This is a genomic window from Streptomyces sp. NRRL S-340, from assembly GCF_000720185.1.
Classification (GTDB): Bacteria; Actinomycetota; Actinomycetes; order Streptomycetales; family Streptomycetaceae; genus Streptomyces.
Genome location: NZ_JOIY01000035.1, coordinates 1 through 56,186, shown reverse-complemented (window position 1 = coordinate 56,186; position 56,186 = coordinate 1). Strand labels below are relative to the sequence as shown.

The window sequence follows — 56,186 nt, the reverse complement described above, 5'->3', positions numbered from 1 at the left end:
TTGCCGAGGGCGCGCCCGGTACCGGTGGTATCGGCGGCGCGGGCGGTGCCGGTGGTGCCGAGGGGGCGGGCGGTGCCGCGAGCGCCGGGACGGCAGCGAGCGACGACGGTGTCTTCAAGGTCCGGCTCGCCAACTTCGAGGGACCCTTCGACCTGCTGCTCCAGCTGATCTCCCGGCACAAGCTCGACGTCACCGAGATCGCCCTGTCGAAGGTGACCGACGAGTTCATGGCGCACCTGCGCGCCATGGGACCCGAGGGCGACCTGGACCGGACGACCGAGTTCCTGGTGGTGGCGGCCACGCTGCTCGACCTGAAGGCGGCCCGGCTGCTGCCCGCCGCCGAGGTGGAGGACGAGGCCGACCTCGCCCTCCTGGAGGCCCGGGACCTGCTCTTCGCGCGCCTGCTCCAGTACCGCGCGTACAAGCAGATCGCCGACATCTTCAACGGGCGGCTCGACGAGGAGGCCCGGCGCCACCCCCGCACCGTCGGGCTCGAACCGCACCACGCGGAGCTGCTGCCCGAGGTCGTCATCAGCATCGGCCCCGAGGGGTTCGCGCGGCTCGCCGTCAAGGCGATGCAGCCCAAGCCGAAACCGCAGGTGTACGTGGACCACATCCACGCACCGCTGGTCAGCGTGCAGGAGCAGGCGGGGATCGTCGTCGCCCGGCTGCGGGAACTGGGGGAGGCCAGCTTCCGCACACTGGTCGAGGACACCGACGACACCCTGACCGTCGTGGCGCGGTTCCTCGCGCTGCTGGAGCTGTACCGCGAGAAGGCCGTGGCGCTCGACCAGGAGACGGCGCTCGGCGACCTGCTCGTGCGCTGGACCGGCGGGGACGGCGACGCGCGGACCATGGTGACCGACGAGTTCGACCGGCCGCGCGAAACCCCCGCGGAACCCGGGGCGGACGACCCCGCAGCGGGCGGCCCCGGATCGGCCGGCCCCGGAGAGGACGAGCCCGGCGCGGATGAGCCCCGGGGAGACGAGGAGGAGAAGGCGTGAGCGAGGAGACCACCGAACTGCCCTTGGGCCTGCGCGGCGTCGCCGGCCTCGGCCTCAAGCCCGCCCTGGAGGCTGTCCTGATGGTCGTGGACGAACCCGCCACGGAGGAACTGCTGGCGAAGACGCTCCAGCGGCCCCGGCGGCAGGTCGCGGACGCGCTGCGGGAGCTGGCCGACGAGTACACCGTGCAGGGGCGCGGCTTCGAACTGCGGCGGGTCGCCGGCGGCTGGCGCTTCTACACCCGCCCCGAGTACGCCGCCGCCGTCGAGGGCTTCGTCCTGGACGGGCAGCAGGCGCGGCTCACCCAGGCCGCGCTGGAGACCCTGGCGGTGGTCGCCTACCGCCAGCCGGTCAGCCGCAGCAGGGTCTCCGCGGTCCGCGGAGTCAACTGCGACGGCGTGATGCGCACCCTCCTCCAGCGCGGACTGGTCGAGGAGGCGGGCGCGGAACCCGAAACAGGTGCGATCCTGTACAGGACGACGAACTACTTCCTGGAGCGGATGGGCCTGCGCGGTCTGGACGAGCTCCCGGAGCTGGCGCCCTTCCTCCCGGAGGCGGAGGCGATCGAGGCCGAGACCCAGGAAGCCGTACCGTCGTTCGACCCGGACGCCCCGGACCCCGACGAGGGTCACGGGACGCACATGACTGACACGACGACGACGGAACTTTGATGCGAAGCAGCGGCAGCGGCAAGAACGGCGGGCGCGGTAACCACCGCGGCGCCGGCAACGACAGGGACCAGAAGCAGGGGCAGGGCCGCCCCCGCAAGCCCCGCCCCGAGGAGCGCCGCTACGACGTGGGCCCCGGCGCCACCAAGGACGGCCCGAAGGCGGGGCGCGGCGGCGCGGCCCGGGGCGGCGCCAAGGGCGGCCCGAAGAAGGCCGAGGCCCAGCGCGGGCGGTCGGCGCCCGCGCGCTCCCGTGAGTACGAGGCGCGCGCCGAGGAGCGCAACCGCGAGCGGTACGCGGACAAGAAGGACATCAAGCTGCCCAAGACCTTCCCGGGCGCCGAGCAGGAGGGCGAGCGGCTGCAGAAGGTGCTCGCCCGCGCCGGGTACGGTTCGCGGCGCGCCTGCGAGGAACTGATCGAGCAGGCCAGGGTCGAGGTCAACGGCGAGATCGTCCTGGAGCAGGGCCGCCGGGTCGACCCGGAGAAGGACGAGGTCAAGGTCGACGGCCTGACCGTGGCCACGCAGTCGTACCAGTTCTTCTCGCTGAACAAGCCCGCCGGTGTCGTCTCCACCATGGAGGACCCCGAGGGCCGGCAGTGCCTCGGCGACTACGTCACCAACCGTGAGACGCGCCTGTTCCACGTCGGCCGGCTCGACACCGAGACCGAGGGCGTCATCCTGCTCACCAACCACGGTGAGCTGGCGCACCGCCTGACCCACCCCAAGTACGGCGTGCGCAAGACCTACCTCGCGCACATCGTCGGCCCGATCCCGCGCGACCTGGGCAAGCGCCTCAAGGACGGCATCCAGCTGGAGGACGGCTACGCGCGCGCGGACCACTTCCGGGTCGTCGAGCAGACCGGCAAGAACTACCTCGTCGAGGTCACCCTGCACGAGGGCCGCAAGCACATCGTGCGGCGCATGCTCGCCGAGGCCGGATTCCCGGTCGACAAGCTGGTCCGCACCGCGTTCGGCCCCATCACCCTGGGCGACCAGAAGTCGGGCTGGCTGCGGCGCCTGTCCAACACCGAGGTCGGCATGCTGATGAAGGAAGTCGACCTGTAGGCGGTACGCCTCCCCCCGGGCCCGGGGGGATTCCGGGCCCGGGCCCGGGTCTCCGGCAGGTCCGGCGGCCGGTGTGCGCAGACGGGCTGACGGCGTCGCGCCTTCGCCCGGTCCGGCGCCGTGGCCGGGCCGGTGTGCGCAGACCGGCGGACCGTGTCGCCGCCGGTCTGTGTCCGTCCCGGCCGCCCGGGACCGTCTACGCGGGGCCGGCCGGGTGGTGGGCGAGGGCCGAGGCGTGGCGGACACGGACCAGGAAGTCCTCCACGCGCCGCTGGTCGGGTTCCGCGGGGAGCGGGGTGCGCCGGCCCGCCCGCTCGGCCTCGTCGGCCAGCCGGCCCGCCCAGGACTCCACCTCGGACCAGGAGACCTCGCCGCGCTTCACGGCCAGCAGACGGGGCCGCGCGTCGCCGACGTCGAGGGCCAGGCGCCCCGTGCGCAGCAGGTCCCGGGCGCTCGCCAGCAGCCGCAGCAGATGCATCGCGTGCTTCCAGCGCGGGGCGCCGTGCGCGCGTACGTCGGCGTCGAGCCTGCGGCGCTGGTCGCGGGCGTAACCGATGAAGGTGGCGTGCACCCTGCGGGACAGGAACGCCTCGCGCAGGGCGAGCAGTTCGCGGCCGGTGCCGTCGGCGTGCTCCACGAGCGGGGAGTGCAGGCACTCCAGGATGTTCGGATTGCCGCGCAGCGCCAGCGCGCAGAAGCGCTCCAGTTCCCAGCTGAACTGTTCGGGCCGGGGCCCCTCGACGTGCGCCGGAGGCTTCTCGAAGCGCCAGAAGAGCGGGGCGGGGGCGACGAAGACACCACGACGGTCCGTGTCACTGCTCTCCGTCGCCAGCCCGAAAGCCCGCGAGCCCATCACACAGGCGTAGATCGTGTGGTCGCGTACCAGGTCCTCGGGCTGCATGCCCGGGAGCGTACGCGGACCGTCAGGCCAGGTGGATGGAATTTCCCTCCACCTTGATCTCCTTGGGGGCCAGCGGCCGGGCCGCCGGGCCGTGGGCCACCGAGCCGTCGGCGGCATGGAACATGCTGCCGTGGCAGGGGCAGGCGATGGTGCCGTTCTCCACCGAGGCGACGGTGCAGCCCTGGTGGGTGCAGATCGCGGAGAAGGCCTTGAACTGGCCCTTCACCGGCTGGGTGACGACGACCCCGTGCTCCTTGATGATCTTTCCGCCGCCGACCGGGACGTCACTGGTCCGCGTCAGTTCCGCGCCGGCGGCCGTGCTGTGCGACGGGGACGCGGCGGCGGCCGTGGTCGGCGGGGTTGTGGACGGGGTCTGCGGTGCCGCCGAGGCGGCGTCCGCGGCGGACGTGCTGCCGCCGCCCGAGTTCGAGTCGCTGCAGCCGGCGGCGAGTGCCGCCGCGGCGCCCGTTGCGAGAACCGTGCGCCGGGTCGATCCCTGAGTCATGCCGTCACTCCGAGGGGTGCCGAGGTGGGGGGAGCCGCTCCGAGCGGAGCGGAAGCATCTTCGCACCGAAGACTCCCAAGCCGAAGTAAATCGGCGTCGAATGGTGCAAATGGTGCAGCGCTGTGCGTCTGCTCGCGGCCGGGCGCGTCCTCGCCCCTCGCCCCGGGGGCTGCCCGCCCCCCCCGCCCCGCGTGTACTCGCCCCCGGCCCGGGCGCGTTACCGCCCCGCCCTGGCCCGTACCTGCCCCGTCCCCGCCCTGGCTCGTCCCGGTCCCGCCCCCGGCGGGGAGCCGCCGTACCGCTCCGGTGGCTTCGCCTCCCGTCTCAGCGGGCGGGCGCCGCGCGGGGACCGCCGGCCGCCTGACTAGGCTGGTCGGCCACGAGCCGGTACACCGGTGCACGACAACCGGTACACACGTCAGCGAGGAGCAGCGCCGTGGCGGTACGAGCGGTCCGGGGGGCCGTCCAGCTGGAACAGGACGACGCCGGTCACATGAGCGAGCAGGTCGGGGCCCTGCTGAGGGCCGTCCTGGAACGCAACGGCCTGACCCCCGACGACCTGATCAGCATCTGGTTCACGGCCACCCCCGACCTGCACAGCGACTTCCCCGCCGTCGCCGCCCGCCGGCTCGGCATCGTGGACGTACCGTTGATCTGCGCGCAGGAGCTGGACATCGAGGGCGCGATGCCCCGCGTGGTCCGCGTCCTCGCGCACATCGAGACCGACCGGCCGCGCGCCGAGATCGCCCACGTCTACCTCGGGGCGGCGGCCGCCCTGCGCAAGGACATCGCCCAGTGAGGAACGCACTCGTCATCGGCACCGGTCTGATCGGCACCTCGGCCGCGCTGGCGCTCGTCCGGCGCGGCGTGAGCGTGCACCTGGCCGACCGGGACCCCGAGCAGGTCCGTACCGCCGTGGCGCTCGGCGCCGGCACGGGCGAGGCGCCCGAAGGAGCCGTCGACCTGGCCATCGTGGCCGCCCCGCCCGCGCACGTCGCCGGGGTGCTCGCCGACGCCATGCGCCGGGGCGTGGCCCGCGGCTACCTGGACGTGGCCAGCGTCAAGGGCGGCCCGCGCCGCGAGCTGGAGTCGCTGGGCCTGGACCTCAGCGGCTACATCGGCACCCATCCCATGTCGGGCCGGGAGAAATCCGGCCCGCTGGCCGCGACCGCCGACCTCTTCGAGGGCCGCCCCTGGGTGCTCACCCCCACCCGCGACACCGACACCGAGGTCCTCAACCTCGCCCTGGAGCTGGTCTCCCACTGCCACGCGGTCCCGGTCGTCATGGACGCCGACGCCCACGACCGCGCGGTGGCCCTCGTCTCCCACATGCCCCAGCTGGTCTCCAGCACGGTCGCCGCGCGTCTGGAGCACGCCGAGGAGGCGGCCGTGCGGCTGTGCGGGCAGGGCATCCGGGACGTCACGCGGATCGCCGCCTCCGAGCCGCAGATGTGGATCGACATCCTCTCGGCGAACCCGGGCCCGGTCGCCGACCTGCTCGCCGACGTCGCCGCCGACCTGGACGAGACGGTGCGGGCCCTGCGGGCACTGCAGTCCTCCGACGAGGCCAAGCGCATGGAGGGCGGTGCCGGTGTCGGGGACGTGCTGCGGCGGGGCAACGCCGGACGGGTCCGGGTGCCCGGCAAGCACGGCTCCGCGCCCAGGGCGTACGAGGTCGTCGCCGTGCTCATCGACGACCAGCCGGGACAGCTGGCCCGCATCTTCGCCGACGCCGGGACGGCCGGGGTCAACATCGAGGACGTGCGTATCGAGCACGCCACCGGGCAGCAGGCCGGCCTGGTGCAGCTGATGGTCGAGCCGAAGGCGGTCCCCGTGCTGACGGCGGCCCTGCGGGAACGGGGCTGGGCGCTGCGGCAGTGAGGACCGCAGCCGCGGAGGCGGGGGGCGGACCCCGCTGCGCGGGAGGCCGCACCCTCCGGCAGTCGGAGGGTGCCCGGGCAGCCAGTAACCTTGTGCGGGGGCCCCTGGGTCCCGTACACCTGCCCGCCACCCTTCACCAGGAAGGTGCCCCGCTGTGGAACACGGCGCCGCCCGGACCGCCCAGCCCGTGATTGTCGCCATCGACGGCCCCTCCGGCACGGGCAAGTCGAGCACCTCGAAGGCCGTGGCCGCGCAGCTCGGCCTGAGCTACCTGGACACCGGCGCCCAGTACCGGGCGATCACCTGGTGGATGGTGACCAACGGGATCGACATAGAAGACCCGACCGCCGTCGCCGCCATGGCCGGCAAGCCCGTGATCGTCTCCGGCACCGACCCGGCGCACCCGACGATCACCGTCGACGGCGTGGACGTGGCCGGTCCGATCCGCACCCAGGAGGTCACCTCCAAGGTCAGCGCCGTCAGCGCGGTGCCGGAGGTGCGGACCGTCATCACCGAACTGCAGCGCTCCCTGGCCGGCGGCGCCGAGCACGGCATCGTCGTCGAGGGCCGCGACATCGGCACGACGGTGCTGCCGGACGCCGACCTGAAGATCTTCCTCACCGCCTCGCCCGAGGCCCGTGCCGCCCGCCGCAGCGGCGAGCTGAAGAACACCGACGTGCACGCCACCCGCGAGGCCCTGATCAAGCGGGACGCGGCCGACTCCAGCCGCAGCACCTCCCCGCTGGCCAAGGCGGACGACGCGGTCGAGGTCGACACCACCGACCTCACGCTGGCCCAGGTCATCGAGTGCGTCGTCACCCTCGTCGAGGAGAAGCGGGGCGCCGGGCAGGCGCGGGCCGCCGAGGAGAAGCGGGCGGCGCTGTGAGTCTTCCGTCGGAGCGTACGGCGGCTGTGCCGTCGGAGCGCGGTGCGGACGTCGGCCGCCGCATCGGCGTCGGGCTGATGTACGGGCTGTGGCGCCCGCGGGTGCTGGGGGCCTGGAAGGTGCCGGCGAGCGGCCCGCTGATCTTCGCCGTCAACCACTCGCACAACGTCGACGGCCCGATGGTCATGGGCGTGGCGCCCCGGCCCGTGCACTTCCTGATCAAAAAGGAAGCGTTCATCGGTCCCCTCGGCTCCTTCCTGACCGGCATCGGCCAGCTCCAGGTGGACCGGCACCGCGCGGACCGCACGGCGATCACGCGGGCGCTGGGCGTGCTGGAGCAGGGCGGCGTCCTCGGCATCTTTCCCGAGGGCACCCGCGGCGAGGGCGACTTCGCCTCGCTGCGCGCGGGCCTGGCCTACTTCGCCGTCCGCAGCGGGGCGCCGATCGTCCCGGTCGCCGTCCTGGGAAGTTCCGAGCGGCGGGGACGGTTGATAAAGGGGCTGCCTCCGCTGCGCTCGCGCGTGGACGTGGTCTTCGGCGAGCCCTTCGAGGCCGGCGACAGCAGTGGCAGGCGCACCCGGCGGGCGCTGGACACGGCCACCGAGCACATCCAGAAGCAGCTCGCCGACCACCTGGAAAACGCCAGGCGCCGCACCGGGCGCTGAGCAACACTTGAGTAGTGGATCACCGCGAACGGCTGTGTTCCACCGACCACCACGATGAACTACGAGGTACGGACTTCATGAACGACGACATCCAGCCCGACGGCTCGGCCGAGCACGAGTACGAGCACGGGGCGCTCGGTGACGCCGAGTACGCGGAGTTCATGGAGCTGGCCGCCGAAGAGGGCTTCGACCTGGAGGACGTGGAGGGCGCCATCGAGGCCGCCGGACACGGCCCGCTGCCCGTGCTCGCCGTCGTCGGCCGCCCCAATGTCGGCAAGTCGACCCTGGTGAACCGCATCATCGGCCGCCGCGAGGCGGTCGTCGAGGACAAGCCCGGCGTCACCCGCGACCGCGTCACCTACGAGGCCGAGTGGGCGGGCCGCCGCTTCAAGGTCGTCGACACCGGCGGCTGGGAGCAGGACGTCCTCGGCATCGACGCCTCCGTCGCCGCCCAGGCCGAGTACGCCATCGAGGCCGCCGACGCGGTCGTCTTCGTCGTCGACGCCAAGGTCGGCGCCACCGACACCGACGAGGCCGTCGTCCGGCTGCTGCGCAAGGCCGGCAAGCCGGTGGTGCTGTGCGCCAACAAGGTCGACGGCCCCAGCGGTGAGGCCGACGCCTCCTACCTGTGGTCCCTCGGCCTCGGTGAACCGCACCCGGTCTCCGCGCTGCACGGCCGGGGCACCGGCGACATGCTGGACCGGGTCCTGGAGGCGCTGCCCGAGGCGCCGCGCGAGAGCTTCGGCGGCACCGGCGTCGGCGGCCCGCGCCGCATCGCCCTGATCGGCCGCCCCAACGTGGGCAAGTCCTCCCTGCTGAACAAGGTGGCCGGCGAGGAGCGCGTCGTCGTCAACGAGCTGGCGGGCACCACCCGCGACCCGGTCGACGAGCTGATCGAACTGGGCGGCGTCACCTGGAAGTTCGTCGACACCGCCGGTATCCGCAAGCGGGTCCACCTCCAGCAGGGCGCCGACTACTACGCCTCCCTGCGCACCGCCGCCGCCGTCGAGAAGGCCGAGGTCGCCGTCATCCTGATCGACGGCTCCCAGTCCATCTCCGTGCAGGACCAGCGGATCGTCACCATGGCCGTCGAGGCGGGCCGCGCGATCGTCCTCGCCTTCAACAAGTGGGACACCCTCGACGAGGAGCGCCGCTACTACCTGGAGCGGGAGATCGAGACGGAGCTGGGCCAGGTCGCCTGGGCCCCGCGCGTGAACGTCTCGGCCCGCACCGGCCGGCACATGGAGAAGCTGGTCCCGGCGATCGAGACCGCGCTGGCCGGCTGGGAGACCCGGGTGCCCACCGGCCGCCTCAACGCCTTCCTCGGCGAGCTGGTCTCCGCCCACCCGCACCCGATCCGGGGCGGCAAGCAGCCGCGCATCCTCTTCGGCACCCAGGCGGGCACCAAGCCGCCGCGGTTCGTCCTGTTCGCCTCCGGCTTCATCGAGGCGGGCTACCGGCGCTTCATCGAGCGCCGGCTGCGTGAGGAGTTCGGTTTCGAGGGCACGCCGATCCACATCTCGGTGCGGGTGCGCGAGAAGCGCGGCGCGAAGAAGAAGTGACGCGGGCGCGCGGGTGACGCGCGCGACGTGAAAGGGCGGTCCCCGGTGCGGGGCCGCCCTTTCCCTGTCCGTACGCCGTGCGGACACCGTTCGTACGCCGGCCCCCACCTTCCGCGCGCCGCCCGCGGCCGTCCACGACCGCTGCCGGGGCGCTGTGCGCGGTCGTCGGCGCGCCGCTGCGCAGGCGTCCACCGGCCGCCGTTACGCGGCCTGTGCGTCTCCGTGGCCGTCCGCGCGCCGTCCCGCGGATGTCCGCCGGCCGCCGTCACGCGGTCGGCAGGGCGCTTGCGCCGGTGTCCGGGCCGTCAGGTGGCGCGGCGCGGGGCGGGCGGCAGCGCCGCCGGTACGTGCTGCATCCCGGTGCCGTTCTGCTGCCGCCCCAGCGTCCCGACGCGCTGCCACTGCGTCTGCTGCTGCCCCGTGCTGTGCCGGGTGCTGTAGGCCCCCGCGCCGTAGGCGATGTACGCGTTCGCCCCCGCGCCGAGGTTCCCGAACGCGACGAAGCCCAGGTCCTCCTCACCGCTGCGGTCGCCCGGCAGCGTCCGGTAGGACTTGACGTACTCGGCGTAGAGCGCGTCGTAGATCGGCGTGGTGGACGGGCCGACCGGATCCTGGGCCGGCCGTGCGGACCGGATCGGCTGGTAGGGCTGGCGGCGGGGAACGTCATATGCGTGCACGTATGTCCAAACGACCCCGGACCGGAAGGGATGCGGCCGCAGGACTCAGGTCCCCGCGAGCGGCAGCGTCGCCGCGACCAGCTTCCCCTGGGCCGCCGCCTTGTCCAGCGCGTTGCGCAGCAGGTCCTCGCGCGGCTGGCGGCCGATGGACCCGACCGGCGCCGCGAACATCAGCACCTGCTGGTGCTTGTTGGCCGCCGCCCGCCAGCCCTCGGTGACCTGGAGGGGCTGGTGCGCCTGCCACCAGGCCGCCGGACGGCCGCCCTCGGCACCCGGCTGGAGAACGGCGTGCAACTGCCCCATGGCCAGCAGCACCGACCACCCGTGCAGGACGGGCGGGACGGAATCGAGGCCGGCCACGGGCGTGTAGCCCTGCTCGGTCAGGAGCGTCAGGAAGTCGTCGCCGGGGCCGGTCGTGCCAGGCCGCACGATGGGCGCGGTCGGTTCGACGACCAGCGCGGGATGCAGTTCCCCGGCGACCAGGACGAGACCGCTGGTCACGCCGAGCACGGCCGGCTCCTGGGCCCCCTGCCGGACGGCGGCCTCCGGAGCGGCCTGCTGCGGGACGCCCTGGGCGGGCACCCCGGCGGCGCTCTGGCCGCCCGTGTCCGCGTTGATGGAGCGGACCGCGCCCCGCAGCTGCTCCTCGGTGACCTGGACCACCTGGGAGGGCAGGCAGGTGGCGTGGGCGAAGGCGAGGACGGCGGTCTCGTCCCCGACGAAGAGGACGGTGCTGGTGCGCTCCTGTTCGGAGTCGCCGGGGGTGCGGCAGGACGTGCAGTCGTAACTGCCCGGGGCGTTCTCTCCGGCGAGCAGCCGGTCGGCTTCTTCGTCGCCGATCTCGGCGCGTACGGCGTCGCTGACGTCGAGCATGCGCGGCACGGGTGGCTCCTCGGGATGCGGTGCGTGGCGGGACCGGGTGGCTCCCGGCCCATGAACCGGGAGGGCCCCCGGCTCATGAAGAAGACAACGGACGATCCGCGGGGGGAGTCACGCCCTGCGGCGCACGGAATCGCACCTCCTCCGCGCCCGGTCACACTGTGTTCGCAGAGCATCACAGATCGTCAACTCGCCGGGCGGCAGTGGATCTTCGCCGGGCGGGTGCGGGGGGATCCGGACGCGCGGCGGGGGAGCGGAAGGGCCGTCCCGAACCAGTGGAATTCCTGGGCGGAGCCGCGCCCGCGGGGGCCGCGCCGACGGGAAGCGGAATGTGGATCCGGGCGTGCCCCGAACCGGGCCCGGCGGCGTTTACCGCTCTCCGCTCACCCTCTCCCTTCTTCCCCCGGGGCTTTCCGCCGGGCATTTCCGGAGCGCTTCCCCGGCATCGGGGAATTGCGTTCGAATGGGCGCGGAAGGGGGACGCAACCGCTCGCGGGGGTGACCGAGTTCGGTGCCTCCCGCCGTGGTGATCTTGTGATGCAAACGTGACAGGAGAGGCGCATATCAGCTGATGCGACTACGGAGGGAGGCGTGCGCTTCCCTCCGCGGGGGCGGCCGGGACCGCCGGCGAGGGAGCGGCAGGGCCTACCGTGGGGAGCATGGCACCGATCCCCACTCCGCCCGCGGAGCCCCAGGACAGTCCCGAACGGTACGTCGGTCTGGAGGCCGGGCAGGCCGAGCGGCTGGCGCGCGAGCAGGGCTGGTCCACGGTCCGTTCGCTGCCGCCGGGCGCGATCATCACCATGGAGTACCGGATCGGCCGGCTCAACTTCGAGGTCAGGGACGGCCGGGTGGCCCGGGCCTGGAAGGGCTGAGGGTCCGGAGGGGCTCGGCGCCGTCCGCCGGCCGGCAGCGGCAGCGCCTGCCAGGTGCGGCGTGAGCGCCGGTCAGGAGCGGGCCGCCGGGGCCGGTGTCGTGCCGTGCGGTGCCCGCTCCGGGTGCGGCGGCCTGCGGCTGCCGGCCGGAGTGGCCGGGGTGTGCTCGGCGCGCGGCGAGTGCGGCCCCGGGGCGAGGTGGGCGGGCGGGCGGGCCGAGCGGGCCGCGCCGACCGTGCCGCGGGTCGCCGGAGCCTCCTCCGGGGCGGGGGTGCGCTGCTTGTGCACCACGGGCGTGCCGACGGGCAGGACCGGCCCGGGCACGGGGACGGACGGGCCGCGGCGGGCGCGCCAGCGGTCGCGCAGGTCGAAGAGGACGTTCTCGGTGCGGGCGATCAGCGGCTCGCACCACGGCAGCGCGAGCAGGATCAGCAGTCCCGCGGCCCAGCCGAGCACCACGTCGCTGAGCCAGTGCGTCCCCAGGTAGACGGTGGTGAGGCCGACGCCGAGCGAGGTGAGGGCCGACAGCGCCGACAGCCAGCGCCGCGCGGTCGGGGTGGAGGCCAGGTAGGCCAGGATGCCCCAGGTCACCACGGCGTTGGCGGTGTGGCCGCTGGGAAATATATCGCCGCCCAGGCCCATCTCGTTGGAGCCGATGACGGTCGCGTAGTGGGGGCCGAGCCGCCCCATGCCGTACTTCGCGGCGCCGACGGTGATGTTCAGCAGCAGCAGCGAGGCGGCGAGGGTGAGCAGCGGGCGCAGCGTGTGCTGCCGCCAGGAACGCCAGCCCAGCCAGGAGGCGACCATCACGGCGGTGGGGCCGCGCTGGCCCAGGACCACGTAGTAGTCGAGGAACGCGTGGATCTGCGGCCACTGCTGGTACGGCCGGAAGAACATGACCTGCCAGTCCAGCCGGACCAGCCAGGAGGTGGTCACCACGGCCCAGACGATCGCCAGGTAGAAGGCCAGGGTCGCCGAGAACAGCACCATCCGGTGCCTGCTCATTCTCGGCATGTCGATGTGCGCCGGCCGCTGTGGCTCACGGTCCAGCCTGGCGAACACCCGGTCCAGGCGGGTGAGGGTTCCTTCGGTACGCACCTAATCGACGTTACAGCGAGTGAGCGCAGTTCCCCGACGAATCACGTGGTTTGTGATGACGATGTGATGTGGGATTGCTCTCAACGGAGCCTGTTTTCCCCGGATTTCGCAAATGAGGACGGCCACCGGCCTGCATTTCCTTTGATCATTCCGGCCGCCCTTATCGGCTGCTTATGAATACGTTGACGGAACGCTCCGGTGGAATTCACCGTTCGTACACGGCGCGCTGTGGACGGGGGGTGCGGGGCCGCATGAGGAATGATCTTGAACGGCCTGGGGGCGCCCCTTCAGGTCAGGGCGGTCCGGAGCCGTTGAGCCAGAACGCCCCGTAGACGGCGGAGGCCAGGGCGACGGCGCCGGTCACCAGCGCCGCCCGGGAGGGGCGGAGCCGGGCGAGCGCGAGGGCGAGCGGCAGCAGCAGCGGGAAGGCGGGCAGCAGCAGGCGCGGCTTGGAGCCGAAGTAGCTCGACGCGCACAGGGCGAGCGCCGTGACGACGCCCGAGTACACCAGCAGCGCGGGCGGCTGGCCCTGCCGCACGCCGGCGACGTAGAGCCAGATCACCAGCGCCACCCCGACGATCAGCCCCACCCCGGCCAGGGCCGAGGGGAAGGAGGTCAGCTTGTCGCCGACGAAGCGCGCGAACGCGTACCCGCCGTCGAAGCCGTTGCGCCAGCCCGCCTGGACGTCGAGGTAGCCGAAGAGGCCGCCGCCGGTGCGGTGGCCGACCCACAGGACGTAGCCCGCGGCGCCGAGCGGGGCCGTCAGCATGCCGAGGAGACGGCGGCCCGGCCCGGCGGCGGGGAGCACGGGGCGGGCCGGCGCGGAGGCCGGTGCGGCCGTCGCGCGCCGGTCGTGGACGAGCCCCGCCGTCGCGCGCCGCTCGCGGATCAGGGAGACGACGGCCGCCGTCCACACGGCGGCAACCACGGCGAGCCCGACCGGCCGGGTCAGCCCGGCCGCCAGCGCCAGCGCGCCGGCGCTCGCCCAGCGGCCGGTCAGCACGCAGTACAGCGCCCACGCGGCGAGCGCCGTGAACAGCGACTCGCTGTACGCCATCGACTGCACGATCCCGACCGGCAGCACCGCCCACAGCAGCACCGCGCACACCCCGGCGCGGCGGCCGTACACGTGGTCGGCCACCGCGAAGATCCCCCAGGCCGCCGCGAGCGAGGCGAGCAGGCTGACCGCGAAGCCCGCGTCGGCGTACGACAGCGGGCTCACCGCGGCCCCCAGCCGCTCCAGCCAGGGCAGCAGCGGGAAGAACGCCAGGTCGGAGTGGACATCCCCGTTCGGCAGGCGCACCTGGTAGCCGTAGCCGCCGCCGGCGACCCTGGCGTACCAGAGGGAGTCCCAGCGCGCGGTCAGAAGCGTGTAGGCGCTCTTGCCGCGCGCCGCGCTCCACCCGGCCAGGAGCACCAGGCCCAGGGCGCGCACGGCCGCGTACCCGCACAGGGCCGGGAGGGCCCGGCGCAGGGCTGTCCGGCGGGCCACCACCACGCGCGTCGCAAGATCGGTCACGGGCTCGATTATCGACCGGGCGGGGGAGCGGCCGGACCGCCGGGCGGCCCGGCCGGACGGGCGAGTGGCGTACGCCACACGGGTTCCGTCCGGAGTGTGAGAGATGGGCCACGCTCCCCGGCGGACGACTCGCGTAGGCTGCCGTGTCACTCGCACCTCGTTGCGCGGGCCGGGGGCCACCGCTCCTTCCCGGCCCAGGCCCTGTCGCGGAACGTCCCCACTCCGCGGGTCCGCCGAGGCGAGGGTTCATCTGGGAGGTACGTACATGTCCGGCATGTCCGGTACGACCGCGGCGGCCCTCGGGCAGCGCCGCCGGGCGGCCGGGGACGGTGCGGGCCGCTGGGTCGTCCTGGTCGTGCTCTGCGTCAGCCTGCTGCTGGTGGCGGTCGACGCCACCGTGCTGCACGTGGCCGTGCCCGCCGTCACCGAGGATCTCCGGCCCGGCGCCATCGAACTGCTCTGGATCGTCGACGTCTATCCCCTCGTCTGCGCCTCGCTGCTGATCCTTTTCGGCACCCTGGGCGACCGGGTGGGCCGCAGACGGATCCTGCTGCTCGGCTACGCGCTCTTCGGAGTCGCCTCGGCCGTCGCGGCCTTCGCCCACCATCCCCAGACGCTGATCCTCGCCCGCGCGCTGCTCGGCGTCGGCGGCGCGATGATCATGCCGGCCACGCTGTCGATCCTGCGCCAGGTCTTCCCCGACCGGCGCGAGCGCGCGCTGGCCATCGGCATCTGGAGCGCGGTCGCGGCGGTGGGCGCCGCGGTCGGACCGCTGCTCGGCGGCTTCCTCCTCGAACACTTCTGGTGGGGGTCGGTCTTCCTCGTCAACATTCCGCTGATGCTCGTCAGCCTGCCGGTGGGGCGGCTGCTGCTGCCCGAGTCCAGGGGCGACCGCGAGGGGCCGTGGGACGTGGCCGGGGCGCTGATGGCGGCGGCCGGTCTGTTCGGCACCGTGTTCGGCGTGAAGCGGCTCGGCGGCGGTGAGCCGGTGCTCAGCGCGGTGACCCTGGGGCCGCTGGTGCTGGGCGTGGTGCTGCTGGTGGCCTTCGTGCGGCGGCAGCGGCGCCGCACGCACCCGCTGGTCGACCTCGGGATGTTCGCGCGCCCCGCCTTCAGCACGGCCGTGGGCTGCATCGTGCTGGCGATGCTGGCGCTGGTCGGCCTGGAGCTGATCGCGGCCCAGTACCTGCAGCTCGTGCTCGGGCTGTCACCGCTGGGCACCGGGCTGCGGCTGCTGCCGCTGACCTTCGCGGCGATGGCGGCGGGGCTGGTGGGCGCCCGCGTCCTGCGCCGGTTCGGGCCGCGGCGCATGGTGTGCGCGGGCTTCTGCGTGACGGCGGCCGCGGTGGTGCTGCTGACCGCGATGGGCGGCGCGGACGACGCCGGGCTGCTGCTGGCCGGCTTCGTGCTGCTCGGCCTCGGCCTGGAGACGACGCTCTTCGGCGCGTACGAGTCGATGCTCAGCGAGGCCCCGGCGGACCGGGCGGGCGGGGCCGCGGCGATCGGCGAGACCTCGTACCAGCTGGGGGCGGGCATGGGCATCGCCCTGCTCGGCACGGTGATGAACGCGGCGTACGCGCCCGGGGTCGCCCGGGTGCCGGGGGTGCCGGCCGGGGCGTCGGGGCGGGCGTCGCACTCGCTGGGCGAGGCCTACGAGGTCGCCGGCCGGCTCGGCGGGCCGGCCGGGGCGGCTCTGCGGAGGGCGGCCAGGGACTCCTTCGTGCACGGGCTGCACGTGACGCTGCTGGTGAGCGCGGGGCTGCTGCTGCTCGGCGCGGCGGCCGCGCTGCGCCTGCCCCGGGTGATGCAGTGCGACGAGGCGGTGGAGCTGCCCGCGCAGCGCGAGGTCGAGCGCTCCCGCGTCTCCGCGTGATGCTGGACGCGGACCGCGGCGCGTCGTAACGTCGGCCCGGAGCCGTGTAACTAGCGCTGCTAGTTTACTGAGTCGGAGGTGCCCATGCAGGCGTCGTCGCCGAAACCGTCGCTGCCCCCGTTCGACCCCGTCGACCCCCTGGGGATCGACGACCTGCTGGAGCCGGAGGACCTCGCCGTCCGCGCCACCGTGCGCGACTGGGCCGCCGACCGCGTACTGCCGTACATCGCCGAGTGGTACGAGAGCGGCGAACTGCCCGTGGTCCGGGAACTGGCCCGGGAGCTGGGCTCCCTCGGCGCGCTCGGCATGTCCCTGACGGGTTACGGATGCGCAGGTGCCAGCGCCGTCCAGTACGGGCTCGCCTGCCTGGAGCTGGAGGCCGCCGACTCGGGCATCCGCTCCCTGGTCAGTGTGCAGGGCTCCCTCGCCATGTACGCGATCCACCGCTTCGGCAGCGAGGAGCAGAAGCGGCAGTGGCTGCCCCGCATGGCGGCGGGCGAGGCGATCGGCTGCTTCGGGCTCACCGAACCCGACCACGGCTCCGACCCCGCCTCGATGCGCACCCACGCCAAGCGCGACGGCGGGGACTGGGTGCTCAGCGGGCGCAAGATGTGGATCACCAACGGCTCCGTCGCCGCCGTCGCCGTCGTGTGGGCGCAGACCGAGGACGGCATCCGCGGTTTCGTCGTCCCCACCGACGCGCCCGGCTTCTCGGCCCCCGAGATCAAGCACAAGTGGTCGCTGCGCGCCTCGGTCACCAGCGAACTCGTCCTGGACGGCGTACGGCTGCCCGCGGACGCCGTGCTCCCCGGGGTCACCGGGCTGCGCGGCCCGCTCAGCTGTCTGTCACACGCCCGCTACGGCATCGTCTGGGGTGCCATGGGCGCGGCCCGCTCCTGTTTCCAGAGCGCCGTGGACTACGCGAAGTCGCGTGAACAGTTCGGCCGGCCCCTCGGGGGCTTCCAGCTCACCCAGGCCAAGCTCGCCGACATGGCGCTCGAACTGCACAAGGGGATCCTGCTCGCCCACCACCTGGGGCGGCGCATGGACGCCGGCCGCCTGCGCCCCGAGCAGGTCAGCTTCGGCAAGCTCAACAACGTACGGGAGGCGATCGGAATCTGCCGCACGGCGCGCACGATCCTCGGCGCCAACGGGATCTCCCTCGAATACCCCGTGATGCGGCACGCGACCAACCTCGAGTCGGTGCTCACCTACGAGGGCACCGTCGAGATGCACCAGCTCGTGCTGGGCAAGGCGCTCACCGGGATCGACGCCTTCCGGTGAGCCGGAGGGCCTTGCGGTGAGGCCCGGGCGGGGGCAGGGCCGGCGTGCGGCCCTGCCTCAGCTCTGGTTGAAGAACCCGTCCGAGCGATGGCCGCCCGGGTCGCCGCTGACGATCTCCGTGTCGGCGGGGGAGAGCAGGAACACCCGCGTGGAGACCCGGTCGATGGAGCCGCGCAGGCCGAAGACGAGCCCGGCCGCGAAGTCGACCACGCGCTTGGCGTCGGCCGCCTCCATCGCGGTGAGGTTGACGATGACGGGCACGCCCTCACGGAACAGCTCGCCGATGGCGCGGGCGTCCCGGAAGCTGTCCGGCGTCACCGTGCCGATCCGGCGCCCCTTGTCCTCGGCCGTGTCCGCGGCGACCTTCACCCGGGGGTCGGTGACCCAGGCGTCGCCGGACTCGGTCCCCTCGGAATAGTCGTCGTCGTAATAGCGCTCGTCTTCGTTGTCGTCGACGAGGCCGAGCCACGCACTCGCCTTGCGTACCGATCCCATGGACGCCTCCTCTCACAGCGGTCTTTCTGCTTCTCGCATCCCTATGGTCATCCATGATGCTGACAGCGCGCCAAGTGGATAGACGCCGCACGGGGGGTTTGTGACGGTACTGGTGCACAGCGGATCCGTCGAGGGCCTTGTGCCCCAAGGGTCATGCCGTACACCGATGCTGACCGGAAGTGAAATATGATGGTCGGCGGCACTCGGGTGAGCGGTGGTGCGTACGGGTGAACAGGCCCGTCGGTACGATGCGGCAGCTCAACGTCGCAGACACCACGGGGGATCGTCGTGTTCGGAATCGTCAGACCCTGCAGCCACCGGCTCGGTGAACATCTCAAGGCCCAGTGGATGGCCCACTTGTGCGGCCTCTGTCTGGCCCTGCGCGGCGATCACGGCCAGTTCGCCCGGGTCGTGACGAACTACGACGGGCTGCTCATATCGGTTCTGACGGAGGCTCAGGCCGAACACGGCGGCAGGGGCGGCAAGGCGGGGACGGGACGGCGCACGGCCGGACCCTGCCCGCTGCGCGGGATGCGCACCGCCTCCGTCGCCCAGGGCGAGGGCGCACGGCTCGCCGCGGCCGTCTCGCTGGTCCTCGCCTCGGCGAAGGTGCGCGACCACGTCGCCGACGGCGACGGGCTGCTGGCCCGCAGGCCGGTGGCGCTCGCCGCGCGCAAGGTCGCCGACAACTGGGGACGCGCGGGCGCCCGCACCGGGGCCGACGTCGGCTTCGACACCGCCGTCCTCGTCGACGCGGTGGACCGGCAGGCCGGCATCGAGTCGCTGGCCGGGCCCGGCACACCGGTCCTGACCGTCACCGAACCCACCGAGACCGCGACCGCCGCGGCCTTCGCGCACACCGCGGTCCTAGCCGGACGGCCGGGCAACGCCGAACCCCTCGCCGAGGCGGGGCGCCTGTTCGGGCGGCTCGCGCACCTCCTGGACGCCGTCGAGGACCGCGACGCCGACGCCGCGTCGGGCGCCTGGAACCCGCTGACCGCGACCGGCACGCCGCTCACCGAGGCCCGCCGGCTCGCGGACGACGCCGTGCACGGCATCCGGCTCGCCCTGAAGGAGGCCGAGTTCACGGACGGACGGCTCGCGCACCTGCTGCTCGTCCACGAACTCCCGCGGTCGGTGGACCGCGCCTTCGGCACCGCGGCCTGCGGACACGAGCCGGATACCGCGCACACCGGACCGAGCGCACGATCCGCTGCGCCGCACGGCGCCTTCGGGCCGCCGCAGGGGCCGTACGCCCCGCAGCACCCGCGGGCCCCGCACGACCCGGACCACCCGCACCACGGCGGCGGCAACCCCTTCGGCGGTGAGCCGCCGCGACCGGGCAAGCGGGGCTTCTTCACCGGGTGCGCGGTCGCCGTCGGCCTGTGCTGCACCTGCAAGGCGTGCTGCGCCGACGAGTTCGAGGGCCCGTGGTCACGGCGGCGGCGCGAAGGCTGGTGCAGCGACTGCGACTGCGACTGCCCCGATTGCAGCGGCTGCGGCGGCTGCTGCGACTGCTGCGGGAACTGCTGCAGTTGCGACGGCTGCGACTGCGGCTGCGACTGCTAGGACCCACGGCGGCGGCCTCCGGTACGGCCGCCGCCGTCGGTCAGGACCTCAGTTCCGGCGGTGAGATCCGCGAGGTGCTGATCGCCGACGCCGTCGTGCCCCACTTGGCGAGGATCCTCGCGTACGTCCCGTCGGAGATCAGCCGGTTCACCGCGGCCCGGAAGGCCGGCGCCAGCTTCGTGCCCTTCTTGAAGGCGAAGCCGACGTCGAGGCGGTGGAACTCGTCGAGGAACTTCAGGCCCGGCTGCTGGGCGACCGCGTACCTCAGACCGTTGATCGTGGACATCACCACATCGCTGCGGCCCTGCTGGAGCGAGGACCACAGCGCGCCGGACTCGCTGTAGGTCTGCACCTTGTACGGCTTCTCGCCCGCGTCCGCGCAGCGGTGCGCGTTCTGCTCCAGCGTCGCCTCGAAGGTGGTCCCGGCGCCGGTCGCGATGTCCAGGCCGCACAGCTGGGTGAGGTCGGTGACCTTGCCCAGCTTGCTGTCCTCGCGGGCGGCGAAGCCCTGGCCGTCGTTGATGTAGGTGACGAAGTCGATGGTCCGGCGGCGCTCGTCGGTCACCCCGAAGTTGCCCGCGCCGAGGTCGTACTTGCCGCTGTCCAGGGCGGGCAGGATCGCCTCGAACGAGGCCTGCCGCGTCTTCAGCCCGATGCCCAGCACCTTCGCGACGGCCTGCGCGAAGTCGACGTCCTGACCGGCGAGGGTCTTGCCGTCACCGAGGTAGGAGGTGCCCGGCGGCGCGCCGCCGACCGCGTAGGCGATCGTCAGGCTCCGCACGCCCGGGGGCAGCAGGCGGGCGGCGGCCGGGTCCTCGCGGACCCCGGAGACGACGTCCGCGGTCGGGATCTCGGCGGCGGCCCTGGCGGCGCCCGCGACGGACCCGCCGGAACCGGTGCCGCCGGCACCGGAGCCGCACGCGGAGAGCAGCAGCGCCGCCGAACTGATCAGGGCGAAGGGGATGAAATGCCGTTTACGGGTGTGCGGGGACGTGCGCATGGGGTGCGGTCTCCTGGAAGGAAAGGGACGTCAGACGGCGCGAGGGGAGGGGCGCGTGTGAAGGCGATGACCAGGACGCGAGGACGCGAGGACGCGAGGACGCGAGGACGCGAGGACGCGAAGGGGTGCGACGGACGTGAAGGGCACGGCGGACGGGAAAGGCGCGACCGCCGCGAAAGGTGTCATGGGTGCGAAAGGTGCGACGGGCGCGAAGTACCTGAAAGGGGGAACGGAAGAACACCGCAAGCGCCCGGAAGTGTGAGGGCGCGCAGGGGGTCGGCTCAGCTCAACAAGAACAGGACCACACTCGACCGAAGTCGATGTGGGAGCGCGTGACCAGCCACTGCTGCGGATGCATGGGCCAAGTGGAACAGGCATCCGGTTTCCCGTCAACCACCTTGAGACGACCGGCTCATATGCTGGACGCCCTTGACAGTGAGGGGAAACCCGCCCGTACTCTCGGGGGAACGGCCCTGCTGAGGGGCTCGGCCGCCAGCGCCCCCGGCGCTCCCGTGTGAAGGCACCACCCGTGTTCGACCTACGTCACGGAGTCTTCGCATGTCTTCCGGCACCCTCGCCACAGCACCCGCCGAACCCGGCAGCCCCGGCACACCCGGACCGGCCGACGCCCTGCGCGTCGTGCCGCGCCGCCGGCCCGGCCAGTGGACGGCCGCCGTCGCCGTCCTCGCCCTGCTCGGACTCGCCCTGACCTCCGTCGTGCGCAACAAGGCGTTCCAATGGGACGTCGTCGCCGACTACTTCACCTCCGACTCGGTCCTGCGCGGACTCTGGCTCACCCTGTGGCTGACCGCCGTCGTCATGGCGCTCGGCTTCGCCCTCGGCACCCTGCTCGCCGTCCTGCGGCTCTCCGGCAACCCGGTGCTGCGCGCCGTCAGCCGGGGCTACGTCTGGCTGTTCCGGTCGATCCCGATCCTCGTGCAGCTGCTGCTGTGGTTCAACATCGGGGCGCTGTACCCGCACATCCTCGGCGTGAGGACGGTCGACCTGCTCGGGCCGGTCACCGTCGCCGTCGTCGGCCTCACCCTGCACGAGGCCGCCTACGCCGCCGAGGTGGTCCGCGGCGGCATCCTCTCCGTCGACCGCGGCCAGACCGAGGCCGCCCAGGCGCTCGGCCTGAGCCAGTGGCGGCGCCTGCGGCGGATCGTCCTCCCGCAGGCGATGCGCTCCATCGTGCCGCCCGCCGGGAACATGCTGATCGGCACCCTCAAGGGCACCTCCATCGTCAGCGTCATCGCCGTCCAGGACCTGCTGTACTCGGCCCAGCTCGTCTACCACCAGACCTACCAGGTCATCCCGCTGCTGATGGTCGCCACCCTCTGGTACACCGTCGTCACCTCGGTGCTGAGCATCGGCCAGCACTACGTGGAGAAGCACTACGCGCGCGGCACGGAGCGCACCCGATGAGGTCCTCGCTCGTCATCGTCGGAGCTGGACCGCGGGCGACCGGTCTGCTCGAACGCCTCGCCGCCAACGCCCCCGGGCTGTACGCCGGCCAAGGCCTCGACATCCACCTCGTCGACCCGTACCCGCCCGGCGCAGGACGCGTGTGGCGCGCCGCGCAGTCACCGCTGCTGTGGATGAACTCGCACGCCGAGGACGTCACCATGTTCACCGACGAGACGGTCGACATGGCGGGGCCGGTGCGCACCGGCCCCACCCTGCACGAGTGGGCGGCCCTGCCCGGCCGCACCTTCACCGACCGCCGCGTCCAGGGCTCCTACCTGCGCTGGGTGCACGACGAGGCGGTGGCCGCGCTGCCGCCGGGCGTCACCGTCCACCACCACCGGCGGCGCGCGCTCCGGCTCGGCGGGCCGCGCGAGGGCCGCCAGCAGGTGTGGCTGGAGGGCCGCCCGCGGCCCCTGCCCGCCGACCTGGTGGTGCTCGCCCTCGGCCACCTGGACGCCGAACCCGACGACGAGCAGACCCGCCTGGCCGCCTACGCCCGCGAACACGGCCTGGTCCACCTGGCACCGGACTTCACCGCAGACAGCGACCTGTCCGCACTGCCGGCGGGCGCCCCGGTCGTCGTCCGCGGCTTCGGACTCGCCTTCGTCGACCTGATGGTGCTGCTCACCGAGGGCCGCGGCGGCCGCCACGAGCAGGACACCTACCTGCCGTCGGGACGGGAACCCGTGCTGTACGTCGGATCGCGGCGCGGGGTGCCGTACCACTCGAAGATCGGCTACGACCTCACCGGCGAACGCCCGCCGCTGCCCCGCTTCCTCGGGCCGGCCGAGATCCGGGAGCTGTCGGCCCGCCCCGGCGGGTTCGACTTCCGGCGCGATCTGTGGCCGCTGGCCGAGAAGGAACTCGGATTCGCCTACTACCACCGGCTGTTCGCCGCCCACCCCGAGCGGACCGCCATGGCCTGGGCGGACTTCGAGCGGGCGTACGCGGCCGCGGACCCCGCCGGGCGCCGGGCCCTGGTCGCCGCCGCCGTGCCCGACCCCGCCGACCGGCTCGACCTCGCCGCCCTCGACCGCCCGCTGCACGGCGTCCGGCACGAGACGCCCGAGGACTTCCAGGAGGCGCTGCGCGGACACATCGAGGCCGACCTGCGCCGGCGGCACGACCCCGCCCACAGCGCCGACCTCGGCCTCTTCCTCGGACTGCTGTCCGTCTACGGCCAGTTGGTGCGGCTCGGCGACACCGGACCCTGGTGGCACGGCTTCTTCAGCTCCCTCGCCTCCGGGCCGCCCGGACCCCGGCTGCGGCAGATGCTCGCCCTGTCCCGGGCGGGCGTCCTGCGGTTCGTGGGCGCCGACATGACCGTCACCGCCGAGGGCGGGGTGTTCCGGGCGTCGAGCCCGACCGTGCCCGGCGCGGCGGTCGAGGCACGGGCGCTGGTGGAGGCGCGGCTGCCCGAACCCACCGTCCGGCGCACCCGCGACCCGCTGCTGCGCGCCCTGCACGCCGAGGGAGCCGCCGAGACCCCCGACGGGCTGCTGCGGGTCGACCGCGCCGACGGCAGGATCCTGGACCGCGACGGCCGCCCGCACCCCCGGCGCTTCGCGCTCGGCCCGTTCACCGACGGCCGTACGCCAGGCGCCTTCACCCGGCCGCGCACCGGCGGCCCGGCGTTCCGGCAGAACGACGCGACCGCTCGCGCGGTGCTGGGCTTCCTGAGCGGGACGGCTCCTGAGCCGGGACCCGCGGCGGCTTCCGCCCCGGTCCCGGCGGAGGCTGCCGCACCGGCTCCGGCGGCGGCTCCCGTTCCGGCACGGGCGGAGGCCTCCGTCCCCGCTCCGGTGCCGGTCCCGCACGCCGCCGGGTGAGCCCGGCCGTCCCGCAGACCACCGGGGAGCACAGCCGCCCCGCACGCCACCGGGTGAGCCACGGCAACGGCCCGCCCCGCGCGTCCTCTTCCCGCCCCACCGCACCGAAGGAACCCCACCATGAGCGTCATGGTCGACATCAGGTCCGTCCACAAGAGCTTCGGTTCACAGGAGGTCCTCAAGGGCATCGACCTCCAGGTGAACACCGGCCAGGTCACCGTGATCCTCGGCCCGTCCGGCTCGGGCAAGTCGACGCTGCTGCGCACCGTCAACCACCTGGAGAAGGTGGACCGGGGCGCGGTCAGCGTGGACGGCAACCTCGTCGGCTACCGCCGTTCCGGCGACACCCTGCGCGAGCTGCCCGAGCGCGAAGTCCGCGCACAGCGCACCCGGATCGGCTTCGTCTTCCAGGACTTCCGCCTCTTCCCGCACCTGACCGTGCTGGAGAACCTCGTCGAGGCGCCCGTCGCCGCGCTGAAGCGGCCCCGCGTGAAGGCCGTGGAGTCCGCGCGGCTGCTGCTGGAACGGGTCGGTCTCGCCGAGAAGGCCGACGAGTACCCGGGCCGGCTCTCCGGCGGCCAGCAGCAGCGGGTCGCCATCGCCCGCGCGCTCGCCCTGGAGCCCCGCCTGCTGCTCTTCGACGAACCCACCTCGGCGCTCGACCCGGAACTGGTCGGCGAAGTCCTCGACGTCATCAAGGACCTGGCCCGGCAGGGCACGACCATGATCGTCGTGACCCACGAGATCGCCTTCGCGCGGGAGGTCGCCGACACGGTGGTGTTCATGGACGCCGGCCGGATCGTCGAGCAGGGGCCGCCGGGCGAGGTGCTCGACCGGCCGCGGCACGAACGGACCCGCGCCTTCCTCTCCAAGGTCCTGTGACCGGCGCCCCGCCGGGACGGCGACCGCCGCCGGCCTTCCCCCGCCCGGCCCGTGACGCAGAGGAGTCCGCGCGATGACCGCACCGCCGCCCGGCCCGAGGCTGTACCTGGCCGCCGCACTCGACCGGCAGCCGGCGCACGACGCCGCGTCCCGCGAGGAGCCGGGCGCGGAGCCCTTCGTGGAGTCCGCGCGACTCGCCGAGAGCGGAGGCCTGGACTTCGTGACGCTCGACGACGGCCTGGCGCGCCCCGGCCCGGACGCGTTCGCCGTGCTGTCCCGGGTGGCGGCCGCCACCCGCCGCGTGGGCCTGGTGCCCGCCGTCCCGAGCACGCACACCGGACCGCGCGCCGTCCCCGCCGCCGTGGCGGCCCTCGACCGGGTCAGCCAGGGCCGGGCCGGGTGGCGGATCACGGCCCCGGCCGGCCCGGCCGCGGACGGGAGCATCGACGGGGCCGCTGACGGGGCCGCGTGCCTGGGGGGCCGTCCGGAGCGCGGTTCCCCGGCCGCGCCACGGTCCCCGCAGGGGCACCCCGTCCGGGTGGCCGCCGCCACCGAGGACGCCGCGCGCGGCACGGCCGCACGCCACGCCGACGTGGTGCTGGTGAGCGCGACGCACCCGGAGCAGGCCGCGGCCGTACGGGACCGGCTGCACGAGGAGGCCGCCCGGTGCGGCCGCGACCCCGGCACCCTGCGGGTCCTGGCGGACCTCGCCGTCGACCTCGGCGACGGCGAGTACGCGGCGGAACGGGCCTGGGAGTTCCCCCGCTCAGGGCACGGCCGGGGACCCGGGCGCGGGGGAGGCGTCCGGCGGACCGCCCGGGGCCCGCTGTACCGTGGCGGCCCCGTCGACCTCGCCGAACTGATCGCCTCCTGGCACCGCGAGGGCGCCGTCGACGGCTTCCACCTCGTGCCGTCCGACCCGCGCCGCGACCTGGAGCGGCTGGTCAACGGCACCGTGACGCTGCTTCAGCACCGCGGGCTGTTCCGCACCTTCTACCCGGGCACCACGCTGCGCGAGCACCTGGGTCTGACCCGGCCCGCCGGCGGTCGCCCCGGCCGGTCCGCCGGGCGCGGCGCCGGACGGCGGGCCGGGGCGGGAGGTGCGGCGTGACCGCCTCGTCGCCGGCTTGCGCACCGCGGGGCCGTCGGCACCCCGCCTCCCCTTGCCCGGCGGCGGCCGGCCGGCCGCGTCCGTCCCGGGGCCATCCGGTCGTCATCCGGGCGGGGGATTCGGCCGGGCGCCGGGGCCGCGGCCCCTTTCCCGCGACGGCCGTCGCGCCCGTCCAAGGTTTGACCACCGCCCCCTGGGGCCCCTGCTGCCCGCACCCCCAGATCCCCCCGGCGCCCCATGCCCCCGCGTCCGTACGCCAGGACGCCGGCGCCGGCTTCGTTCTCCCGTATCCGCTCCGGGGCGCCACGCCGCGCCCCCTCGGTTTGGCCGCACGGCCGCACATGGAAGGGTTGATCACATGACGGACGCATCCGACCGGTGGAAGCAGTGGCACGAGGACCGCACCGCGACGGTGTCGGCACCCTACGGGCCGCTCGCGCTGACCGGCACCCACTGGCTCGAGGACCACCCGGAGGGTCTGCTGCCGGGCGTTCCCGGGAGGTGGGCGGCCGACGGCGACGCGGTCGTGCTCACCGCCGCCGAGGCGGACGGACTGACCGTCGACGGCCGGCCCTTCGCCGGCCGGGTGCGGCTCGGCGCCGATACGGCGTCGGCGGCGGACGCGCGGGTCGCGCTGGGCGAGCGCCGGCTCGTCGTGCTGGAACGCGAAGGGGCCTGGGGCGTACGGGACTTCGACCCGGCGTCCGCGGGCCGCCGGGCGTTCCGTGGTATCGCGGCCGGCGCGTACGACCCGCGCTGGTCGGTGCCGGGGCGCTTCACCCCGTACGGGGCAAGCCGCACCGTGCGCGTGCCGAACGCGGACGGACGCGAGCGCGGTCTGGCTCTCGCCGGGGAACTGGCGTTCACGCTCCAGGGCCGGGACCTGACACTCCAGGCGGCCCGGCAGCCGGACGGCGGCCTGTGGGCGGTGTTCGCCGACACCACCAGCGGGGACAGCAGCTTCCGCTTCCGTTTCCTGCACCCCGAGGCTCCGGACACCGAGGGCCGCACCACGGTCGACTTCAACCGCGCCGTGCTGCCGCCGTGCGCGTTCGCCGACCACTTCATCTGCCCGTTCCCGCCGCCGGGCAACACCCTGGACCTCGCGATACCCGCGGGGGAGCGCACCCTGCGCTGAGCCCCCGGCGCCCGGCCGCCGCCCCCTGAGCCACCGTCAAACCACCCGGACCGCACACGGTCCACTCGAACCGAACACAGTCGCACGGCCGAAAGGCACTCTTGCGCCGACCGGCCGTTCGGCCGAATACTCCCCCACAGCGCTTGTCAGGGGCACAACGTGTCTGGAACCCGGACTCCCCCCTGGCTCTGCGCCTCACGGGCCCCGACCCCACGCGGGCCCCCGACTTCCTTTGTGGAGGAACGAAAAGTGAGGATCAAGCGCACTTCCCCCCGCACCGCCATCACGAGACAGACCCGGCTGGTCGCCCTCGCCGCCGGGCTCGTGGCCACCGCCGCGTTCGCGGTCCCCAGCGCGCACGCGGCCGACACCAACACCTTCAGCGCCGCCCAGCTCACCAAGGCGAGCGACTCGGTGCTCAAGGCGGACGTCCCGGGCACCGCGTGGGCCGTCGACAGCAAGACCAACCGGGTCGTCGTCACCGTGGACAGCACGGTCTCGCAGGCCGACATCAACAGGATCAAACAGCAGGCCGGGACCGACTCCGGGGCCCTGACGATCAAGCACACCCCGGGCAGGTTCAACAAGCTGATCTCCGGCGGCGACGCCATCTACGCGAGCAGCTGGCGCTGCTCGCTGGGCTTCAACGTCCAGGACTCCAGCGGCAACTACTACTTCCTGACCGCCGGTCACTGCACCGACGGCGCGGGCACCTGGTGGTCGAACTCCTCGCACAGCACCACGCTCGGCACCACCGCCGGCTCCTCCTTCCCCGGCAACGACTACGGCATCGTGCGCTACACCAACAGCTCGGTGACCAAGTCGGGTGCCGTGGGCAGCCAGGACATCACCAGCGCCGCGACGCCCTCCGTGGGCACGACCGTCTACCGCCGCGGCTCCACGACCGGCACGCACAGCGGCCGCGTCACCGCCCTCAACGCGACGGTCAACTACGGCAGCGGTGACATCGTCTCCGGCCTGATCCAGACCACCGTCTGCGCCGAGCCCGGCGACTCCGGCGGTCCGCTGTACGGCGGCAGCACGGCCTACGGCCTGACCTCCGGCGGCAGCGGCGACTGCACCTCCGGCGGCACGACGTTCTTCCAGCCGGTCACCGAGGCCCTGAGCGCGTACGGGGTCCACGTCTACTGACCCGGCCCCTCCTCCGGCGCGGTCCCGGTCCGGCCGCGTCCGGCGGTGAGCGAGCCCCCGCACACGACCCGTGTGCGGGGGCTCGTTCTTGCGCGGGGCGGGGTGACAACTCCCCAGCCCGGCCAGGGGGTCGAAAACCGGACAGGAGTAGACCTCACGGGGCGCAGACGGATCACCCGCTCGTAGTATTTGCTGAGCGAACGGGGGTGATGCGGCCTCGGGCGCCCAAACGGCGGGGGGCGCACACCCGTTGACGTACGCGCGTCCAGAACTCGACCTTGTGTGCTCCCCACGGGCCTCGGAATAGTAGGCGCCGGTTCCCCTTCGGCTCTCGGCTCCGCTCGAGCAGGGGACCTCCATCCTTCGGCCCTGCGAGGTCCCCACAACCTCCTGGGCCGTTCCCCCCACAGGAGGACGTCAGTTGAAGCACCGACGCACACCCCGGCGCCGGACGACCGTGGCGGCCGCGGGCGTCGCCGCACTCGTCGCCACGGGAGTCACTTTCCAGAGTGCGAACGCCGACGAGCCCGGCTCGGCCCCCACGGTCCGCACGCTGTCCGCCCCGGCGGCCGGAAAACTCGCCTCGGCCCTGCTCGGGGACCTCGGCACCGGCAGCACGGCCGGCGCGTACTACGACGCAGGGTCGGGCCACCTCGTGGTCAACGTGCTCGACCGGGCCGCCGCGCGGACGGTCGAGCGGGCGGGGGCGCGGGCCAGAGTCGTCGAGAACACCCTCGCCGAACTGGACGGCGCCCGTGGCCGGCTCGCGAAGGACGCGACCATACCCGGGACCTCGTGGGCGACCGACCCGGTCACCGACAAGGTCGTGGTCACCGCCGACAGAACGGTCTCCGCAGCCGCGTGGACCAGGCTCTCCGAGGTCGTCCGGGGTCTGGGAGACAAGGCCGAACTCAGGCGCTCTAAGGGGGAGTTCAGGCCCTTCATCGCGGGCGGTGACGCCATCACCGGCTCGGGCGGGCGCTGCTCGCTCGGCTTCAACGTGGTCAGGGACGGACAGCCGTACTTCCTGACCGCGGGCCACTGCACCGAGGCCGTCTCCACCTGGTCGGACGCCGACGGCACCGTGATCGGCAGCAACGAGCGCTCCAGTTTCCCCGGGGACGACTTCGGCCTGGTGAAGTACACCGCGTCCGTCGACCACCCGAGCGCGGTCGATCTCTACGACGGATCCACGCAGCCGATCACCGGGGCGGGCGAGGCGACCGTCGGCGAGAAGGTGACCCGCAGCGGCTCGACGACCCACGTGCACACCGGCACGGTCACCGGTCTGAACGCCACCGTGAACTACTCCGAGGGCACGGTCGAAGGACTCATCCGGACCGATGTGTGCGCCGAGCCCGGCGACAGCGGCGGCCCGCTGTTCGACGGCGGCACCGCGCTCGGTCTGACCTCCGGCGGCAGCGGCGACTGCACCTCCGGCGGCGAGACGTTCTTCCAGCCGGTCACCGAGGCGCTGTCGGCGACCGGCACCACGATCGGCTAGACCGGCCGGCCCCGCGGCCCCCACGGGACCGGTCCCCGGCATCCCCGCGGGACCGGTGGGAGCCCCGTCCTCGCCCGCGCGAGGGCGGGGCTCTCAGGTGCGGGTGCCGGGGTTCGTTCCCGGATCGGGGCCAGGGCCGGGGTCCGGACCCAGGCCGGGACCGGTGCCGGGGTCCGGGCCGGTGGAGGTGCCGGGGCCCGGGTCGGTGAAGGTGTCGTCGGGGGGTGGCACGGGCGCGGTGCGGGCGGCGCCGTCCGCCTGCGCGGCGGTGCCGTGCGTGCCCGTCTGCGCGGTGGTGCCGTGCCCGGCCGTCCCGGCGTCCGCCGTGTGCGGGCCGTCCTTCCACTCCGTTCCCACGGCACGGTCCGCGGCGTCTCCAGCACCCTCCGCCCCGCCCGCGCGCCTGCGCCGCTGCCCGGAGGCCAGCAGGGTGATCACCACCCCGGCGGCCGCCCACGCCGCCAGTACCAGCAGCGCGGACGTCAGGGCGTTGCCGTGGAAGTACGCGATCGAGCGGGCCGACCAGGTTCCCGCGCCCGGCGGCAGAGCGGGCCCGATCGCCTTCCAGAACGGCGGCAGCAGCGGCAGCGGGAAGGCGCCGCCCGCGCTCGGGTTGCCCGCGATCACCACCAGCAGGATCGCCAGGCCGATGCCGATGACTCCGAAGATCCCCTGGAGGGCGAGGGTGGCGGCGCCCACGGCGAAGGTCACCAGCGCCCCGAGCCCCCACAGCGCCGTGACGCCGCCCGGCAGCGCGCCCAGGACCGGTCCCACGACGACCGCGCCGCCGAGCCCGCCGACGGCTGCGACGAGCGCCATGGCGCCCAGCCGGATCGCCGCGCGCCGCGGGTCGGCGGGCCGGGCTCCCGCGCTGATGGCGAGGACCGAGGCGCACAGGTAGCCGCCGACGGACCAGCCCACGACCAGGTAGAAGGACGACAGGCCGTTGAAGTCGCCGGCGGAGGCCGGGGCCACGTCCACCGTCCGCACGGTCCGCTGCCGGCTCTGCTCCGCGGAGCCGACGATCCGTTCCAGGGAGGTGGCGAGGATGGTGCCGCCGCCGGAGGCGACCAGGAGGGTGTCGGCGGTGCCGGCCGGGGAGACGACCAGGGCGCCGTCGGCGTCCCGGTCCAGGATCTGCCGGCGGGCCGCCGCCTCGTCCGCCACCGCGTGCGGGTCCAGGGGCGAGCCGGGCAGCCGCCGCAGCCTGGCCACCGTCTGCCCGGCCGCTGCCGGGGGTGCCGCGACGGCGAAGGGCACGTCCTTGGGTTCCGGGTGGTGCAGCGCGCCCACGTAGGAGGCGATGAACAGCAGCTGCAGCGCCACCACGCCGATGACGAGCAGCGTGGCCCGCGGGGTGACGGCGTCCTTGACCTCCTGGAGGAAGGAGTGCGGGCGCCGGCGGGCGTGCGGGTGGGTCATGTCCTCACGCTGCGTGGCGGCGGGCGTTTGCGCAGGTGGGACGCGCCCGAACGGATGTCGCACACACGTTCGGAAATTGGTTTATGGTGGAGGGAGAGTAGTGAACTGATGTTCGAGAGTCTGTTCGTGCGGGCTCACGAGTGCGGGAGGTGCGTGTGCCGGGCTTCACGCATCTGCACACCGTCTCCGGGTTCTCCCTGCGCTACGGCGCCTCGCACCCGGAGCGGCTGGCCGAGCGCGCCGCCGAGCGGGGCATGGACGCGCTCGCCCTCACCGACCGCGACACCCTCGCCGGTACCGTCCGCTTCGCCAAGGCCTGCGCGGCGGCGGGCATCCGCCCGCTGTTCGGCACGGAACTGGCGGTGGACGAACCCGAGCGCGTCCGCCCGGACCGCCCCCGCGCGCACCCCGGCGCCTTCACGGCGCGGGGCGAGGGCGCCGGGCGGGGCGGCGCTCCCGCGGGGGGCGACGGGTCCGTACGGGACGGCGGGCTCGTACGCGACGGCGGCCCCGGGCGGCCGCAGCGGCGCCGCACGCCGGTGCGCGGCGGTGCCTTCATCGACGAGTCGGCCCCGCGCGTCACCTTCCTCGCCCGGGACGGCGCCCGCGGCTGGGCCGACCTGTGCCGCCTGGTCACCGCCGCCCACACCCGCCCCGGCACCCCGGTCCTGCCCTGGCCCGACAACCACGCCGACGGCCTGACCGTGCTGCTCGGCCCCGGCTCCGACGTCGGCCGGGCGCTGGCCGCGGGCCGCCCCGACCGGGCCGCGCGCCTCCTCGTCCCCTGGCGCGAGGTCTACGGCGACGCCCTGCGCCTGGAGGCCCTCTGGCACGGCCGCACGGGCACCGGCCCCGGTTCCCTGCGGCTGGCCGCCCGCACCGTCGGCTTCGCCGCCGAGCAGCGGATCCGGCCCGTGCTCAGCAACGCCGTCCGCTACGCCGACCCCGGGCAGGGCCCGGTCGCCGACGTCCTGGACGCGGCCCGCCGGCTGGTCCCCGTCGGCGCCACCAGGGAACTGGACTCGGGTGAGGCCTGGCTGAAGGACCCCGGCGCGATGCTGCACGCGGCCGAGCGGATCGTCGAGGCCGCGGGCTTCCGGCGCGAGGCCGCCCACCGGCTGCTGGAGCAGACGCGGGCCACGGCCGCCGAGTGCCTGGTCGACCCGGAGGACGACCTCGGCATGGGCACCGTCCACTTCCCCGAGCCGCACCTGGTCGGCGCCGCCCGCCGCACCGCCCAGCGCACGCTGGCCTCCCGGGCGGCGGCCGGCATGGTGCTGCGCGGCTACGCCGGCCGGCGCGCCTACTGGGAGCGGATGCACGAAGAGCTGGACGTCATCGCCCACCACGGCTTCGCCTCCTACTTCCTCACCGTCGCCCAAGTGGTCGACGACGTACGGAAGACGGGCATCAGGGTCGCCGCGCGCGGCTCCGGCGCGGGCTCCCTCGTCAACCACCTGCTCGGCATCGCCCACGCCGACCCGGTCGAGCACGGGCTGCTGATGGAGCGCTTCCTGTCCAGGCGGCGGTTCGTCCTGCCCGACATCGACATCGACGTGGAGTCCGCGCGCCGGCTGGAGGTCTACCGGCAGATCATCGGCCGGTTCGGCACCGAGCGGGTGGCGACCGTCGCCATGCCGGAGACGTACCGCGTCCGGCATGCGATCCGGGACGTGGGCGCGGCCCTGTCCATGGACCCCGCCGAGATCGACCGCGTCGCCAAGTCCTTCCCGCACATCCGCGCCCGCGACGCCCGCGCGGCCCTGGCGGAACTGCCCGAGCTGAGGGCGCTGGCGGGGGAGAAGGAGAAGTACGGCAGGCTGTGGGAGCTGGTCGAGGCCCTGGACGCCCTGCCGCGCGGGGTCGCCATGCACCCGTGCGGGGTGCTGCTGTCGGACGCCTCCCTGCTCGCCCGTACGCCGGTCGTGCCGACCAGCGGCGAGGGCCTGCCCATGTCCCAGTTCGACAAGGACGACGTGGAGGACCTCGGGCTGCTCAAGCTGGACGTGCTGGGGGTGCGGATGCAGTCGGCGATGGCGCACGCGGTCGCGGAGGTGGAGCGGGCGACGGGGGAGCGGGTCGACCTGGACTCCGTGCCGCAGGGCGACCCGGCGACGTACCGGCTCATCCGCTCCGCCGAGACGCTGGGCTGCTTCCAGATCGAGTCCCCGGGCCAGCGCGACCTGGTGGGGCGGCTCCAGCCGGCCACCTTCCACGATCTCGTGGTCGACATCTCGCTCTTCAGGCCCGGTCCGGTCGCCGCCGACATGGTGCGGCCGTTCATCGAGGCGCGGCACGGGCGGGCGCCCGCCCGCTACCCGCACCCCGACCTGGCGGAGCCGCTGCGGGAGACGTACGGGGTCGTCGTCTTCCACGAGCAGATCATCCACATCGTGCACCTCATGACCGGCTGCGGGCGCGACGAGGCGGACCGGGTGCGGCGCGGGCTTTCCGACCCGGAGTCGCAGGGCCGGATCAGGGTGTGGTTCGCGCAGCACGCGGCGGCGAAGGGGTACGACGCGGAAACGATTCAGCGCACCTGGGAGATCGTGGAGGCGTTCGGGTCGTACGGTTTCTGCAAGGCGCACGCGGTGGCCTTCGCCGTGCCGACGTACCAGTCGGCGTGGCTGAAGGCCCATCACCCGGCCGCCTTCTACGCCGGGTTGCTCACCCATGACCCCGGAATGTATCCGAAGCGGCTGCTGCTGGCGGACGCGCGGCGGCGCGGGGTGCCGATCCTGCCGCTGGACGTGAACCGGTCGGGAGTCGCTCACCGTATCGAACTGGTGTCTGAGTCGAAGGGGTCCGGGAGGCCCCCGGGGCCCGGGGCGTGGGGGCTGCGGCTGGCGCTGTCCGACGTCCACGGCATCAGCGAGGCCGAGGCGGCGCGGATCGCGGACGGGCAGCCGTACGCCTCCCTGCTCGACTTCTGGGAACGGGCCCGGCCGAGCCGTCCGGTCGCCGCCCGGCTCGCCCAGGTGGGCGCACTCGACGCGTTCGGCGCCAACCGCCGCGACCTGCAACTGCACCTGACCGAGCTGCACCGCGGCGCCCGGGGCGCGGGCGGGGGCCAGCTGCCCCTGTCCGGCGGCCGGAAGACGGCCGCGGCCGGGCTGCCCGACCTGTCCGAGGCCGAGAAGCTCAGCGCCGAACTGGGCGTGCTGTCCATGGACGCCTCGCGCAACCTCATGGACGACCACCGGACGTTCCTCGACGAACTGGGCGTGGTCTGCGCCCGCCGGCTGCGCACGGCACGGCACGGCGAGACGGTGCTGGTCGCGGGCGCCAAGGCCGCCACCCAGACTCCGCCGGTCCGGTCCGGCAAGCGGGTCATCTTCACCACGCTGGACGACGGCACCGGCCTGGTCGACCTCGCCTTCTTCGACGACTCCCACGACGCCTGCGCGCACACCGTCTTCCACTCCTGGCTGCTGCTGGTGCGCGGAGTGGTGCAGCGGCGCGGCCCGCACAGCCTCAGCGTGGTGGGCGCCGCCGCCTGGAACCTCGCCGAACTGGCCGGACTGCGCGCCGAGGGCGGCCTGGACCAGGTGGCGGCCCGGCTGGCCGGTCCCGGCGGCGCGGCGGAGGGCGGCCCGGCGGCCGGCGCTCCGGAAGACGGTGACGGCAGGGGGCGGGGCGGCGGTGACGGTACGCGGCGGGCGCGGCTCGCCGGCTCGGACGGCCGGCCCGCGCCCACCGGGTCCGCGGCGCCGGACCCGATGGAGGCCGCCCGCGACCGCCGTATCCGGATGTCCACCGGCTACGAGATGAACCCATGGGCGGATCTGCGCCCGGCGGGCGAAGGGCCCGCGAGCGGAAGGAAGTTGTGGCACCAGAGTCCAGGGAGCGCGGGATGACCATTCTCTGCGTACGTTTCCAGCTGCCGCCGATGTACGAGGCGGCCCTGCCCGGGCTGCTCGGGCTGCTGGAGGAGTTCACCCCGGTGGTCGAGGCGCTGCCGCCCGACGGGGCGCTGGCCGACCTGCGGGGCGCCGAACGCTACTTCGGGCGCGACGCGGTCGAGCTGGCGTCGGTGATCCGGGTCCGGGCGCTGGCGCGGTTCGGCGTGGACTGCGTGATCGGCGCCGGGCCGGGCCCGATGCTGGCCCGAGTGGCCCTGCGTGCCGCCCGGCCGGGACTGACCTGCGCAGTCCCCGCCGAACCGGCCGCCGTCGCGGAGTTCCTCGCCGGTCTGCCCGTCACCGCGCTGCCCGGCGTCGGCGCGGCGACCGCCCGCACCCTGGGCGAGTACGGACTGGACACCCTGGGCCTGGTCGCCGCCGCGCCCCTGTCGACGCTCCAGCGGCTGATCGGCGCCAAGGCGGCCCGCGAACTGCGCGAGAGGGCGAGCGGTGTGGACCGCGGCCGGGTCGTCCCCAACGCCGTCTCCAGGTCCCTGGCCGCGGAACGCCTCTTCGACCGCGACGAACTCGACCCCGGCCGGCACCGCGCCGCGCTGCTGTCGGCCGCCGGGGACCTGGGGGCCCGGCTGCGCGCCCTCGACAAGGTGTGCCGCACCCTGACCCTCACCGTGCGCCACGCCGACCGCTCCGCGATCGTCCGCACGCGCACGCTGGCGGAACCCACCGCCCACTCGGCGACGCTGACCGGGGCCGCCTACGGCCTCTACGAGACCCTGGGGCTCCAGCGCGCCCGGGTCCGCGCGCTCGCCCTGCGCGCCGAGGGCCTGACCCCCGCCGAACACGCCTCCCACCAGCTCACCTTCGACCCCGCCGACGAGAAGCTCCGCCGTATCGAGGAGGTCGCGGACCGCGCGCGGGCCAGGTTCGGGCCCCGGGCGGTGATCCCGGGGACGCTGGCCGCGTAACCCCGGCGAGCGCGGTCAGTTGGCCCACGGCGGGGTGAGCACGGTGCCGTCCGCCAGGTGGGCCCGCAGACCGATCGAGGTGGTGACCCAGGAGACGGCGGTGCGGTCCGTGGGGTTCTCCACGGTGAGCGTCGCACCGGGGTTGATGATCACCGTGTCACCCGCGGTCACGCGCTCGGTGCACTCGTCGAGCGTCATCAGGAGTTCGCCGTCGAGCAGGTGGAAGATCTCCTCGTGGGTGACGGTGTGGGCGGGCGCCCGGGTGCCGGCCGGGATCTCACCACGCCAGGCGCACAGTTCACGGGCGCCGGTGAGCGGGGTGGCGTACGAGACGAAACGGGCGCCGTGGATCTCATGGGTGACGGCTTCGGACGCGCGGACGACGGGCATGGGGGCCTCCTCGGGGAAGTCGGGTAAGTAGTCAAGCTGGTTGACCAAGTGCTCCGGATTTATGGTCAAGCAACTTGACCGATTGGTCAAGGGTGTTTCAATGGCCCTGTGCAGAACTCCGAGGCCATGGCCCTCTCCGCCGCCCTGCTCGCCGTTGCCGGCGGTCTGACGCAGCGCATCCATGACGGTGTCGTCGCCCGGGGCTTCGAGGGGCTCAGGCCCGCGCACGGTTTCGCGTTCGCGCGGCTGGCGCCGGACGGCGCGACCGTCACCGAGCTGGCGGCCCACCTCGGGGTCACCAAGCAGGCGGCCAGCCAGCTCGTCGACGAGATCGTGCGCAAGGGGTACGCCGAGCGCCGGCCGCACCCCGGTGACGCGCGTGCCCGGCTGGTCGTGCTGACCGCGCTCGGCCGGGCCTGCACCCGGGCGGCGGAGGAGTCCGCCGCGGAGGCCGTGCGGGGATGGGCCGCGGTGCTCGGTGAGGGCGAGGTGCGCGCGCTGGGGGAGCGGCTGACGCGGCTCGCGCCGCACGGCCCCGTTCGCCCCACTTGGTGATGGTCCGTCAGGAAACCCCTCATGGTGGCTCGTTGGCCGGCCGGGCGTCATGAGGATTCTTTACTGACGCGTAACTTCCCCCTGGGTCTACTCGTCCGTAACTTGACGAGTGAACAGCATCCCGTGATCCGGATCACAGCGCTCAGTGCCGTCGCACTTCCCTCGAGCCGCAAGGAGATCACACGATGCTGCCCTTCAGGCGCGCCCTGAGACACCTCGCCGCCCTGCTGCTGGCCACGGTCGTCGCCACCGTCCCCGCCGCCACGGCCCACGCCGCGTCCGGCACCGCCGCCGCCCCGGGCACCGGCTGGAACGACTACGCCTGCAAGCCCTCGGCCGCCCATCCCCGCCCGGTCGTCCTGATCCACGGCACCTTCGGCAACTCCGTCGACAACTGGCTCACCCTCGCCCCGTACCTGGAGAGCCGCGGATACTGCGTCTTCTCCCTCGACTACGGGCAACTGCCCGGCGTCCCGGTCTTCAACGGCCTCGGCCCCATCGACAAGTCGGCCGGGCAGCTGTCCGCCTTCGTCGACAAGGTGCTCGCCGCCACCGGCGCCGCCAAGGCCGACCTGGTCGGCCACTCGCAGGGCGGCATGATGCCCCGCTACTACCTGAAGTTCCTCGGCGGCGCGGCCAAGGTGAACGCCCTCGTCGGTGTCGCGCCCGACAGCCACGGCACCACCCTCAGCGGCCTCACCCACCTGCTGCCGTACTTCCCCGGCGCGAGCGACCTGCTCTCCGAGGCCACCCCCGGCCTCGCCGACCAGATCGCCGGCTCCGCCTTCCTCACCCGGCTCAACGCGGGCGGCGACACCGTGCCCGGCGTGCACTACACGGTGATCGCCACCCAGTACGACGAGGTGGCCACCCCCTGGCGGACCCAGTACCTCACCGGCTCCGACGTCCACAACGTCCTGCTGCAGGACCTCTGCCCGCTCGACCTGTCCGAGCACGTGGCAGTCGGCACGATCGACCGCATCGCCTTCCACGAGGTGGCCAACGCGCTCGACCCCGCCCACGCCACCGCCACCACCTGCGCGTCCGTGTTCAGCTGACACGCCGCGCACGCCGGGGCCCGTCCGGTGGAGACCGCCGGACGGGCCCCGGTACGCGCGCCCGCGCCTCAGCGGCCGTGCCGTGCGGCGGCGCGCCGCCGCACGGAGAGGAGCAGCGCCGCGGAGCCGACCGCCAGCGCGGCCGCACCGCCGACCACCGCGTACGCGGTGGTGCTCCCGCCGCCGGTCTCGGCGAGGCCCCCGCCCCCGCCCCCGACCGCGGCCTGACTGCGGGGACCCGCGTCCGTCCCGGCCGCCGTGCCGGACGGCGGGGTGCTCCCCGGGGTGCCCTGGACGGTGCTCCCGGTGGCGGGCGCGGGGCCCGTCGCGGCACCGGCGCCGGTGCGGGTGCCGGTGGTCTCCCGGTCGTGGTGGTCGTCGTGCCGGACCGTCGATCTGCCGGCGCCGCCCTCGATCTGCCGCTCGGTCGGCGCGGAGGCCGGCGGCGCCGGGGCGGAGGCACCCGGCGCCGCCGCGCCGCTCCCGCCCCCGGGGAAGGTGACGTCCGAGCAGGAGTAGAACGCCTCGGGGCTGTCCGAGCGCTGCCACACCGTGTACAGCAGCTGCTTGCCGGTGCGCTGGGGCAGGGTGCCGGAGAAGGTGTAGAAGCCGCCGGAGGCCACCGGGTCGGTGACCGTGGCCACCGGGTGCGCGAGGTCAAGGTCCGCCCAGGCGGGCGGCTTCGCCGGGTCGTAGCCGGGCTTGGTGATGTACACGGTGAAGGTGCCCCTGTGCTGTGCGGTCACGCGGTACTCGAAGGTGTGCGCCCCGCCGCGCACGGCGGTCGCGGGCCAGTCGGCGCGGGGCAGGTCGAGGCCCTTGAACTCGGGGTCGTTCGCGCTGCACAGCTTGCCGTCCGGGATCCGGGCCTGGTGCCGGCCGTTCACGTCGCCGATCCGGACGCCGTTCCAGTCGTACAGGGCCTGGGTGCCGCCGGCGGCGACCGCCGCCTTGCAGGCCGCCGACCTCGGGCTCTCCGGACCTTCGGCGTAGCACTGGAACACCCGGCTGACCGGCCCGCCCATCGTGCCGTGCGCGGACGCGGGCGCGGCGGCGAGCGCCGTCAGGGCGAGCGGCGCGAGACCGAGGGCGGCGAGCGTGGCGGCCTTGCGGCCGGGGCGTGCGGGGCGTGCGGGCATGGAGGAACTCCTCGCGACGGTCGTTTCTGACGGTGCCGACACCGGGACGGATCCCGTGGGGTGGGTCAGAAACTAGCCCCGCAGAACGGGGCGACCGCCCGTCGATGACGGTGCGGGGAGATCCTTATGGTCGCGTTAAGGGAGGGCTGAGACTGCGCTCAGACAGAGGGCGCGGCAGGGGGTGCGCGCGGGGTGCGCGGGGGCGGGCGGAAGGGGGTTTCCGGCGCGTCGGGGACGTGGCCGGGCGGTCATCCCTCCGGCCACCAGGTGCGCGCGATGTCTTTGCGGACCTCGGGCCGGCCGGCGGGACGCTCGTCGGGCTCCTCGCGGATCCGGCGGGAGTCCGTCTTCCTCATCAGGGGCTTCTGCACTGTCACACGGCGCATCGGGGCCTCCTTCGACGTCTACCGGGTTCCGTGTTCTCACGGAGGTAGACCTTTCGGGCGAGACTTGCTCATCGGTGCGGGTCTGTCTGTGGCGGCTGTCACGATCCGGGTGTCAGTGGTGGGTGTCACTCTTGGGACCATGAGTGCACACACGACGACCGATGGTGACGCGGCCGGCCGGAGCCCGGCTCCAGCGGCGGTGGACTGGGACGCGCAGGCGCCCGTCTTCGACGACGAACCCGATCACGGGCTGCGCGATCCGCAGGTGCGTGCCGCCTGGGCGCGGCGGCTGCGCGACTGGCTGCCGGAGCACCCCGCCGACATCCTCGACCTCGGCTGCGGTACCGGCAGCCTCGCGCTCCTCGCGGCCGAACAGGGACACCGGGTCACCGGCGTCGACAGCTCCCCGGCCATGGTGGCCCTGGCCCGCGCGAAGCTCGCCGGCCGGGACGCCGGCTTCCTCGTCGGCGACGCGGCGAGCCCGCCGGTGGGCCGGCGGCGCTTCGACACCGTCCTGGTCCGCCACGTGCTGTGGGCGCTGCCGGATCCCGCCGGCGCCCTGCGGCACTGGCGGGAGCTGCTGCGGCCCGCCGGGCGGCTGGTCCTCGTCGAGGGCGTCTGGGGCACGGTCACGCCCGTCGGCATACCCACGGAGCGGCTTCTCACTCTCCTCACGCCCCTCGTGCACCACACTCGTGTCGAACACCTGTCGGATGACGCCCGGCTCTGGGGCAAGGCGGTCACCGACGAGCGCTACGCCGTGGTGGCGACGGTGGCGTGACCGGCTCAGGCCAGGAGCGCGGTGAAGCCGCCCTCGCGGGCCAGCGACTCCAGTTCGCCGAGGGCGGCCACCGCCGCGCCGGCCGCCGCCGGATCGCGCTGCGCCAGGCCGCTCGCCGCGAACTCGTCCTCGTCCAGGCGGCGTACGTCCGTGCCGTCGGCGCAGCGCCACAGGTCCAGGTCCAGGTCCTCCACGACCAGTTCCGTGCCCGTGAGCACGGCGGGACGGGTGATGTCGCAGTACCAGCCCTTCAGCCGCCCGCCGCCGTCACGGACCTCCTTCACCGCGTACCACCGGTCCCGCCAGTAGTACTCGGTGAAGACGTCGCCCGGCTCGAAGCGCACGAAGCCGAAGTCGCGTACGCCCGCGCCCGCCCAGGGCGCGCGCACCACGATCCGCACGCCGTCGTCCGCGACGGGCACGGCCGCGTAACGGATCTTCGTCCGGCCGCCCTTGACGAGGACGACGTCCACCGTGCCGGGCGGTTCAGGCGAGTTCGCGGACATACCGCACCTCCGTCGCGCAGACCTCGTACCCGAACCACTTGTTGATCGCGATCATCGGCCCGTTGCCGGTGTCGTTTCCGGTGAACGCCTCCGTGATGCCGGCCGCGCGGGCGCGGTGCAGCGAGTCGTTCTTGGCGAGCTTGGCCAGGCCCCGGCCGCGGAAGGCGCGGGCGGTGCCGGTCATGCCGGTGCTGTAGCGGGTGCCGCCGTCCGTGTAGGCCAGGGTGAACGCCGCCGGACGGCCCTCGACCACGGCGACGGACGTCAGCTCGCGGCTCAGCAGCGGGTTCCGCCAGGTCTCCTCCAGCCAGGCCTCGTAGTCCGTCAGCTCCGCGGCCACGTCGCTCGGTTCGTCGGCCACCGTCTCCGCGTCCAGATCGAACAGCGGACGCGGGTCATCGGCGTAGTCCGACCCCCGGCGCAGCTCCACTCCGGGCGGCGGGTCCTGGAGCGGCGGGAGGTGCCCCGCCGCCAGGCCGAGACGGAGGAAGTGGGCGGAGCGGCTGCTGCGGTAGCCGTGCCGCTCGGCGAAGGCGCGGTTGCCGGGCGCGTCCAGCACCCAGGAGTGCAGCCGTACGGCGCCGTGGGCGGCCAGGTACTCCTCGGCGGTGCGCACGAGCAGGGTGCCCGCGCCGCGTCCGGTGTGCTCGGGGTGCACGTACACGTTGATGTTGCCCTGGCCGGGCTCCGGGCTCTCGTGGGCGAGGTGCACCTGCGCCGTGCCGATCACCTCGCCGTCCGCCACGGCTATCAGCGGACGGTAGTGGGCGTCGGGGTGCATGCGGGTGAGGGTGTGGGTGAGGGACTCGGGGGTGAACAGGACGAAGGGCAGCGCCAGCCGGCGCACGCGGGCGAAGCCCTCCAGGTCGGCGGGGGCGTCGGGGCGCAGGTCACGGACGATCACGGTCATGGGCGCGCACGCTACGGGGCGGCCCGGGCCGCCCGCCTCCCATTTTCCGCCGGCCGCCCCGGCACCCGACCGGTCCGCCGCTCAGTGCGCCGGTGCGCGACAATCGCCCCGTGACCTTGAGGATCCATGTCGACGACGGCGCACCGCCCTACGAGCAGGTGCGGGCCCAGATCTCCGAACAGGCGCGGTCGGGGGCGCTGCCGGTGGGATACCGGCTGCCGACGGTGCGCGGGCTGGCCGAGACGCTCGGACTCGCGGCGAACACGGTCGCCAAGGCGTACCGCGCGCTGGAGGCGGACGGGGTGATCGAGACGCGGGGGCGCAACGGCACGTTCGTGGCCGCCGCGGACTCGGCCGCGGCCCGCGAGGCGGCCGCCGCCGCCCAGGCCTACGCGGATCGGGTGCGGCGGCTGGGCCTGGACGAGGACACGGCGCACGCGGCCGTACGGGACGCCCTGCGGGCGGCGTACGGGAACTAGGCCCGCCCGCCGGAGTCCGGGAAGCAGGAAGCAGGACGCCTCGACCGGCCGGAGGCCGGGAAGCAGGCCCCGGCCGCCGGGGTCCGGGCAGCGGGCCCTGCCGCCGGCCGGCGTGCCCCGTCAGACGTGCGCGCCCCCCGTCGACGTGCGCGTCCGTCAGGGGTGCCGCGCGGGCATCCGCTCCGGCGTGCGTGTCACCGTCAGGCCCGCGCGCCGGGCCACGTGCGCGAACACCACCGCGTCCCGCACCGCCGCTCCTGTCGGGTCGTTGTTGAAGTACGCGTACACGTCGGCGTCCCGGCCGGCCGGCCAGGCCGTGGCGACGCGGTCCGCCCAGCTCTCCAGGGACCTGCGGCCGTAGTGCGGCCACTGCCGGGCGCGGCCCTGGTGGAAACGGACGTAGCCCCACCCGGCCGTCACCCACAGCGGGGTGACCGGGCGGCCGAGGACGTCGGCCCAGCACAGGGCGGCGCCCCGCAGCTCCAGCACCGTCCGTACCGGCGGCGTCCACCACGACTCGTGCCGCGGCTCCACCGCCACCCGGGTGCCCGGCGGGAAGCACGCGAGGCAGGCGTCCAGCAGGCCGGGATCGGCGCGCAGCGTGGGCGGCAGCTGGAGCAGCACCGGACCGAGCCGGTCGCCGAGGCCCGAGGCGTGGGCCATCAGACGGTGCACCGGCTCCTCGGGGTCCTTGAGGCGCTTGACGTGGGTCAGGAAGCGGCTCGCCTTGACCGCGACGACGAAGCCGGGCGGCAGCCGCTCCCGCCACGCCTCGAAGGTCTCCCGCGACGGCAGCCGGTAGAAGGCGTTGTTGACCTCCACCGTGGCGAACGCGGCGGCGTACTCCTCCAGCCACCGGCGCACCGGGCACCCCTGCGGGTACAGCACGCCCCGCCAGTCCTTGTACTGCCACCCCGACGTCCCGACGAACAGGGTCATACGCCCATGAAAACACCCCGGGTCACGTGGCACAGGCCAAGGGCCGCCGGCCGGGCGCCGGCGTCCTACAGGTACAGACCCGCGTCGGCGCCCTCCCGCGGCTCCGGCAGCGCGGTCGGGGAGGTGCCCCGGCGCAGCGCGTACAGCTCGGCCAGGGTCGCCCCCTCGCGGCCCACGCCCTCCTCCGTACCCAGCCAGTCCACCGCCTCCCGGCGGGTCAGCCGGCCCACCTCGATGCGGGCCAGGCAGCGGCCCGGCCGGACCACGGCGGGGTGCAGCCGCTCCAGGTCCTCGTTGGTCGTCACCCCGACCAGCACGTTGCGGCCCTGGCCGAGCAGGCCGTCCGTGAGGTTCAGCAGGCGCGAGAGAGCCTGGCCCGCCGTGTGCTTGGCCTCGCCGCGGATCAGTTCGTCGCAGTCCTCCAGCAGGAGCAGCCGCCAGCGGCCCCTGCCCGCCGAGTCCTCCTCACCGATGGCGATGTCCATCAGGTAACCGACGTCCGAGAACAGCCGCTCGGGGTCGAGGACGCAGTCCACCTGGCACCAGTCCCGCCAGGAGCGGGCCAGCGTCCGCAGCGCCGAGGTCTTGCCGGTGCCCGGCGGCCCGTGCAGCAGCAGGAGGCGGCCCGCGATGTCCTGGGGGCCGGTCTTCATCAGGCGGTCCATCGCGTCCGCGACCGGCGCCGTGTAGTTGGCCCGGACCTCGTCCCAGGTGCCCGCGGCGATCTGCCGGGTGGTGCGGTGCGGGCCGCGCCGCGGGGAGACGTACCAGAAGCCCATCGTCACGTTCTCCGGCTGCGGCTCGGGTTCGTCCGCCGCGCCGTCCGTGGCCTGGTCCAGGATCCGCTGGGCCAGGTCGGCGTCGGTCGCGGTGACCGTGACGTCCGCCCCGCGGTTCCAGCGGGAGACCAGCAGGGTCCATCCGTCGCCCTCGGCGAGGGTGGCGCTGCGGTCGTCGTCGCGGGCCACCCGCAGCACCCGGGCGCCGTCCGGGAGCAGCGTGGCGCCCGACCGGACCCGTTCGATGTTGACCGCGTGCGAGAACGGCTGCTCGCCCGTCGCGAAGCGGCCGAGGAACAGCGCGTCGACGACGTCGGACGGCGAGTCGGAGTCGTCGACGTTGAGCCGGATCGGCAGAGCGTCGTGTGGGTTCGCAGACATGCCGCCATGATCTGTCACCGGACCGCCCCGCGCACCCCGTTTCCCGGCCGTACGTCGCGTGTCGGCCGCTTCGCCCGGCCGTACGTCGCGTGCCGGCCGCTCGCCCGGCCGAACGCGCCCGGGCCCCGCCCGGACCGCCGCTGCCGCTGGCCCGCATCGCGCGGTTCCCGCACCGGAGCACGCCGGGCCCTGCGCCCCGGCCGCGTCCGGTGACGCGTACTCAGCCGCCCCGGCGGCCGGACGGGTTCCCGCGCCGCCGGGCAGTCGTCGTCCTCCTTGCGGCCCCGGCCGAGACCGAGGAGGGAGATGCCGTCCACGGCGGCTGCCTCGGCCGGCGGGCAGGGCCCCCGCGAACAGGCCGGACCCGGTGCCGAACAGACGGGTCACCAGATGGGCGGGCCACGCCTGCGCGAACGGCCGCCGCGCCCGGTCCGCCGGTGCGGCGCCGGATCGCAGTCCGTCAGGGAGGGCTCCGGCAGGGCCGGTCCGCGTTCGGCGGGGACGTATCTCACCGGACCCGCGTCACGGCCCGGCCGCCGCCGCTCCCCGGCGCGCGGCCGTGCGGGCGGTGGCCGTCAACGCGGCGGAGCCGCCGTACGGGTTCTTGTCATCCCCTGACGAGGTGTCGGAGAAGGACCCCGGCCGTGCGCCGGGTGCGCCCCTGTGCCCCCTGAATTCCCGGGAGTTCACCAACTTCTTTGGCATGGACACTTCCAGTTGACGCGCGTAGCTGCTACCACGGATGCGGCAGAGAAGCTGCTAAAGGGAGATTCCATGAGACGTTCCCGAATTGCCGCACGCGTCGGCTCACTTCTGCTCACCGTCGGTCTCGTCCTCACCGGGACGGCCGCGGCGCAGGCAGCGCAGCCGGCCGCCACCGGGGGCTATGTGGCCCTCGGCGACTCCTACTCCTCCGGGGTGGGCGCCGGCAGCTACATCAGCTCCAGCGGCGACTGCGACCGCAGCACCAAGGCGTACCCCTACCTCTGGAACGCCGCCCACGCCCCGTCGTCGTTCGCCTTCACCGCCTGCTCGGGCGCAAGGACCGACGACGTCCTCGCCAACCAGCTCGGCCCGCTCAACTCCGGTACGTCCCTCGTCTCGATCACCATCGGCGGCAACGACGCCGGGTTCTCCGACGTCATGACGACCTGTGTGCTCCAGTCCGACAGCACCTGCCTCTCCCGCATCGCCACCGCCAAGGCCTACGTCGACTCGACGCTGCCCGGCAAGCTCGACAACCTCTACTCGGTGATCCGGGGCAAGGCGCCCTCCGCTCACGTCGTCGTGATCGGCTACCCCCGCTTCTACCTGCTCGGCCAGACCTGCCTCGGCCTGTCGGAGGCCAAGCGGTCGGCCATCAACGGCGCGGCCGACTACATCGACGCGGCCATCGCCAAGGTCGCCGCGAACCACGGCTTCACCTTCGGCGACGTCCGCACCACCTTCAGCGGCCACGAGATCTGCTCCGGCAACTCCTGGCTGCACAGCGTCAACTGGCTCGACATCGGCGAGTCCTACCACCCGACGGCGGCCGGCCACTCGAGCGGCTACCTGCCGGTGCTCAACAGCGCCGCCTGACACCGGCCGCCCGGCCGACCGCCCCACCGCCCGTCCGAACCGCCCCACCGCCCGGCGCCGCACCGGCGCCGCGACGTGAGATCGCCCACGTCTGCGGCGGTGCGGAGAACGACGCGACGCCCGCCTCCCCGTCCGGGGGGCGGGCGTCCGTGCTGCCGGGGACACGCCCTCGGCGGACCGCGCTCCCACCGCGGCGCCGCATCACTCGCCGTGACCGCGCGGCGGTGCCCGCGGGCGCCGCGGCCCGCCTGCCAGCCGTTGTCCAACTCGCCGCGGAATCGGGCGCCTTCGGAGAGTAGTCGTCAACCCCCTTGCGCAGAAGGTGAATCCTGCGACCGTGATACACGCATGCCCGTGCGGGGCGATAGGGTTACCCTGCCCGGGCCGGGTGGACTCGTACGGGTGGGGAGTGACATGGAGCAGATAACAGTGCGCAGCAGGGCGAGGGTCCCTGCGATCACCTGCGGAAGCAGCGCGACCAGCTCGCGCCTCGACCGCCATCTCGCGGTGCTGGGCGGTCCTGCCGTCCCGCAGCGAGAGGCTGCCGAGGCGACGTTGCTGATGCGTGAACTCACCGCGCGTGGCGCGCACGACCGCACGGGCAGGGGTGCGCGGATGCGCCGGGTGTCGCTGTTCGCGCCGCTGCGCCGGCTGCGCCGCTCGCTGTTCGGCGGGCACTAGCGGCACCGCCGTCCCCGGCCTCTCCGGCACCTCCGGAGGGCGCCGTGGACGTTCCTGGACCTGCGTCCGCTCGGGGCACGGGTCCGGGACCGGGTCACCACACCGCCCCGTACCGCGCCGCGGTCCCGTCGTCCGCCATCCCCACGGCCCGCGGCGCCCGTTCGGCGTGCCACCGCCGGCGTCCGGACCGGCCTTCGGGCCGGCGCTCGGACCGGCCCCGGCCCACCGGCCCGCCGGGGTCCGCCCTCCACCCCCTCCGTCAGCCCCCGGCGCGCGCGTACCGCCGTACCGCCAGGGGTGCGCACACGGCGAGCAGTACCGCGCACCAGGCCAGCGTCCCGGCGACCGGGTGGGCCGTCGGCCAGGCGGCGTGCCGGGGCACCGCGGCATTCCCGAAGAGGTCGCGCAGGGCCGTGGTCACCGCGCTGATCGGGTTCCACTCGGCCAGGGTGCGCAGCCAGGGGGTCAGATTGCCGGTGGGGATGTAGGCGTTGGACAGCAGCGGCAGGACGAAGGTCGAGGCGCCGAGCTGGCCGGCCGCCTCCTCGCTCCGCGTGAGCAGCCCCAGCAGGATCCCCACCCACGTGCACGCGAACCGGAAGAGCAGCAGCAGTCCCACGGCGCCCGCCGCCCGCGCCGCGCCGCCCTCGATCCGCCAGCCCACGGCCAGTCCGACCAGCAGCAGCGGCACCGTGCCCGCCGCGGTGACGACGAGGTCGGCCACCGCCTGCCCGAGCGGCACGGCCGCCCGGCTCACCGGCATGGCGCGGAACCGGTCCGTCACCCCCCGGTGGGTGTCCTGCGCGGCCTGGAACATCCCCGTCATGATCCCGCCGGCCGCCGTCGCCGCCAGGAGCCCCGGCACGAGGAAGGCACGGTACTCCCGGCCGGGCATCGCCAGCGCGCTGCCGAAGACGTAGCCGAAGAACAGCAGCATGTTGATGGGCATGACCTGGGTGAGGACCGCCAGGCCCGGGTTGTTGCGGACCCGGCGCAGCTGCCGGCCCACCATGGCCGTGCCGTCGTACGTGAGCGTGCTCATGCCGCGATCTCCTCGCTGTCGTGGGCGGCTCCGGTCAGCCGGAGGAAGACGTCGTCCAGGGTGGGCGGCCGCAGGCTCGCGTCGAGCAGCGGCACTCCCGCCGCGTCCAGTTCGCGCACCAGGCGGGGCAGCGTGAGGGTCGGGTCGGTGGCGACCGCGCCGACGGCGCCCCGCTCGTGGTCGAACACCGGCTCGGTGCCGGTGAGCCGGTCCAGGACGGCCGCCGCCCGCGTCATCTCGTCCGGGTGGGCGACGACGACCTCGGCGTGCGTGCCGATCAGGGCCTTGAGCTGGGCCGGTGATCCGGTCTGCGTGATGCGGCCCCGGTCCACCAGGGCGATGTCGTCGGCCAGCCGGTCGGCCTCCTCCAGGTACTGGGTGGTCAGCACCACCGTCGTGCCCTGCTGCTTCAGCTCGCGCACGGCGTCCCAGATGCGGTTGCGGCTGGCCGGGTCGAGGCCGGTGGTCGGCTCGTCCAGGAACAGGACGGCGGGCGGACGCAGCAGGCTGGCCGCGAGGTCGAGGCGGCGGCGCATCCCGCCCGAGTAGGTCGACGCGGTCCGGTCGGCGGCCTCCGTGAGACCGAACCGCTCCAGCAGTTCGCTCGTGCGCGCCGCCGCGCCGGCGACGCGGTGCAGCCGGGCGAACAGCCGCAGGTTCTGCCGCCCGGTGAGATCCGCGTCCACGGACGTGTCCTGCCCGGTCACCCCGATCCGGCGGCGCACGGCGGCCGGGTCGCGCACCAGGTCGCACCCGGCCACCCGGGCCGAGCCGGCGTCCGGCCGCAGCAGCGTGGTCAGCAGTCGCACGGCCGTCGTCTTGCCGGCGCCGTTCGGCCCGAGCACACCGCAGACCGTGCCCTCGGCCACCGCCAGGTCCAGGCCGCGCACGGCACGGACGTCCCCGAAACGCTTCTCCAGACCTTCACTAAGTACAGCGTACGTAGTTGTCATGCGTCGACCATAGCGCACTACGTACGGTGTACGTAACTAGGATGAGGGGGCGAGGTGATGATCCATGGCTGGCCGACCGGCCCGACCCGAAGTGATCTGGTCCCGCCCCGAACGGGCGGGACGGGGACCGCGGCCTGCCTACACCCGCGCCGACATCGCGGCGGCGGCGGTACGGCTGGCCGACGCGGGCGGTCTGGACGCGGTCTCGATGCGGCACGTCGCCGCCGAACTGGGCTGCGGCACCATGTCGCTGTACAACTACGTCCCCCGCAAGGAGGACCTGTACGAGCTGATGGTGGACGCCGTCAGCGGCGAGCACGAGCTGTGGGAGCCCAGCGGCGACTGGCGCGCCGACATGCTCCGCGTGGGCCACCAGTCCCGGGACCTCATGCGCCGCCACACCTGGCTGCCGCGCCTGATGTCGGGCGTCTACGGCTTCAGCCCCAACGTCCTGCGCTACCTGGAGCACTGCCTGGGCTGCCTGGACCCGCTGGAGGCGTCCTACGGCACCAAGATGGAGCTGATCGCCATGGTCAACGCCGTGGTGACCATGTACGTCTCCAACGAGCTGGCCGTCGCCGAACGCACCCGCTCCCTGCCCTGGTCCGAGGAGCAGGAGACGGCGGTTCGGATCGCCTACCTGGGCAGCCAGATCGCCACCGGCGCCTATCCGAGGCTGGCGGCCTCCTTCACGCAGGACGCCGGGCCCATCGACCTGGAGGCGGTGTTCGAACGGGCGCTGGGGCGCGTCCTGGACGGCTTCGCGCCGCGCGGCTGAGGCACGCGCCGCCGACGCGCCGCGCGGCTGAGGCACGCGCGGCGGACGCGCGGCGGACGCGCGCGGAAGGTGTGAAGGCGCGGGAGACGTGCAGGCGTCCAAGGCGCCGGGGGCACCGGCCGGCCCGGTCCGGAGGCGGTCCGTGAGGCGGTCCGCGTCGCCCGCCCCGCGGGGCCGGCCGTCAGATCAGGGTGAACTGGCCCCCGGGACCCTCTTCCGCGAGGCCGAGGACCGAGGCCGGCCGGCGGGCCGCCTCCGGGACCGGCAGCACCCCCGCCGCCCGCAGATCGGCGGCCGTGACGGCGTCCCCCGCCTCCGGCGCCGCCGCCTCCCCGCCGGCCCGCACTTCGCCCAGCAGCGCCAGTACGGTGATGAGTTCCAGCAGCTCCGAGGTCCACGTCTGCGGCCAGGCGGCCGGACGGAGCGCCGACAGGGTGCCCGGTTCGCCCTCCGCCGTGCGGGCCGTGAACCACTGCTCCAGGACCCGTACCGAGCCGACCGTGAAGTCCCAGGCCGCCGCGGGCACGGGCGAGATGCGGCCCCCGTCGAGGTGGAGGGTCTCCTCGTCCCGGTCGTAGCGGAGGGCGAGCGGGCGGGCCGGCAGGGGCGCGCGGACGTAGGGGCGGCGCCCGCCGGGCAGCCTGGGCCGCTCACCGTCGCGGCGCATCAGCCACAGCGCCCTGCGCCCCGCCTCGACGCCCCGCGCCCACCGCCCGGCGTCCGCGGTGAGCGGGACGGCGAGGCCGTCCGGGCCCGGCCGGGCCGCCGCCAGCGCCCAGGCGAGCACGTCGACCGGGTCGGGCCGGTGCCCGAGACGGGCCGCCAGGTACTCCGGCAGACCGGGCGCCAGGTTCGGCTCCCGCGCCCCCGGGCGGCGGTACAGCGGGCGGATCCGGCCCGGCCGCGGGAACGGCGGCAGCGACGTCGCCAGCAGCGCCGGCTCCCCGGCGCCCGCGGCCGCGCCCGTCTCCACCGCGAAGATCTGCCGTTCGTCCGCCACCCGCCACAGCTCGGGCCGGGCCGCGTCGATCAGCCGGTTGTCCGGCAGGAGCCACTGCTCGTCGAAGGGGGCCATCAGCACCCGGACCGGCTCCGGACACGGTCCCGAGGCCCGTACCAGCGGCTCCGTGCCGCCGGACCGGCCGGGCAGCTGCCCCACCGCGGTGTACGGCGTGCGCGAGCGGGTCGGCTCGAACAGGGTCTCCCGGTCGGCCCCCGCCGCCTTCAGCAGGGCGTCCCAGCGGGCCTTGAGACTCGCCGGGTCCGGGGCCGCGGGCCATGCCCGGCCCAGCCGCGGCGGTGCGACGGACCACGGCATGAGGTCCGCCAGCAGCGGGGCGTCGTCGTGCGTCACGCCGGGCATCGTACGACGCGGCGACGGCGGCCAGGTCACGTTGCGTCGAGCGTGACCGTGAAGGAGAAACGGTCCCCGCGGTAGTGGATGACCACCACGTCCAGCGGCCTGCCCGCACCGTCGTAGGTGATCCCCGTGTAGTGCAGGATCGGGCTGAGCAGCGGCACTTCCAGCAGCCGCGCCGTCTCCGGGTCGGCCAGCCGCGCCTGCACGGTGTCCGTGATCCGGCTGATGTCGGCGCCCACCACGTCCCGCAGCACCTTGGTCATCGGCCAGCGCACCAGGTCCTGCGGCGCTATGCGCTCGGCCAGCTCCGGACGGACGTAGTTGCGGGCGTGGTTGGTGGGCTCGCCCGTCTTCTCGTCGCTGCGCAGCCGGTGGTAGGCCGCCACCTCCTCCAGGTCCGGGAAGAACTCGGCGAGTTCGCCGGTCACCGGCGCCGGGCCGTGCTCCAGCAGCTCGGTCGTCATGCCGGACTGCTGGGCCACGATCGCGTCCACCGAGCCGAGCAGCCGCACCGGGGCGCCCCGGTGGGCGGCCGGCGCGATGAACGTGCCGCGCCGCCGGTGCCGGGTGATCAGCCCCTCGTCCTCCAGCTCCTTCAGCGCCTGCCGCATGGTCAGCACGCTCACGCCGTAGTGCCCGGCCAGCTGTTCCTCGGTGGGCAGGCGCAGCGGGTCCCGGGGTGAGCGGCCGAGGATGGAGGCGCGCAGCGACTGGGACACCTGGTACCACAGCGGCAGCTTGCGGTTCAGGACGATCGAATCCGGAGCAAAGGAGGTCACGGCCTATCCGTACCGGTCGGGCCCGCTCAGTGCAACGGCCTGAAGTGCTTCTCCAGGCCCTGCCAGACGTCGTCGTAGCGCTGCTGGAGGTGGTCCGCCCGGGCCGCGTGCGGGGTGAGCGTGACGGGCCAGCGCGTCTCGAACATGAACGCCAGCCCGTCGTCGATCTTCTGCGGCGCCAGCTCGGCCGTGCTCGCCCGCTCGAAGGTCTCCCGGTCCGGCCCGTGCGCCGACATCATGTTGTGCAGCGAGCCGCCGCCCGGCACGAAACCCTCCGCCTTGGCGTCGTAGGCGCCCTCGATCAGGCCCATGTACTCGCTCATCACGTTCCGGTGGAAGTACGGCGGCCGGAAGGTGTCCTCGCCCACCAGCCAGCGCGGCGCGAAGACGACGAAGTCCACGCCGGCCAGGCCCGGGGTGTCGCTCGGCGAGGTCAGCACCGTGAAGACCGACGGGTCCGGGTGGTCGTAGGAGATCGTCCCGATGACGTTGAAGCGGCGCAGGTCGTAGACGTACGGCACATGGTTGCCGTGCCAGGCGACGACGTCGAGCGGGGAGTGGTCGTAGGTGGCCGACCAGAGGTTGCCGCAGAACTTGTTCACCACCTCCACCGGACCGTCCACGTCCTCGTAGGCGGCGACCGGCGCGCGGAAGTCCCGGGCGTTGGCGAGGCCGTTGGCGCCGATCGGGCCGAGGTCGGGGAGGCGGAAGGGGGCGCCGTAGTTCTCGCAGACGTAGCCGCGGGCGCTCGCGTCCAGCAGCTCCACGCGGAAGCGCACCCCGCGCGGGATCAGCGCCACATGGCCCGGCTCGGCGTGCAGCAGGCCGAACTCCGTGCGCAGCAGCAGGCCGCCGCGCTCCGGCACGATCAGCAGCTCGCCGTCCGCGTCGCTGAAGACGCGCTCCATCGAGGAGTTGGCGTGATACAGGTGCACCGCCATGCCGGTGCGCTGGGCGACGTCGCCGTTGCCGCCGAGGGTCCACAGGCCCGCGAGGAAGTCCGTGCCCCGCCCCGGCTCCGGCAGCGGGTTCCAGCGCAGCCGGTTCGGGTCGGGCACCGTCTGCGTGAAGGGCGCCGTGCGCAGCGTGCCGTTGCCGGTGCGGGCGAACGCCGGGTGGGCCGCCGAGGGGCGGATGCGGTACAGCCACGAGCGGCGGTTGTGCGCCCTGGGCTCGGTGAACGCGGTACCGCTGAGCTGCTCCGCGTACAGCCCGAGGGGGGCGCGCTGGGGCGAGTTGCGGCCCTCGGGCAGCGCGCCCGCAATGGCCTGCGAGCTGTGCTCGTTGCCGAATCCGGAGAGGTACTCCAGTGCCTCGGCGGTCTTGCGTGCGTCCCCGCTCATGATCGCTCCCTTGCAACCCGATTCCTATGGGTCACCGTAGGATTGCGTTTTCGCGCGCGCAAGAGGGCCACGGGCCCTCCTCGCGGCGGACGGCCGGAACCCGACCTGAGAGGGATCCGGCCGTCGGACCGCTGTTCTACTCTCCGGTGCATGACGTCGTGGACGCGCCGGCCTCTCGCCGCGCTCGCGGTCTGTGCCCTGCTGCTCGCCGGATCGGCGGGGTGCGGCGCGGGCGGCGCGCGGGGGAGCGGGGAAGGGAAATCGGCGGGCCCGGTGGGCAGGATCACCGGCCACACCGACGAGGAGGGGCGGGCCTTCCGCGAGGTGGACAGGAAGGACGCACCGGAGATCGGCGTCGAGGTGCGGCCGGACGCCGCCGGCAGCTGGGACGTGCGGCTGACCGTCCGCCGCTTCCGCTTCTCCCCGGCCGGCACCGCGGCGCGCCCCGCCGCCGGGCGCGGCCTCGCCCGGCTGCTGGTCGACGGCCGCCCCGTGGGCCGTCTGCGCACCCCCGAGTACCGCCTCTCCGCCCGCCTGGTCCCCCGCGGCACCCACCACGTCACGGCCCGGCTGTACGCCGACGACGACACGGTGTGGGCGGTGTCCGGCAAGCCGGTGCAGAGCACGGCGGACATCACGGCGGCCGACCCGCACGCCACGGCGGCCGACCCGCACGCCACGGCGGCCGACCCGCACGCCACGGCGGTCGACCCGTACGCCACGGAGGGCGCGAGGCCGGGGGAAGGCGCGAGGCCCGGGAGTGGCGCCGTGCCGGGAGGTGGAGCGACGTTCGGGGGCGGGGCGACGCGGGCGGGTGGAACGACGTCCGCAGGGGGTGAGGCGGCAACGGCGGGTGGAGCGTCCGCGGCGGGCGGCGGTGCGGTGGCGGAGGTGGGCGTGGAGCGTGCCGTTCGCGCGCCGGGGGCACCGGCGGTCCTGGCGCGTGCATCCGGGAGCGCTTCACCCGGATGCCGCGGACGGGCATGATGAGGCCCGTGCCCCATGCGACCCCGCTCCGCCGCGCACCCGTGCAGCGGCGCAGCGCCGAACGGCTGACCAGGATCCTCGACGCCTGCGCCGATCTCCTCGACGAGGTCGGTTACGACGCGCTGAGCACGCGCGCCGTCGCCCTGCGCGCCGGCGTGCCCATCGGCTCGGTCTACCGGTTCTTCGGCAACAAGCGCGCGATGGCCGACGCGCTGGCCCACCGCAACCTGGAGCGCTACACCGAACGCGTACGGGAACGGCTGAAGGAGACGGCGGACGGCGGCTGGCGCTCCGCCCTGGACGCCGTGCTCGACGAGTACCTGGCGATGAAGCGCACCGCCCCCGGGTTCTCGCTCGTCGACTTCGGCAACCAGATACCGCTCGGCGCCCGTCACGCCGAGCCCAACCACCGCCTCGCCGACCTCCTCACCCAGCTGCTGGCCGGCCACCTGCGCCAGGAACCCGGCGACGATCTGCGCCGCACGTTCCTGATAGCCGTCGAGACCGCCGACACCCTCGTCCAGCTCGCCTTCCGGGTCGAACCCGATGGCGACGAGAAGATCATCGGCGAGATGCGGGAGCTGCTGCGGGCGTACCTGGGCCGGGTGCTGGACTGAGCGGACCCCGTGTGCCGTGGCCGGGCACGTGCCGTACACCGCCCCTGTGTCGCGCGCCGGACGCGTGCCCTGCACCTGGCATGCGCTGCGCGCCGAACCTGCGCAGCACACCGGCGTGCGCTCCTGCGCTGTACGCCGCCCGTGCGCCGCGCACGGTGGCCGCGCGCCGTGAACGCCGGGCGTGTGCCACGTACGGCGGGTGTGTCCGGCGCTCCGTTGCGCCGGACGGATGACAGTGGGCGGCGCGTCGGGGCGAGGTGCGGTGAACCCGGTGGGTGATGTGAAAGAGAGTCAGGTGAAAGAGCGATTTGTATGAAAATCGTCTGACTCGGAGGAACGCGCATGCCCACCCTGACACTCCCACGCACCCTCGGCTCCCGCGTCCGTGCCGCCGCGGCCCTGACGGCCCTGACCGCGGCGGGTGCCACGTGGCTGGCAGCGCCCGTCGCCGTGGCCCAGGGGGAAGCCGGCGACATCAAGATCCACCGGGTGGGCGTGCCCTTCGGCGTCTCCAAGGACGACCCGGTGGTCTGCCGGTTCTACCTGGACGCCGTCAACTTCGACGTCCTGCCGACCATCGGCTACACCATCCAGGCCATGCCCCCGCTGCCCACCAGCGCCACCGTGACCGGCACCATCGCGCTGGCCGCCGGTGCCGGACACACCGACCCGCTCGGGCTGGCCGACGGGCAGTACAAGCTCATGTGGACCGTCGCGGGCGTCCCCAAGGAGAAGATCTTCCACGTCAACTGCCGTGAGGACAGCGGGCGTAAGGAAGGCGCGCAGGGACCCGGAGGTCAGATTGAGGACCACGACCGGGACGGCAACGACCAGCACGGCGGACCGGCGGCCAGGGACCCGCAGGGCCCCAAGGGCGGCGTGCACGCGGGCGGCGGCGGCCTGGCCTCGGCCGCCGCGTTCACCCCGGTGGCCGGGGCCGCGGCCGTCGGTCTCGTCGTCGTCGGCGGGGTCGCGTACCTCCGGCTGAACCGCCGGCGCACCGATGGTGCCGCGTAGGCGCGGACGCAGGCCCTGGCGGCGAAGGCGCGCCTACCGGCTCGCCAGGACGGCCGTGCTGACGGCCGTCCTGGTGACGGTGGGGATGCGGTGCGAGGGGCACCGCGACCACGGCGCGCCGCAGCGGGCGGCCGGACCTCGCGCCGCCGCCACGGCCACCGCGGGGACGGACGGGGCACAGGGGGCGGAGGGCGACGGTCCGGACGGCGGAGGTTCCGGCGGCGTGGACGGAGAGCGGTCCGGCCCCCGGGACGGTACGGCCCCCGCCGCACCCCCGCCCCGGCCGCTGCCCCGCTCCCCGGCGGTCTCCCTGCGCATCCCCTCCCTCGGCATCGACGCACCCGTCACCGGGATCGGCCTGGACGCCGACCGGCAGCTCCAGACGCCGCCGGTCGACAAGCCCAAGCTGGTCGGCTGGTACCGGGGCGGCCCCACGCCGGGGGAGACCGGCACCGCCCTCGCGGTCGGGCACCGCGACACCAGGACCGGGCCCGCCGTCTTCGCCGCCCTCGGTCAGCTCCCGCCGGGCCGCCGCATCGAGGTGCGGCGCGCGGACGGCCGTACCGCCGTCTACACCGTGGACAAGGTACGGGTCTTCGACAAGGCCCGCTTCCCCGACAAGGAGGTGTACGGACCCGCCCGCAGACCCGAACTGCACGTCATCACCTGCGGCGGCCTCTACACCCGGCGGACCGGCTACTCCAGCAACGTGGTCGTGTTCGCCCACCTGACGTCGACGAAGTGAACCGCACCCGGGGCAGGGCACCGGCTCCAGCGGCCCGCCCCGCCCCGGGCCCCCTCCGAACCCCGCCCCGCCCCCGCCCGGGGCCCCTGGCCGTCCGGTCCGATCCCGCACCCGGGGCAGGGCGCCGGCCCCAGCGGGCCTCCCTGCCCCGGGGGCCCTCCGTCCCGTGCCCCGGCTCTCGGGTCGGTGCCCGCCCTGTCTCTTATACACATCTGACGCTGCCGACGACTCCTTACGTGTAGATCTCGGTGGTCGCCGT

At 74.2% G+C, this 56,186-nt stretch carries 52 protein-coding genes and 1 pseudogene (1 of these 53 running past the window's edge); 32 read left to right on the top strand and 21 right to left on the bottom strand.

Annotated elements, in window-relative coordinates; genetic code table 11:
* The 3 genes in view from IG64_RS26190 to IG64_RS26180 are tightly spaced (each overlapping or abutting the next) and all read left to right on the top strand, a layout consistent with a single transcriptional unit that may run on beyond the window.
* Positions 1-1,004 carry the 3' portion of a segregation and condensation protein A gene (locus IG64_RS26190; RefSeq protein WP_234438615.1) on the top strand. It extends 382 nt beyond the left edge of the window, so only the last 1,004 of its 1,386 coding nucleotides appear in the window; its start codon lies beyond the left edge, outside the window; it ends in the stop codon at positions 1,002-1,004.
* Positions 1,001-1,675 (top strand): SMC-Scp complex subunit ScpB, encoded by a 675-nt coding sequence (gene scpB / locus IG64_RS26185; protein ID WP_037860626.1) that lies wholly within the window; start codon positions 1,001-1,003, stop codon positions 1,673-1,675. The genes IG64_RS26190 and scpB overlap by 4 nt, the downstream gene beginning before the upstream one ends.
* The gene (locus IG64_RS26180) at positions 1,675-2,739 is read left to right on the top strand and encodes a pseudouridine synthase (protein ID WP_037860624.1); all 1,065 of its coding nucleotides are present in this window, start codon (positions 1,675-1,677) and stop codon (positions 2,737-2,739) included. The genes scpB and IG64_RS26180 overlap by 1 nt, the downstream gene beginning before the upstream one ends.
* 196 nt (positions 2,740-2,935) lie before the next feature.
* On the opposite strand, the gene IG64_RS26175 is transcribed toward IG64_RS26180, so the two are convergent.
* Together IG64_RS26175 and IG64_RS26170 are read right to left on the bottom strand one after the other, a co-directional pair.
* The gene (locus IG64_RS26175; RefSeq protein WP_037860622.1) at positions 2,936-3,640 is read right to left on the bottom strand and encodes a DNA polymerase beta superfamily protein; all 705 of its coding nucleotides are present in this window, start codon (positions 3,638-3,640) and stop codon (positions 2,936-2,938) included.
* A 22-nt stretch (positions 3,641-3,662) separates the two neighbouring features.
* On the bottom strand, positions 3,663-4,145 hold the full coding sequence (locus IG64_RS26170) for a Rieske (2Fe-2S) protein (protein WP_037860620.1): 483 nt from the start codon (positions 4,143-4,145) through the stop codon (positions 3,663-3,665).
* A 436-nt stretch (positions 4,146-4,581) separates the two neighbouring features.
* Here IG64_RS26170 and aroH point away from each other — a divergent pair, with 436 nt between their 5' ends.
* From aroH to der, 5 genes are all read left to right on the top strand, one after another.
* Positions 4,582-4,944 (top strand): chorismate mutase, encoded by a 363-nt coding sequence (gene aroH / locus IG64_RS26160; protein ID WP_037860616.1) that lies wholly within the window; start codon positions 4,582-4,584, stop codon positions 4,942-4,944.
* Positions 4,941-6,026 carry a prephenate dehydrogenase gene (locus IG64_RS26155; protein WP_037860614.1) on the top strand — a complete coding sequence of 362 codons (1,086 nt, stop codon included), beginning with the start codon at positions 4,941-4,943 and terminating at the stop codon, positions 6,024-6,026. The genes aroH and IG64_RS26155 overlap by 4 nt, the downstream gene beginning before the upstream one ends.
* 154 nt (positions 6,027-6,180) lie before the next feature.
* Positions 6,181-6,912: a (d)CMP kinase gene (gene cmk, locus IG64_RS26150; protein WP_051813360.1), complete on the top strand. Its 732-nt coding sequence runs from the start codon at positions 6,181-6,183 to the stop codon at positions 6,910-6,912.
* Entirely contained in the window at positions 6,909-7,577 is a 669-nt protein-coding gene (locus IG64_RS26145) for a lysophospholipid acyltransferase family protein (protein ID WP_199811655.1), read from the top strand. Before cmk ends, IG64_RS26145 begins: the two co-directional genes overlap by 4 nt.
* 77 nt (positions 7,578-7,654) lie before the next feature.
* Positions 7,655-9,139, top strand: coding sequence for a ribosome biogenesis GTPase Der (gene der, locus IG64_RS26140; RefSeq protein ID WP_037860611.1), 1,485 nt, complete (start codon positions 7,655-7,657; stop codon positions 9,137-9,139).
* Between the two features lie 305 nt (positions 9,140-9,444).
* Here der and IG64_RS26135 read toward each other — a convergent pair whose 3' ends face one another.
* Complete coding sequence (locus IG64_RS26135; protein ID WP_037860609.1) at positions 9,445-9,816, bottom strand: hypothetical protein; 372 nt, start codon at positions 9,814-9,816, stop codon at positions 9,445-9,447.
* A gap of 45 nt (positions 9,817-9,861) precedes the next feature.
* The gene (locus IG64_RS26130) at positions 9,862-10,698 is read right to left on the bottom strand and encodes a hypothetical protein (protein ID WP_037860608.1); all 837 of its coding nucleotides are present in this window, start codon (positions 10,696-10,698) and stop codon (positions 9,862-9,864) included.
* A gap of 656 nt (positions 10,699-11,354) precedes the next feature.
* Between IG64_RS26130 and IG64_RS26125 the strand changes: the two genes are divergently transcribed.
* Entirely contained in the window at positions 11,355-11,570 is a 216-nt protein-coding gene (locus IG64_RS26125; protein ID WP_037860607.1) for an I78 family peptidase inhibitor, read from the top strand.
* A 72-nt stretch (positions 11,571-11,642) separates the two neighbouring features.
* Here the strand turns inward: IG64_RS26125 and IG64_RS26120 are convergent, their stop codons facing one another.
* Both IG64_RS26120 and IG64_RS26115 read right to left on the bottom strand, forming a co-directional pair.
* A complete protein-coding gene (locus IG64_RS26120) occupies positions 11,643-12,668 on the bottom strand; it encodes a phosphatase PAP2 family protein (RefSeq protein ID WP_037860604.1) in 1,026 nt (341 codons plus the stop codon).
* A gap of 292 nt (positions 12,669-12,960) precedes the next feature.
* Entirely contained in the window at positions 12,961-14,187 is a 1,227-nt protein-coding gene (locus tag IG64_RS26115; protein WP_037860680.1) for a glycosyltransferase family 39 protein, read from the bottom strand.
* Between the two features lie 274 nt (positions 14,188-14,461).
* Between IG64_RS26115 and IG64_RS26110 the strand changes: the two genes are divergently transcribed.
* Positions 14,462-16,060 carry an MFS transporter gene (locus IG64_RS26110; protein ID WP_037860678.1) on the top strand — a complete coding sequence of 533 codons (1,599 nt, stop codon included), beginning with the start codon at positions 14,462-14,464 and terminating at the stop codon, positions 16,058-16,060.
* Between the two features lie 84 nt (positions 16,061-16,144).
* On the top strand, positions 16,145-17,344 hold the full coding sequence (locus IG64_RS26105) for an acyl-CoA dehydrogenase family protein (RefSeq protein WP_037860602.1): 1,200 nt from the start codon (positions 16,145-16,147) through the stop codon (positions 17,342-17,344).
* 57 nt (positions 17,345-17,401) lie between these two features.
* Here the strand turns inward: IG64_RS26105 and IG64_RS26100 are convergent, their stop codons facing one another.
* Complete coding sequence (locus tag IG64_RS26100; protein ID WP_037860600.1) at positions 17,402-17,839, bottom strand: cell division protein SepF; 438 nt, start codon at positions 17,837-17,839, stop codon at positions 17,402-17,404.
* Positions 17,840-18,127: 288 nt separating this feature from the next.
* Between IG64_RS26100 and IG64_RS26095 the strand changes: the two genes are divergently transcribed.
* A complete protein-coding gene (locus tag IG64_RS26095; protein ID WP_037860598.1) occupies positions 18,128-19,408 on the top strand; it encodes a DUF5685 family protein in 1,281 nt (426 codons plus the stop codon).
* Positions 19,409-19,448: 40 nt separating this feature from the next.
* On the opposite strand, the gene IG64_RS26090 is transcribed toward IG64_RS26095, so the two are convergent.
* Positions 19,449-20,408, bottom strand: coding sequence for an ABC transporter substrate-binding protein (locus tag IG64_RS26090; RefSeq protein WP_037860596.1), 960 nt, complete (start codon positions 20,406-20,408; stop codon positions 19,449-19,451).
* Between the two features lie 558 nt (positions 20,409-20,966).
* Between IG64_RS26090 and IG64_RS26085 the strand changes: the two genes are divergently transcribed.
* The 7 genes from IG64_RS26085 to IG64_RS26055 all read left to right on the top strand — a co-directional run bounded on the left by IG64_RS26085 (position 20,967) and on the right by IG64_RS26055 (position 29,491).
* Positions 20,967-21,833: an amino acid ABC transporter permease gene (locus IG64_RS26085; protein ID WP_037860594.1), complete on the top strand. Its 867-nt coding sequence runs from the start codon at positions 20,967-20,969 to the stop codon at positions 21,831-21,833.
* A complete protein-coding gene (locus IG64_RS26080) occupies positions 21,830-23,704 on the top strand; it encodes an FAD/NAD(P)-binding protein (protein WP_078884223.1) in 1,875 nt (624 codons plus the stop codon). The genes IG64_RS26085 and IG64_RS26080 overlap by 4 nt, the downstream gene beginning before the upstream one ends.
* A gap of 120 nt (positions 23,705-23,824) precedes the next feature.
* A complete protein-coding gene (locus IG64_RS26075; RefSeq protein ID WP_037860592.1) occupies positions 23,825-24,586 on the top strand; it encodes an amino acid ABC transporter ATP-binding protein in 762 nt (253 codons plus the stop codon).
* 73 nt (positions 24,587-24,659) lie between these two features.
* Positions 24,660-25,697, top strand: a complete 1,038-nt coding sequence (locus IG64_RS26070; protein ID WP_037860591.1) for an LLM class flavin-dependent oxidoreductase — start codon at positions 24,660-24,662, stop codon at positions 25,695-25,697.
* Between the two features lie 358 nt (positions 25,698-26,055).
* On the top strand, positions 26,056-26,835 hold the full coding sequence (locus IG64_RS26065) for a DUF1684 domain-containing protein (RefSeq protein ID WP_037860590.1): 780 nt from the start codon (positions 26,056-26,058) through the stop codon (positions 26,833-26,835).
* 249 nt (positions 26,836-27,084) lie between these two features.
* Positions 27,085-27,987 carry a S1 family peptidase gene (locus IG64_RS26060; protein WP_037860589.1) on the top strand — a complete coding sequence of 301 codons (903 nt, stop codon included), beginning with the start codon at positions 27,085-27,087 and terminating at the stop codon, positions 27,985-27,987.
* A gap of 421 nt (positions 27,988-28,408) precedes the next feature.
* Positions 28,409-29,491: a S1 family peptidase gene (locus IG64_RS26055; RefSeq protein ID WP_037860588.1), complete on the top strand. Its 1,083-nt coding sequence runs from the start codon at positions 28,409-28,411 to the stop codon at positions 29,489-29,491.
* Positions 29,492-29,887: 396 nt separating this feature from the next.
* Here IG64_RS26055 and IG64_RS26050 read toward each other — a convergent pair.
* Positions 29,888-30,913 (bottom strand): annotated as a pseudogene (locus IG64_RS26050) (DUF3533 domain-containing protein); the annotation flags it as partial.
* A 155-nt stretch (positions 30,914-31,068) separates the two neighbouring features.
* On the opposite strand from IG64_RS26050, the gene IG64_RS26045 reads away from it, so the two are divergent.
* Positions 31,069-34,770 carry a DNA polymerase III subunit alpha gene (locus tag IG64_RS26045; RefSeq protein ID WP_037860584.1) on the top strand — a complete coding sequence of 1,234 codons (3,702 nt, stop codon included), beginning with the start codon at positions 31,069-31,071 and terminating at the stop codon, positions 34,768-34,770.
* Positions 34,767-35,741 carry a DNA polymerase Y family protein gene (locus IG64_RS26040; protein WP_037860582.1) on the top strand — a complete coding sequence of 325 codons (975 nt, stop codon included), beginning with the start codon at positions 34,767-34,769 and terminating at the stop codon, positions 35,739-35,741. Before IG64_RS26045 ends, IG64_RS26040 begins: the two co-directional genes overlap by 4 nt.
* A gap of 15 nt (positions 35,742-35,756) precedes the next feature.
* Here IG64_RS26040 and IG64_RS26035 read toward each other — a convergent pair whose 3' ends face one another.
* Entirely contained in the window at positions 35,757-36,131 is a 375-nt protein-coding gene (locus IG64_RS26035; RefSeq protein WP_037860579.1) for a cupin domain-containing protein, read from the bottom strand.
* A gap of 108 nt (positions 36,132-36,239) precedes the next feature.
* On the opposite strand from IG64_RS26035, the gene IG64_RS26030 reads away from it, so the two are divergent.
* Positions 36,240-36,686, top strand: a complete 447-nt coding sequence (locus IG64_RS26030) for a MarR family winged helix-turn-helix transcriptional regulator (RefSeq protein ID WP_037860576.1) — start codon at positions 36,240-36,242, stop codon at positions 36,684-36,686.
* A gap of 185 nt (positions 36,687-36,871) precedes the next feature.
* Entirely contained in the window at positions 36,872-37,744 is an 873-nt protein-coding gene (locus tag IG64_RS26025; RefSeq protein ID WP_037860574.1) for an esterase/lipase family protein, read from the top strand.
* 68 nt (positions 37,745-37,812) lie between these two features.
* Here the strand turns inward: IG64_RS26025 and IG64_RS26020 are convergent, their stop codons facing one another.
* The gene (locus IG64_RS26020; RefSeq protein WP_037860572.1) at positions 37,813-38,883 is read right to left on the bottom strand and encodes a lytic polysaccharide monooxygenase auxiliary activity family 9 protein; all 1,071 of its coding nucleotides are present in this window, start codon (positions 38,881-38,883) and stop codon (positions 37,813-37,815) included.
* 248 nt (positions 38,884-39,131) lie between these two features.
* On the bottom strand, positions 39,132-39,269 hold the full coding sequence (locus tag IG64_RS40650) for a hypothetical protein (protein ID WP_107474362.1): 138 nt from the start codon (positions 39,267-39,269) through the stop codon (positions 39,132-39,134).
* A gap of 139 nt (positions 39,270-39,408) precedes the next feature.
* Here IG64_RS40650 and IG64_RS26015 point away from each other — a divergent pair, with 139 nt between their 5' ends.
* Positions 39,409-40,050: a class I SAM-dependent methyltransferase gene (locus IG64_RS26015; RefSeq protein ID WP_078884222.1), complete on the top strand. Its 642-nt coding sequence runs from the start codon at positions 39,409-39,411 to the stop codon at positions 40,048-40,050.
* 5 nt (positions 40,051-40,055) lie between these two features.
* Here IG64_RS26015 and IG64_RS26010 read toward each other — a convergent pair whose 3' ends face one another.
* Both IG64_RS26010 and IG64_RS26005 read right to left on the bottom strand, forming a co-directional pair.
* Complete coding sequence (locus IG64_RS26010) at positions 40,056-40,556, bottom strand: DUF402 domain-containing protein (protein ID WP_037860567.1); 501 nt, start codon at positions 40,554-40,556, stop codon at positions 40,056-40,058.
* Positions 40,537-41,466, bottom strand: coding sequence for a GNAT family N-acetyltransferase (locus IG64_RS26005; RefSeq protein ID WP_037860564.1), 930 nt, complete (start codon positions 41,464-41,466; stop codon positions 40,537-40,539). Before IG64_RS26005 ends, IG64_RS26010 begins: the two co-directional genes overlap by 20 nt.
* Positions 41,467-41,576: 110 nt before the next feature.
* Between IG64_RS26005 and IG64_RS26000 the strand changes: the two genes are divergently transcribed.
* The gene (locus tag IG64_RS26000; protein ID WP_037860562.1) at positions 41,577-41,945 is read left to right on the top strand and encodes a GntR family transcriptional regulator; all 369 of its coding nucleotides are present in this window, start codon (positions 41,577-41,579) and stop codon (positions 41,943-41,945) included.
* A 156-nt stretch (positions 41,946-42,101) separates the two neighbouring features.
* On the opposite strand, the gene IG64_RS25995 is transcribed toward IG64_RS26000, so the two are convergent.
* Together IG64_RS25995 and IG64_RS25990 are read right to left on the bottom strand one after the other, a co-directional pair.
* Positions 42,102-42,884, bottom strand: a complete 783-nt coding sequence (locus IG64_RS25995; protein WP_037860559.1) for a DUF72 domain-containing protein — start codon at positions 42,882-42,884, stop codon at positions 42,102-42,104.
* A gap of 65 nt (positions 42,885-42,949) precedes the next feature.
* The gene (locus tag IG64_RS25990; protein WP_037860557.1) at positions 42,950-44,044 is read right to left on the bottom strand and encodes a DUF5925 domain-containing protein; all 1,095 of its coding nucleotides are present in this window, start codon (positions 44,042-44,044) and stop codon (positions 42,950-42,952) included.
* A 774-nt stretch (positions 44,045-44,818) separates the two neighbouring features.
* Here IG64_RS25990 and IG64_RS25985 point away from each other — a divergent pair.
* On the top strand, positions 44,819-45,625 hold the full coding sequence (locus IG64_RS25985; protein WP_037860556.1) for an SGNH/GDSL hydrolase family protein: 807 nt from the start codon (positions 44,819-44,821) through the stop codon (positions 45,623-45,625).
* Between the two features lie 414 nt (positions 45,626-46,039).
* Complete coding sequence (locus IG64_RS25980; RefSeq protein ID WP_037860555.1) at positions 46,040-46,306, top strand: hypothetical protein; 267 nt, start codon at positions 46,040-46,042, stop codon at positions 46,304-46,306.
* Positions 46,307-46,565: 259 nt separating this feature from the next.
* Here IG64_RS25980 and IG64_RS25975 read toward each other — a convergent pair whose 3' ends face one another.
* Positions 46,566-47,348, bottom strand: coding sequence for an ABC transporter permease (locus tag IG64_RS25975; protein WP_037860552.1), 783 nt, complete (start codon positions 47,346-47,348; stop codon positions 46,566-46,568).
* Positions 47,345-48,301: a daunorubicin resistance protein DrrA family ABC transporter ATP-binding protein gene (locus tag IG64_RS25970; RefSeq protein WP_037860550.1), complete on the bottom strand. Its 957-nt coding sequence runs from the start codon at positions 48,299-48,301 to the stop codon at positions 47,345-47,347. Before IG64_RS25970 ends, IG64_RS25975 begins: the two co-directional genes overlap by 4 nt.
* A 64-nt stretch (positions 48,302-48,365) precedes the next feature.
* Here IG64_RS25970 and IG64_RS25965 point away from each other — a divergent pair, with 64 nt between their 5' ends.
* Positions 48,366-49,079: a TetR/AcrR family transcriptional regulator gene (locus IG64_RS25965; protein ID WP_037860549.1), complete on the top strand. Its 714-nt coding sequence runs from the start codon at positions 48,366-48,368 to the stop codon at positions 49,077-49,079.
* Positions 49,080-49,260: 181 nt separating this feature from the next.
* Here IG64_RS25965 and IG64_RS25960 read toward each other — a convergent pair whose 3' ends face one another.
* Genes IG64_RS25960 through hmgA form a run of 3 tightly spaced genes read right to left on the bottom strand, consistent with a single transcriptional unit; the run spans position 49,261 to position 52,561 of the window.
* Positions 49,261-50,442 carry a type ISP restriction/modification enzyme gene (locus IG64_RS25960; RefSeq protein ID WP_037860547.1) on the bottom strand — a complete coding sequence of 394 codons (1,182 nt, stop codon included), beginning with the start codon at positions 50,440-50,442 and terminating at the stop codon, positions 49,261-49,263.
* 26 nt (positions 50,443-50,468) lie between these two features.
* Positions 50,469-51,218 (bottom strand): GntR family transcriptional regulator, encoded by a 750-nt coding sequence (locus IG64_RS25955; protein ID WP_037860546.1) that lies wholly within the window; start codon positions 51,216-51,218, stop codon positions 50,469-50,471.
* A gap of 26 nt (positions 51,219-51,244) precedes the next feature.
* Complete coding sequence (hmgA, locus tag IG64_RS25950) at positions 51,245-52,561, bottom strand: homogentisate 1,2-dioxygenase (protein ID WP_037860544.1); 1,317 nt, start codon at positions 52,559-52,561, stop codon at positions 51,245-51,247.
* 150 nt (positions 52,562-52,711) lie between these two features.
* Between hmgA and IG64_RS43320 the strand changes: the two genes are divergently transcribed.
* The 4 genes from IG64_RS43320 (at position 52,712) to IG64_RS25930 (ending at position 55,927) form a co-directional block, all read left to right on the top strand.
* The gene (locus IG64_RS43320; protein ID WP_420709980.1) at positions 52,712-53,548 is read left to right on the top strand and encodes a hypothetical protein; all 837 of its coding nucleotides are present in this window, start codon (positions 52,712-52,714) and stop codon (positions 53,546-53,548) included.
* Entirely contained in the window at positions 53,548-54,165 is a 618-nt protein-coding gene (locus IG64_RS25940; RefSeq protein WP_037860672.1) for a TetR/AcrR family transcriptional regulator, read from the top strand. The genes IG64_RS43320 and IG64_RS25940 overlap by 1 nt, the downstream gene beginning before the upstream one ends.
* Positions 54,166-54,507: 342 nt before the next feature.
* A complete protein-coding gene (locus tag IG64_RS25935; RefSeq protein WP_037860542.1) occupies positions 54,508-55,182 on the top strand; it encodes a hypothetical protein in 675 nt (224 codons plus the stop codon).
* Positions 55,169-55,927 carry a class F sortase gene (locus IG64_RS25930; RefSeq protein ID WP_037860540.1) on the top strand — a complete coding sequence of 253 codons (759 nt, stop codon included), beginning with the start codon at positions 55,169-55,171 and terminating at the stop codon, positions 55,925-55,927. Before IG64_RS25935 ends, IG64_RS25930 begins: the two co-directional genes overlap by 14 nt.
* Positions 55,928-56,186: the final 259 nt, after the last annotated feature.

Bases quoted from the DNA above. Each gene is read 5' to 3' on its own strand.
- der (WP_037860611.1), top strand. From the start codon at position 7,655: ATGAACGACGACATCCAGCCCGACGGCTCGGCCGAGCACGAGTACGAG.
- IG64_RS26175 (WP_037860622.1), bottom strand. From the start codon at position 3,640: ATGCAGCCCGAGGACCTGGTACGCGACCACACGATCTACGCCTGTGTG.
- IG64_RS26110 (WP_037860678.1), top strand. From the start codon at position 14,462: ATGTCCGGTACGACCGCGGCGGCCCTCGGGCAGCGCCGCCGGGCGGCC.
- IG64_RS26075 (WP_037860592.1), top strand. From the start codon at position 23,825: ATGAGCGTCATGGTCGACATCAGGTCCGTCCACAAGAGCTTCGGTTCA.
- IG64_RS26010 (WP_037860567.1), bottom strand. From the start codon at position 40,556: ATGTCCGCGAACTCGCCTGAACCGCCCGGCACGGTGGACGTCGTCCTC.
- IG64_RS25965 (WP_037860549.1), top strand. From the start codon at position 48,366: ATGGCTGGCCGACCGGCCCGACCCGAAGTGATCTGGTCCCGCCCCGAA.
- IG64_RS26090 (WP_037860596.1), bottom strand. From the start codon at position 20,408: ATGCGCACGTCCCCGCACACCCGTAAACGGCATTTCATCCCCTTCGCC.
- hmgA (WP_037860544.1), bottom strand. From the start codon at position 52,561: ATGAGCGGGGACGCACGCAAGACCGCCGAGGCACTGGAGTACCTCTCC.
- IG64_RS25975 (WP_037860552.1), bottom strand. From the start codon at position 47,348: ATGAGCACGCTCACGTACGACGGCACGGCCATGGTGGGCCGGCAGCTG.
- IG64_RS26080 (WP_078884223.1), top strand. From the start codon at position 21,830: ATGAGGTCCTCGCTCGTCATCGTCGGAGCTGGACCGCGGGCGACCGGT.
- IG64_RS40650 (WP_107474362.1), bottom strand. From the start codon at position 39,269: ATGCGCCGTGTGACAGTGCAGAAGCCCCTGATGAGGAAGACGGACTCC.
- IG64_RS26025 (WP_037860574.1), top strand. From the start codon at position 36,872: ATGCTGCCCTTCAGGCGCGCCCTGAGACACCTCGCCGCCCTGCTGCTG.
- IG64_RS26015 (WP_078884222.1), top strand. From the start codon at position 39,409: ATGAGTGCACACACGACGACCGATGGTGACGCGGCCGGCCGGAGCCCG.
- IG64_RS26170 (WP_037860620.1), bottom strand. From the start codon at position 4,145: ATGACTCAGGGATCGACCCGGCGCACGGTTCTCGCAACGGGCGCCGCG.
- IG64_RS25985 (WP_037860556.1), top strand. From the start codon at position 44,819: ATGAGACGTTCCCGAATTGCCGCACGCGTCGGCTCACTTCTGCTCACC.
- IG64_RS26125 (WP_037860607.1), top strand. From the start codon at position 11,355: ATGGCACCGATCCCCACTCCGCCCGCGGAGCCCCAGGACAGTCCCGAA.
- IG64_RS25930 (WP_037860540.1), top strand. From the start codon at position 55,169: ATGGTGCCGCGTAGGCGCGGACGCAGGCCCTGGCGGCGAAGGCGCGCC.
- IG64_RS26085 (WP_037860594.1), top strand. From the start codon at position 20,967: ATGTCTTCCGGCACCCTCGCCACAGCACCCGCCGAACCCGGCAGCCCC.
- IG64_RS26100 (WP_037860600.1), bottom strand. From the start codon at position 17,839: ATGGGATCGGTACGCAAGGCGAGTGCGTGGCTCGGCCTCGTCGACGAC.
- IG64_RS26040 (WP_037860582.1), top strand. From the start codon at position 34,767: ATGACCATTCTCTGCGTACGTTTCCAGCTGCCGCCGATGTACGAGGCG.
- IG64_RS25935 (WP_037860542.1), top strand. From the start codon at position 54,508: ATGCCCACCCTGACACTCCCACGCACCCTCGGCTCCCGCGTCCGTGCC.
- IG64_RS25990 (WP_037860557.1), bottom strand. From the start codon at position 44,044: ATGTCTGCGAACCCACACGACGCTCTGCCGATCCGGCTCAACGTCGAC.
- IG64_RS25980 (WP_037860555.1), top strand. From the start codon at position 46,040: ATGGAGCAGATAACAGTGCGCAGCAGGGCGAGGGTCCCTGCGATCACC.
- IG64_RS26070 (WP_037860591.1), top strand. From the start codon at position 24,660: ATGACCGCACCGCCGCCCGGCCCGAGGCTGTACCTGGCCGCCGCACTC.
- IG64_RS25970 (WP_037860550.1), bottom strand. From the start codon at position 48,301: ATGACAACTACGTACGCTGTACTTAGTGAAGGTCTGGAGAAGCGTTTC.
- IG64_RS26105 (WP_037860602.1), top strand. From the start codon at position 16,145: ATGCAGGCGTCGTCGCCGAAACCGTCGCTGCCCCCGTTCGACCCCGTC.
- IG64_RS26180 (WP_037860624.1), top strand. From the start codon at position 1,675: ATGCGAAGCAGCGGCAGCGGCAAGAACGGCGGGCGCGGTAACCACCGC.
- IG64_RS26020 (WP_037860572.1), bottom strand. From the start codon at position 38,883: ATGCCCGCACGCCCCGCACGCCCCGGCCGCAAGGCCGCCACGCTCGCC.
- IG64_RS26005 (WP_037860564.1), bottom strand. From the start codon at position 41,466: ATGACCGTGATCGTCCGTGACCTGCGCCCCGACGCCCCCGCCGACCTG.
- IG64_RS25960 (WP_037860547.1), bottom strand. From the start codon at position 50,442: ATGCCCGGCGTGACGCACGACGACGCCCCGCTGCTGGCGGACCTCATG.
- IG64_RS25995 (WP_037860559.1), bottom strand. From the start codon at position 42,884: ATGACCCTGTTCGTCGGGACGTCGGGGTGGCAGTACAAGGACTGGCGG.
- IG64_RS43320 (WP_420709980.1), top strand. From the start codon at position 52,712: ATGACGTCGTGGACGCGCCGGCCTCTCGCCGCGCTCGCGGTCTGTGCC.
- IG64_RS26035 (WP_037860579.1), bottom strand. From the start codon at position 36,131: ATGCCCGTCGTCCGCGCGTCCGAAGCCGTCACCCATGAGATCCACGGC.
- IG64_RS25940 (WP_037860672.1), top strand. From the start codon at position 53,548: ATGAGGCCCGTGCCCCATGCGACCCCGCTCCGCCGCGCACCCGTGCAG.
- IG64_RS26065 (WP_037860590.1), top strand. From the start codon at position 26,056: ATGACGGACGCATCCGACCGGTGGAAGCAGTGGCACGAGGACCGCACC.